The sequence below is a fragment of the Streptomyces sp. NPDC001270 genome (genome assembly GCF_042896695.1).
GTDB lineage: Bacteria > Actinomycetota > Actinomycetes > Streptomycetales > Streptomycetaceae > Streptomyces.
In genome coordinates, this window is record NZ_JBIAXM010000022.1 from 57672 (window position 1) to 113617 (window position 55946).

At 71.3% G+C, this 55946-nt stretch carries 50 protein-coding genes, 3 pseudogenes and 1 riboswitch (2 of these 54 cut by a window edge); of the genes and pseudogenes, 36 read left to right on the plus strand and 17 right to left on the minus strand.

Annotation, left to right across the window (positions count from 1 at the left end; genetic code table 11):
• The 3 genes in view from ACFY2B_RS31085 to ACFY2B_RS31095 are tightly spaced (at most 2 nt apart) and all read left to right on the plus strand, a layout consistent with a single transcriptional unit that may run on beyond the window.
• Positions 1–1680, plus strand: the 3' portion of a protein-coding gene (locus tag ACFY2B_RS31085; protein WP_390766390.1) for a helicase HerA-like domain-containing protein. 15 nt of this gene lie to the left of the window's left edge; only the last 1680 of its 1695 coding nucleotides appear in the window; its start codon lies beyond the left edge, outside the window; its stop codon occupies positions 1678–1680.
• Positions 1677–2288 carry a hypothetical protein gene (locus ACFY2B_RS31090; protein WP_390766391.1) on the plus strand — a complete coding sequence of 204 codons (612 nt, stop codon included), beginning with the start codon at positions 1677–1679 and terminating at the stop codon, positions 2286–2288. The genes ACFY2B_RS31085 and ACFY2B_RS31090 overlap by 4 nt, the downstream gene beginning before the upstream one ends.
• Before the next feature lie 2 nt (positions 2289–2290).
• Complete coding sequence (locus ACFY2B_RS31095; RefSeq protein ID WP_390766392.1) at positions 2291–3871, plus strand: protein kinase; 1581 nt, start codon at positions 2291–2293, stop codon at positions 3869–3871.
• 65 nt (positions 3872–3936) lie between these two features.
• Here the strand turns inward: ACFY2B_RS31095 and ACFY2B_RS31100 are convergent.
• Together ACFY2B_RS31100 and ACFY2B_RS31105 are read right to left on the minus strand one after the other, a co-directional pair.
• Positions 3937–4089 (minus strand): annotated as a pseudogene (locus ACFY2B_RS31100) (DDE endonuclease); the annotation flags it as partial.
• A 145-nt stretch (positions 4090–4234) separates the two neighbouring features.
• Positions 4235–4607, minus strand: a pseudogene (locus ACFY2B_RS31105) (transposase family protein); the annotation flags it as partial.
• Between the two features lie 126 nt (positions 4608–4733).
• Between ACFY2B_RS31105 and ACFY2B_RS31110 the strand changes: the two are divergent.
• Together ACFY2B_RS31110 and ACFY2B_RS31115 are read left to right on the plus strand one after the other, a co-directional pair.
• The gene (locus ACFY2B_RS31110) at positions 4734–5537 is read left to right on the plus strand and encodes a methylenetetrahydrofolate reductase (protein ID WP_390766393.1); all 804 of its coding nucleotides are present in this window, start codon (positions 4734–4736) and stop codon (positions 5535–5537) included.
• Positions 5516–5677: a hypothetical protein gene (locus tag ACFY2B_RS31115; protein WP_390766394.1), complete on the plus strand. Its 162-nt coding sequence runs from the start codon at positions 5516–5518 to the stop codon at positions 5675–5677. Before ACFY2B_RS31110 ends, ACFY2B_RS31115 begins: the two co-directional genes overlap by 22 nt.
• Positions 5678–5725: 48 nt before the next feature.
• On the opposite strand, the gene ACFY2B_RS31120 is transcribed toward ACFY2B_RS31115, so the two are convergent.
• A complete protein-coding gene (locus ACFY2B_RS31120) occupies positions 5726–6979 on the minus strand; it encodes an IS256 family transposase (protein ID WP_390766395.1) in 1254 nt (417 codons plus the stop codon).
• A gap of 388 nt (positions 6980–7367) precedes the next feature.
• On the opposite strand from ACFY2B_RS31120, the gene ACFY2B_RS31125 reads away from it, so the two are divergent.
• From ACFY2B_RS31125 to ACFY2B_RS31165, 9 genes and pseudogenes are all read left to right on the plus strand, one after another.
• Positions 7368–8306, plus strand: coding sequence for a hypothetical protein (locus ACFY2B_RS31125; protein WP_390766396.1), 939 nt, complete (start codon positions 7368–7370; stop codon positions 8304–8306).
• Positions 8307–9200: 894 nt separating this feature from the next.
• Entirely contained in the window at positions 9201–9887 is a 687-nt protein-coding gene (gene rpe / locus ACFY2B_RS31130) for a ribulose-phosphate 3-epimerase (protein WP_390766397.1), read from the plus strand.
• A 78-nt stretch (positions 9888–9965) separates the two neighbouring features.
• On the plus strand, positions 9966–11003 hold the full coding sequence (locus tag ACFY2B_RS31135) for a sugar-binding transcriptional regulator (protein WP_376536408.1): 1038 nt from the start codon (positions 9966–9968) through the stop codon (positions 11001–11003).
• Between the two features lie 202 nt (positions 11004–11205).
• Complete coding sequence (locus tag ACFY2B_RS31140) at positions 11206–11532, plus strand: barstar family protein (protein ID WP_390766398.1); 327 nt, start codon at positions 11206–11208, stop codon at positions 11530–11532.
• A 244-nt stretch (positions 11533–11776) separates the two neighbouring features.
• Positions 11777–13243: a GuaB1 family IMP dehydrogenase-related protein gene (locus ACFY2B_RS31145; RefSeq protein WP_390766399.1), complete on the plus strand. Its 1467-nt coding sequence runs from the start codon at positions 11777–11779 to the stop codon at positions 13241–13243.
• Between the two features lie 130 nt (positions 13244–13373).
• Positions 13374–13508, plus strand: a pseudogene (locus ACFY2B_RS31150) (hypothetical protein); the annotation flags it as partial.
• Between the two features lie 29 nt (positions 13509–13537).
• Positions 13538–13990, plus strand: coding sequence for an Lrp/AsnC family transcriptional regulator (locus ACFY2B_RS31155; RefSeq protein WP_390766400.1), 453 nt, complete (start codon positions 13538–13540; stop codon positions 13988–13990).
• Between the two features lie 378 nt (positions 13991–14368).
• Positions 14369–15157 carry a carbon-nitrogen hydrolase family protein gene (locus ACFY2B_RS31160; RefSeq protein WP_390766401.1) on the plus strand — a complete coding sequence of 263 codons (789 nt, stop codon included), beginning with the start codon at positions 14369–14371 and terminating at the stop codon, positions 15155–15157.
• A 50-nt stretch (positions 15158–15207) separates the two neighbouring features.
• A complete protein-coding gene (locus ACFY2B_RS31165; RefSeq protein WP_390766402.1) occupies positions 15208–16905 on the plus strand; it encodes an FAD-dependent oxidoreductase in 1698 nt (565 codons plus the stop codon).
• A gap of 14 nt (positions 16906–16919) precedes the next feature.
• On the opposite strand, the gene ACFY2B_RS31170 is transcribed toward ACFY2B_RS31165, so the two are convergent.
• From ACFY2B_RS31170 to ACFY2B_RS31180, 3 genes are all read right to left on the minus strand, one after another.
• The gene (locus ACFY2B_RS31170) at positions 16920–17849 is read right to left on the minus strand and encodes an LLM class F420-dependent oxidoreductase (protein ID WP_390766403.1); all 930 of its coding nucleotides are present in this window, start codon (positions 17847–17849) and stop codon (positions 16920–16922) included.
• A gap of 86 nt (positions 17850–17935) precedes the next feature.
• The gene (locus ACFY2B_RS31175; RefSeq protein WP_390766404.1) at positions 17936–18631 is read right to left on the minus strand and encodes a DUF5995 family protein; all 696 of its coding nucleotides are present in this window, start codon (positions 18629–18631) and stop codon (positions 17936–17938) included.
• Between the two features lie 278 nt (positions 18632–18909).
• Complete coding sequence (locus tag ACFY2B_RS31180; protein WP_390766405.1) at positions 18910–20316, minus strand: uracil-xanthine permease family protein; 1407 nt, start codon at positions 20314–20316, stop codon at positions 18910–18912.
• A gap of 122 nt (positions 20317–20438) precedes the next feature.
• Here ACFY2B_RS31180 and ACFY2B_RS31185 point away from each other — a divergent pair, with 122 nt between their 5' ends.
• A complete protein-coding gene (locus ACFY2B_RS31185; protein WP_390766406.1) occupies positions 20439–21698 on the plus strand; it encodes an alginate lyase family protein in 1260 nt (419 codons plus the stop codon).
• Between the two features lie 34 nt (positions 21699–21732).
• Here ACFY2B_RS31185 and ACFY2B_RS31190 read toward each other — a convergent pair whose 3' ends face one another.
• Complete coding sequence (locus ACFY2B_RS31190) at positions 21733–22944, minus strand: MFS transporter (protein WP_390766407.1); 1212 nt, start codon at positions 22942–22944, stop codon at positions 21733–21735.
• A gap of 146 nt (positions 22945–23090) precedes the next feature.
• Between ACFY2B_RS31190 and ACFY2B_RS31195 the strand changes: the two genes are divergently transcribed.
• The 10 genes from ACFY2B_RS31195 (at position 23091) to ACFY2B_RS31240 (ending at position 32521) form a co-directional block, all read left to right on the plus strand.
• Positions 23091–24287: an ROK family transcriptional regulator gene (locus ACFY2B_RS31195; RefSeq protein WP_390766408.1), complete on the plus strand. Its 1197-nt coding sequence runs from the start codon at positions 23091–23093 to the stop codon at positions 24285–24287.
• A gap of 511 nt (positions 24288–24798) precedes the next feature.
• Positions 24799–24929, plus strand: a riboswitch (FMN riboswitch).
• 149 nt (positions 24930–25078) lie between these two features.
• On the plus strand, positions 25079–25681 hold the full coding sequence (locus ACFY2B_RS31200; RefSeq protein WP_390766409.1) for a riboflavin synthase: 603 nt from the start codon (positions 25079–25081) through the stop codon (positions 25679–25681).
• Positions 25678–26322, plus strand: coding sequence for a nicotinamide riboside transporter PnuC (locus ACFY2B_RS31205; RefSeq protein WP_390766410.1), 645 nt, complete (start codon positions 25678–25680; stop codon positions 26320–26322). The genes ACFY2B_RS31200 and ACFY2B_RS31205 overlap by 4 nt, the downstream gene beginning before the upstream one ends.
• A complete protein-coding gene (locus ACFY2B_RS31210; protein WP_390766411.1) occupies positions 26319–27677 on the plus strand; it encodes a bifunctional 3,4-dihydroxy-2-butanone-4-phosphate synthase/GTP cyclohydrolase II in 1359 nt (452 codons plus the stop codon). Before ACFY2B_RS31205 ends, ACFY2B_RS31210 begins: the two co-directional genes overlap by 4 nt.
• Positions 27678–27698: 21 nt before the next feature.
• Complete coding sequence (gene ribH / locus ACFY2B_RS31215) at positions 27699–28184, plus strand: 6,7-dimethyl-8-ribityllumazine synthase (protein ID WP_390766412.1); 486 nt, start codon at positions 27699–27701, stop codon at positions 28182–28184.
• 34 nt (positions 28185–28218) lie between these two features.
• A complete protein-coding gene (locus ACFY2B_RS31220) occupies positions 28219–28491 on the plus strand; it encodes a phosphoribosyl-ATP diphosphatase (RefSeq protein WP_128789165.1) in 273 nt (90 codons plus the stop codon).
• Positions 28492–28562: 71 nt separating this feature from the next.
• Complete coding sequence (gene hisG, locus ACFY2B_RS31225; protein WP_390766413.1) at positions 28563–29420, plus strand: ATP phosphoribosyltransferase; 858 nt, start codon at positions 28563–28565, stop codon at positions 29418–29420.
• A 22-nt stretch (positions 29421–29442) separates the two neighbouring features.
• Complete coding sequence (locus ACFY2B_RS31230; RefSeq protein ID WP_390766414.1) at positions 29443–29898, plus strand: PH domain-containing protein; 456 nt, start codon at positions 29443–29445, stop codon at positions 29896–29898.
• 206 nt (positions 29899–30104) lie between these two features.
• Positions 30105–31439 (plus strand): hemolysin family protein, encoded by a 1335-nt coding sequence (locus ACFY2B_RS31235; RefSeq protein WP_390766415.1) that lies wholly within the window; start codon positions 30105–30107, stop codon positions 31437–31439.
• The gene (locus ACFY2B_RS31240; RefSeq protein ID WP_390766416.1) at positions 31436–32521 is read left to right on the plus strand and encodes a hemolysin family protein; all 1086 of its coding nucleotides are present in this window, start codon (positions 31436–31438) and stop codon (positions 32519–32521) included. Before ACFY2B_RS31235 ends, ACFY2B_RS31240 begins: the two co-directional genes overlap by 4 nt.
• 81 nt (positions 32522–32602) lie before the next feature.
• Here the strand turns inward: ACFY2B_RS31240 and ACFY2B_RS31245 are convergent, their stop codons facing one another.
• On the minus strand, positions 32603–34468 hold the full coding sequence (locus ACFY2B_RS31245) for an AAA family ATPase (RefSeq protein ID WP_390766417.1): 1866 nt from the start codon (positions 34466–34468) through the stop codon (positions 32603–32605).
• Positions 34469–34900: 432 nt separating this feature from the next.
• Positions 34901–35554: a uridine kinase gene (locus tag ACFY2B_RS31250; protein ID WP_390766462.1), complete on the minus strand. Its 654-nt coding sequence runs from the start codon at positions 35552–35554 to the stop codon at positions 34901–34903.
• 225 nt (positions 35555–35779) lie between these two features.
• Here ACFY2B_RS31250 and ACFY2B_RS31255 point away from each other — a divergent pair, with 225 nt between their 5' ends.
• On the plus strand, positions 35780–37135 hold the full coding sequence (locus ACFY2B_RS31255; protein WP_390766418.1) for a peptidase C39 family protein: 1356 nt from the start codon (positions 35780–35782) through the stop codon (positions 37133–37135).
• Positions 37136–37274: 139 nt separating this feature from the next.
• Positions 37275–37415, plus strand: a complete 141-nt coding sequence (locus tag ACFY2B_RS31260; protein ID WP_390766419.1) for an SCO1431 family membrane protein — start codon at positions 37275–37277, stop codon at positions 37413–37415.
• A 241-nt stretch (positions 37416–37656) separates the two neighbouring features.
• Here ACFY2B_RS31260 and ACFY2B_RS31265 read toward each other — a convergent pair whose 3' ends face one another.
• Positions 37657–38916 carry a glycoside hydrolase family 18 protein gene (locus ACFY2B_RS31265; protein ID WP_390766420.1) on the minus strand — a complete coding sequence of 420 codons (1260 nt, stop codon included), beginning with the start codon at positions 38914–38916 and terminating at the stop codon, positions 37657–37659.
• 334 nt (positions 38917–39250) lie between these two features.
• Here ACFY2B_RS31265 and ACFY2B_RS31270 point away from each other — a divergent pair, with 334 nt between their 5' ends.
• From ACFY2B_RS31270 to ACFY2B_RS31280, 3 genes are all read left to right on the plus strand, one after another.
• Positions 39251–40477 carry an acyl-CoA dehydrogenase family protein gene (locus tag ACFY2B_RS31270; RefSeq protein WP_390766421.1) on the plus strand — a complete coding sequence of 409 codons (1227 nt, stop codon included), beginning with the start codon at positions 39251–39253 and terminating at the stop codon, positions 40475–40477.
• Between the two features lie 219 nt (positions 40478–40696).
• Complete coding sequence (locus tag ACFY2B_RS31275; protein WP_390766422.1) at positions 40697–41806, plus strand: hypothetical protein; 1110 nt, start codon at positions 40697–40699, stop codon at positions 41804–41806.
• A gap of 11 nt (positions 41807–41817) precedes the next feature.
• Entirely contained in the window at positions 41818–42951 is a 1134-nt protein-coding gene (locus tag ACFY2B_RS31280; protein ID WP_390766423.1) for a phosphotransferase family protein, read from the plus strand.
• Positions 42952–42961: 10 nt separating this feature from the next.
• Here the strand turns inward: ACFY2B_RS31280 and ACFY2B_RS31285 are convergent, their stop codons facing one another.
• Entirely contained in the window at positions 42962–43399 is a 438-nt protein-coding gene (locus ACFY2B_RS31285) for a hypothetical protein (RefSeq protein WP_390766424.1), read from the minus strand.
• Positions 43400–43667: 268 nt separating this feature from the next.
• Between ACFY2B_RS31285 and ACFY2B_RS31290 the strand changes: the two genes are divergently transcribed.
• The 4 genes from ACFY2B_RS31290 (at position 43668) to fxsA (ending at position 47990) form a co-directional block, all read left to right on the plus strand.
• Positions 43668–44108, plus strand: a complete 441-nt coding sequence (locus ACFY2B_RS31290; RefSeq protein ID WP_376535934.1) for an Lrp/AsnC family transcriptional regulator — start codon at positions 43668–43670, stop codon at positions 44106–44108.
• A 278-nt stretch (positions 44109–44386) separates the two neighbouring features.
• A complete protein-coding gene (locus tag ACFY2B_RS31295) occupies positions 44387–46000 on the plus strand; it encodes an amidohydrolase (protein ID WP_390766425.1) in 1614 nt (537 codons plus the stop codon).
• Positions 46001–46532: 532 nt separating this feature from the next.
• Positions 46533–47324 carry a polyprenol monophosphomannose synthase gene (locus ACFY2B_RS31300; RefSeq protein ID WP_390766426.1) on the plus strand — a complete coding sequence of 264 codons (792 nt, stop codon included), beginning with the start codon at positions 46533–46535 and terminating at the stop codon, positions 47322–47324.
• A gap of 102 nt (positions 47325–47426) precedes the next feature.
• Entirely contained in the window at positions 47427–47990 is a 564-nt protein-coding gene (fxsA, locus tag ACFY2B_RS31305) for an FxsA family membrane protein (protein ID WP_390766427.1), read from the plus strand.
• A gap of 141 nt (positions 47991–48131) precedes the next feature.
• Here the strand turns inward: fxsA and ACFY2B_RS31310 are convergent, their stop codons facing one another.
• The 4 genes from ACFY2B_RS31310 to ACFY2B_RS31325 all read right to left on the minus strand — a co-directional run bounded on the left by ACFY2B_RS31310 (position 48132) and on the right by ACFY2B_RS31325 (position 51636).
• A complete protein-coding gene (locus tag ACFY2B_RS31310) occupies positions 48132–48506 on the minus strand; it encodes an RNA polymerase-binding protein RbpA (RefSeq protein WP_010046329.1) in 375 nt (124 codons plus the stop codon).
• A 289-nt stretch (positions 48507–48795) separates the two neighbouring features.
• Complete coding sequence (locus ACFY2B_RS31315; protein ID WP_390766428.1) at positions 48796–50139, minus strand: MFS transporter; 1344 nt, start codon at positions 50137–50139, stop codon at positions 48796–48798.
• 73 nt (positions 50140–50212) lie between these two features.
• On the minus strand, positions 50213–50980 hold the full coding sequence (locus ACFY2B_RS31320) for a glycerophosphodiester phosphodiesterase (protein WP_390766429.1): 768 nt from the start codon (positions 50978–50980) through the stop codon (positions 50213–50215).
• The gene (locus ACFY2B_RS31325; RefSeq protein ID WP_390766430.1) at positions 50977–51636 is read right to left on the minus strand and encodes a YitT family protein; all 660 of its coding nucleotides are present in this window, start codon (positions 51634–51636) and stop codon (positions 50977–50979) included. Before ACFY2B_RS31325 ends, ACFY2B_RS31320 begins: the two co-directional genes overlap by 4 nt.
• A gap of 102 nt (positions 51637–51738) precedes the next feature.
• Here ACFY2B_RS31325 and ACFY2B_RS31330 point away from each other — a divergent pair, with 102 nt between their 5' ends.
• The gene (locus ACFY2B_RS31330; protein ID WP_390766463.1) at positions 51739–53247 is read left to right on the plus strand and encodes a PLP-dependent aminotransferase family protein; all 1509 of its coding nucleotides are present in this window, start codon (positions 51739–51741) and stop codon (positions 53245–53247) included.
• Positions 53248–53602: 355 nt separating this feature from the next.
• On the opposite strand, the gene ACFY2B_RS31335 is transcribed toward ACFY2B_RS31330, so the two are convergent.
• On the minus strand, positions 53603–55336 hold the full coding sequence (locus tag ACFY2B_RS31335; protein WP_390766431.1) for a hypothetical protein: 1734 nt from the start codon (positions 55334–55336) through the stop codon (positions 53603–53605).
• 40 nt (positions 55337–55376) lie between these two features.
• The gene (locus ACFY2B_RS31340; RefSeq protein WP_307619522.1) at positions 55377–55571 is read right to left on the minus strand and encodes a hypothetical protein; all 195 of its coding nucleotides are present in this window, start codon (positions 55569–55571) and stop codon (positions 55377–55379) included.
• A 334-nt stretch (positions 55572–55905) separates the two neighbouring features.
• Here ACFY2B_RS31340 and ACFY2B_RS31345 point away from each other — a divergent pair, with 334 nt between their 5' ends.
• A protein-coding gene (locus tag ACFY2B_RS31345) for an ankyrin repeat domain-containing protein (protein ID WP_390766432.1) crosses the window boundary here: on the plus strand, positions 55906–55946 show its beginning. Its footprint extends 352 nt past the window's final position; only the first 41 of its 393 coding nucleotides appear in the window; it begins with the start codon at positions 55906–55908; its stop codon lies off the right edge, out of view.

Here is a 55946-nt window from a genome sequence, read left to right on the forward strand (position 1 = left end):
GAGAACTACATTGGCAAGCTGGTCGGCAACACCGGGGAACCCAACAAGCTGACGATCGCGCTGCGTACGAGCTTCTCGGCGCGGCGTGGGGAGTTCGTGCGAGTCGCGCACCAGGAGCGCGAGTCGGAATCGCAGCTCGATGTGCTGGGCCGCATCGTGGGGCTCTCGAGGTCGAACATCCTGTTCAGCCCAGCGCTCGGCGAAGGGATCAGTGAAGTCGAGCTGCTGCCGCAGTCGCGGCTTTCGGGCGAGACGGTGTACGCGACGCTCGAGCTGGTTGGCTACAAGGATCCGTTCACCGGCGAGATCCGGATCCCCCGACGGCCCCTGACGCCGGGGACGAAGGTCTACGGAGTCGACTACGCGTTCCTCACGAGCTTCTACGAGTTTTCCGAGGACACCAGCATCCATCTGGGCAACCTTGTCGGCTACGAGAAGGGCGAGAACATCGTCCCGGTCTTCCTCGACGCGAACACCTTGGTGACCGAGCACCTCGCCGTGCTTGCGATGACAGGCTCGGGGAAGAGCTACACCGTCGGGCGCGTCATCGAGCGGCTGGTCTCACAGCTCAACGCGTCGGTCGTGGTCTTCGACCCGCACGGCGAGTACGGCAAGGCCTTTCGAACCGGCAAGCTCAACTTTAACGACCGGCTCGACAAGGTCGAGGATCCTCGGGACCGGCAAAAGCTCGCGGAGATTCAAGATGCCCTCCAGCAGCTGCAGGACAGCGGGGGCGGCATCAAGGTCTATACGCCGCAGCTGCGGAGCTTCGACGAGAAGTACGCGGGGAAGAACATGCGCCTCGCTCTTCAGCTCGACCACTTCGACGTGGACGAGTTCTCCGGGGTGCTCCCTGGACTGACGGAGCCGCAGCAGCGCGTGCTCGATGTCGCACTCCGCTACTGGAAGGAGAACATCGATGAGCCTCGCGACATCCAGGAGCTCTTCGCGGTCCTCGATGATCTCGACCGCCTGAAGGAGTGGGTGACGGAGTCCGGCAGCCAGGGCGAGGCCAACGCGCTCCGTGGAGGGAGCGCCAACATCGCCGCCATCCGCCTTCGGCGCATGATCAACGAGGCGCAGAGCTTCTATTCGCGCGCGGCCGGTGAGCCGTTCGACGTCTACGAGATGGTCGGCGACGACAATGCCGAGGCCGGACGGCTCTGCATCATCGACCTCCAAGGGCTCTCGAACACGGCGCGGCAGGTCATCGTCGCGCTCATCTCGAGTGAGCTGATGAAGGCGGCGGCCGACAAGCAGCGCCCGACCCGACCGGTGTTCATTGTCTACGAGGAGGGGCATAACTTCGCGCCCGCCGGCGAGGCTGCGATCTCGAAGAACATCATCAAGCGCATCGCGGCCGAGGGCCGGAAGTTCGGCGTGGGCTTCGCCATCGTCAGCCAGCGCCCGAGCAAGCTCGACTCCGACGTGACGAGTCAGTGCAACACCATCGTCGCGATGCGCATCAAGAACCCGGACGACCAGCGGTTCATCCAGAAGACCTCCGACTACTTCTCTGCAGCGGACCTGGCGGAGCTCCCGACGCTGTCGACCGGTGAGGCGCTGATCTGCGGACGGGCGATCATCGCGCCGCTCGTCGTGAAGGTCGGCACCAAGGCGCTCGTTCACGGCGGTGAGTCACCGCGCGTGTGCGAGCGCTGGGGGAGGTCGGGAGGATGATGGGTGACCGCTCGACATCACCGGCGGACCTAGTGTTCGACGGGCTCACCAACCGCGAACTGATGGTCGAGCACTTCCCGATGCTGCTGTCGGGGATCCCGGACATCGGGCTCACGGTGCACTCGCACTTCCTCACGGTCCTGGCCACCGCGGGGCAGTCGCAGGGCTACGCCGCCGTGGCGGAGTGCCCGATCTGGTGGGCCCGCGACAACGGCCTCGGAGACGTGCGCGCGGACTCCGTGTGGTTCGAGAAGCACTCGGGCGATGCCTCGCTTGCGTTCGAATTCGAGAGGTTCGAGCGTGGTGACGAGGGGAAGCTGAGGGGCAAGGTCGAGAACCTCGCGATCGCGTCGACCGCGTCCCCGAGCTTGAAGCTGTGTGTCCTGATCTACTGGGTGCGCAGCGGCTCGGCTCCGCGCAGCATGGACGCCATCATTGCAACTTACCGCGAAGGGTTCAGGCGTCGTGGCAGTGACGTGGACCCGGCACGGACACCGTTGATGATCATCAAGTGCGTGATGCGCCCCGCTCCCGATTCCGAACGTCTCGTGTTCGGCGAGTTCCTGCGCGACGAGCGCAATGAGCGGCTCGCCTTGGGGAGGGCGTAGTCATGGCGCTGATCGTGTTCCGCGGCGAACCCAGCGAGGAGCTGGGCGATCGGTTTCGCTTGCTAGCCGAGCTCGGCAAAGGGAGCTTCGGCGAGGTGTGGCAGGCGCGGCGGCTGAAGGATGGTGCCACGGTCGCGATCAAGATTCCGAAGGACCAGGAGAAGGGAGAGGAGGTGCTTCGCAAGGAGTCAGACATCATCAGGGAAATCCGTCACCCGAACATCGTTCGAGTCCACGGCTTCCACAACATCAGCGAGCTCTTCGTGATCGAGATGGAGTTCGTTGATGGCTACGACCTGGCGAAGGTCCTCGACAGCGTCAGTACGCGGGCGCCGCTCACCTTCGAACGGATGCTGGAGTGGACGATGCAGATCCTCGACGGTCTTGCTGCCGTCCACGCCGCGAACATCTCGCACAACGACCTGAAGCCGCAGAACATCCTCGTCGACAAGGCGTCCGGGGCAGCGAAGATCACCGACTTCGGGTCGAGCCGCCGGCTTGAGGATGTGTGGGTTTGGACCAAGCGCCACGGCACGGAGGCGTACATGGCCCCGGAGGTGGCGCTCGAGGGGAAGCGCGCCCGGGACGTCAGCGACCTCTACTCGATCGGCGTTCTCCTCTACGAGATGGCCACGGGACGGTTGCCCTACTCGAGCCCGCATCAGCTGCTGACCGGCGTGCAGATCGCCAAGCCTCGTGAGGTCAACCGCGATGTGCCTGCCGATCTCGAGGACGTAATCCTTCGCGCGATGGCGTGGCGGCCCGAGAACCGTTTTCAGAACTGCGGGTCGATGCGCGCCGCCGTGCAGGCATGCCTTGACCGGTTGCGCGCTGAGGCGGCGACGGCAGCCGTGCCGGCTCGCTCGGAGCCCAGCCAGCTCGGCTTCCAGCCGCCCTCGTCGAGTCCGCTCTACTACCTCGAACTGGCCAAGCAGCGGCTCGCCGAGGGCGACGCTCAAGGTGCCCTGGAGGCGGCGGAGGCCGCTGTCGATCGGAGCGACGGCCATCCTCAGTACCTGCGGATGCTCGGCGGCATCTGTATGCGACTGGGGTACGACCGCAAAGCGGCCGAAGCGTACGAGCAGCTGCTCGTTGCCTTCGATCGTGGCTACCCGGTCGAGGGTCAGCAGCGACGCGACGTGCTCGAGCGACTCGGTCAGCTGTACACCAGCCTCCAGCGGTACGGCGACGCGGTGGCGATCTACGAGCGCCTTGTGGACGCCGTCAACCGGCCGTACTCGCGGTTCCGGCTCGCCGTCGCGGCGGGACTTGATGGCGATTACGGGCGCGCGATCCAGTTGCTCGAGACCGTTCGAGCGGAGCGGCCGGATGCCGTCGTCGTCTACTCCAAGCTCGGGTGGGCGCACGCCCTCAACGGGAACGATCGCCTCGCTCTCAGCTTCTACAACCAGGCCCTGGCGCTTGACGCCTTCGACCTGTTCAGCCTCTTCGAGCTCGGGAAGTACTACTTCATGGTCGGGGATCGGCGACGCGCCCGGGAGTACTTTGAGCGAGTCATGGAGGCGGACAAGCAGGGCTTCTACGGCGACCGCGTCCGCGAGCTCACGAGCCCGACAGCCTGAGCTCCGCCCACAGATCGCGCTGGTGCTTGTGCCTGGCGGTTACTGACCTTGAATGCGTGATGTCGTCATGGTGGTTTGCGTAGGCCGATGTCGATGAGGCAGCCATCGAAGACGTCGTGTCGGTACTGGAGTTGGCGAAGGCCGCGCCTGATGGCGGTGATCAGGTCGTCGGGGTCGGCGAAGGCCCGGTTCGCCTGGCTGGTGCGCCGCAGCACGGTGCGTCGTTCGAGGTAGGTGTGAGTGCGGGCGTCCCGGTGTATGCGTGTCACGACGATGAGGTAGAGGGCAAGGTTGGCCTGTCGGTTGCCTCCGTGGTTCAGTCTCCGGCGCTGTGTTTTCCGGAAGAATTAGCGTCTTCCAACCTCACGTTGAGGCGTAGTGAAGGACGAGGACGGCACTCCGGTTGGTGCCGCAGCGGAGATCCCGCAGGAGGCGCCAGCCCTTCAAGACGGCCATGGCCTGCTCGCCGACGCCTCGGATCTTGACGTGGCTGTTGTTGCGCCGCCGCTTCCAGTGCCTGAGCCGACGGCCCCGGAAGGGGACTCGGATGTGCCGCCCGGCGCCTTGGTACGCCTTGTCCGCCCAGCACTTCAGTCCCCGCGGCGGCGAGTGCGTCGACGATCCCGCGCTAGCGGGCAGCGGTCAGGTCTTGGGTGGAGCCTGGCAGGGCCGGGGAAGCCCACAGCATTCGGCCGAATGTGAGGATCTGAAGGTTCATGCCGCGCCGTTTGTGTTTGGAGCAATTGTCAAATTCTGTGGATCTGGTCCGCGCGGCCGGACGTCAGTTGGTTCAGAACCGAGTCCCGTCTCACAGGGTGGTGTTCGCCTGCCGCATGGCGGATGAGCTGCTAACTTCCGCGTCATGGCGAACCAGAGCGACGGCACAGATCTCCGAAGCCGGGTGGCCGATGCCGACAGCGGTGTCCTGTTGTTCGGCATCACGCCGCCCCGCCTGAGCAACACTCCCGAGCGGATCCGGGAGATCACCGCAGCCACCCTGGCACGGTTGGAGTCCCTCGATGTCGACGGTCTGGCGCTGTACGACATCGACGATGAGAGCGACCGTAATCCGGCGCAGCGGCCGTTTCCGTACCTGCCGACCATCGACCCTGCCGTGTACCACGCGGACTATCTCGGCAAGTGGAACCGCCCGGTGGTCGTCTACCGGTGCGTCGGCAAGTACTCCCAGACGGAGCTTCGGACCTGGCTGCGGACGGCCGACGCCGACCGGCTGCTCGGCGTCTTCGTCGGCGCGTCCTCGAAGGGGAAGGCGGTGCGGACCGGCCTGTCCGAGGCGCAGGACCTGCGCCGCGATGTCCGCCCAGACCTGCTGCTCGGTGGCGTGGCCATCACCGAACGCCCCGAGGAGCATCTGCGGCTCGTCGCCAAGCAGGTGGCCGGATGCGCGTACTTCATCTCGCAGGTCATCTACAGCGCCGACGCGGCGAAAAGCATGGTCTCCGACTACTACTACGCCTGCCGCGAGCGGGACCTCGAACCGAGGCCCGTCCTGCTCACGCTCTCGGTGTGCGGCTCGGTGAAGACGCTGGCGTTCCTCCAATGGCTCGGCGTCGACGTCCCGCGCTGGCTGGAGAACTCCCTACGCCATGCGGACGACACCCTGGCCGAGTCTACCAGCACTGCTTGGCGAACGCCCGGGACCTGATCGCCTTCTGCCGCAAGCTCGGCATGCCGTTCGGCTTCCTCGTGGAGAGCGTGTCCATCCGCAAGGTCGAGATCGACGCCTCGGTCGCCCTGGCCCACGAGCTCAGCAGGCTGCTCGGACGAGGTACACCCTCGGTGTGAAGCCGGGCACGAACGTGCGGCTGTCGAATCCCGCGATCGGGACGCGGCTCAGGCCGCGCTGGCGTCCTCCCGTTCGACGAGGACGCCGCGCTTGAAGCGGGCTCCGGCTCGCACGAGGGCGACCAGGTGCGGCGCATTGACCGCGCGCCAGCGTTCCTGGGCGGACTCGATCAGCTTGAACGTCATCGCCAGTGCGGCCGACCGCGACCCGGCGCCGCGGGTGACCTTGGTGCGCAGCCGCACAGTGGAGAAGGTCGACTCGATCGGGTTCGTGGTACGCAGGTGGATCCAGTGCTCGGCCGGGTAGTCGTAGAACGCCAGCAGCACGTCCTCGTCGTCGACGACCTTCGCCACGGACTTGGGGAACTTCGCGCCATACTGCTTCGCGAACGCCTTGACGGTGGCCCTGGCCTGGTCTTTGTCCTCGGCATTGTAGATGTCTGCGATCGCGTTCTTCGCCGCCGGCTGCGCCGACTTCGGGAGAGCATCCAGGACATTTGCCGTTTTGTGCACCCAGCATCTCTGCTCGCGCGTTTCGGGGAACACCTCGCGCAGCGCCTTCCAGAAGCCCAGCGCGCCGTCGCCGATGGCCAGTACCGGGGCGCGCATGCCGCGCCGGGCGCAGTCGCGCAGCAGGTTCGCCCAGGACTCGCCGGACTCCCGGTAGCCCTCGTCCAGGGCTATCAGCTCCTTGCTGCCGTCGGCCCGAACGCCGACCATGACCAGCACGCATGCCTTGGCCTCGTCCAGGCGCACCTTCAGGTGCACGCCGTCGGCCCACACGTAGACGAAGTCGGTCTTCGATAGGTCCCGTTTCTGGAACGCTTTGTGATCGTCGCTCCACTGCGCGGTCAGCCGCGACACGGTCGCCGACGACAGCCCGGCGGCCGAGCCGAGGAACTGTTCCAGTGCCGGGACGAAGTCGCCGGTGGACAGGCCGTGCAGGTACAGCAGCGGCAGCACGTCCGATATCTTCGGGGTCTTGCGGGCCCACGGCGGCAGGATCGCCGAGGAGAACCGTTTGCGTTCCCCGGTCTCGGCATCGATCCGCTGGTCGTTCACTCGCGGCGCTTTGACCTGCACCGGCCCGGCCGTGGTGGCTATCGTCCGCTCTGCGTGGAAACCGTTGCGCACGACCAGACGGCGACCATGCTCGTCACGCTGGTCGGCCAGGTCAGCGAGATAGCCGTTCACCTCCGCTTCCAGCGCGGCAGCCAGCATCCGCCGGGCGCCCTCCCGGACGATCTCGTCGATCAGGAAGCCGTTCGGCGTCGTTCCGGCGGCATCAACTACGTTAAGCATGGGCGTGCCCTCCCAGCCGACGCGCCAACGCCGGCCTACTCAGTGACCTTCGAATCGATCACTCGGGAGGGTGCGCCCTCACCGAGCCGATCCACAGGTTCTGAGCATTGCTCTTGTGTTTTGCCCGAGTAGCACGGTATTTCGACGGTGATCTTGTCGATCGACAGCAGTGTGCCGTCCAGGATGATGCACGCCCTGGCTGTGGCGATCTTCCCCTCGGCCAGGGTCGGGACGCGGGCGGCCAGGACCTCAATGGCCTTACGCCGGGCCGCGCCCGCGACCTGACCGGTCGCTTCGGGATGCCCAACAGCCCAGTGCCGTCAAAGCGGTGGTGCGCCGACAGAAGCAGAATGTAACCTCCTCTCCAATCCAGAGAAGAGGAGTCGCCATGGCGACGCGGGTTGACTTTAATTTCGGTGATGACGGAAGCCAGGAGAGCGTCGTGATCTCCTCCGACCAGCTCGCCCGAGTGGTGCGCGCCGCACTGCAAGACAAGGTGCCACTGTCGGAGCAGGCCGCGCCTCATGACCTGTGGCGGGACATCGCAGTCGTGACCAGACTGCTGGATGGCCTGGAGGATTGGCGGGAGAGGGCCATCGTGGCGGTCGACGAAAGCGGCACCGTGGACCGGAGCGCCCTCGGCATCGCCGCGGGTATGGGCGCGGCAAAGCTGTACAACCTGCTGGAACGGCACGGCCGGCCACGCAATCAGACACGGCTGACCCAGGTGCAGGTGCTGGAGAGCCGGGTGACCGGCGAGGAGGGAGAGTGGGACCCGGCCCGCGTCGTCGCCACCATGAACAGCTACGGCTGGGAGACCGACGACAAGCGGGCCCGCGCACTGCTGCGGGCACTGACCGAGCAGGAGGTGCTGGAAAAGATTCCGAACCGAGGTGGACGCGCCGTCTACCAGCTCGTCAGTCCTAGGGACTGGCTGTACTGCCTGGACCCGGAACGCGACACGATCGACAACGGCCCCTCCACCCCAGCGCGAGTCGCGAGGCTGGCGCGCGAAGACTCCGGTCCGACCGAGTGGTGGCTCGGGAAGCCGCTGAAGCGGATGAGGGAGGGCGACCGGCTGTGGATCTACTTCGGCGGGGTCGAAGGGAAGATCGCGGCGATGGCGCATGTGACGTCGTCGCCGCGACCGGCGCCGATCGGTTCGCAAAAGCCGTACGAGTTCGACGCCGAACTGGACTTGAAGGCGACCACGGCTCTGTCCAAATCGCCGGTACGGCTTGAGGAGATGGATCAGAGGCACCCGCAGGCATGCGGGGAGATGCGGGCGGCGGATGTGAAGCTGGCCGAAGCGCGTGCCAACCTCTGACCGTCCTTCCCGCTGGGCGCGCACCGCATCGCCGTGCGTGCTCAGCTCTTGAGGGCTTGCTCGATCCGCTCGAAGTTCTCAGGGCTGAATTGCTGATCTGCACGCTCCGGTTTTGTTTCGGCGCCACCACATTCGGATGCGACGCCAGCTCCGGCACGGCGATCTTCCAGATGGCCGCGATGCGCCCGAGGACGATCACCGCGTCACGGGAGATGGCGCGGCGCACCAGGTAGAAAGCGAAGGACTGGGAGGGCAGTGTGTGCTGGATCGGCCGCCACCATTGCGAATGGTAGCCATGGAACCGCACGGCAAGGATCTGCCGGGCGAGTTCGTCGTGACTGTGCCCCTGCTTCGTCAGGCCGTTCAGGGTCCGGGACCACCACCGGAGTCCGGATGGTCCTTGTCGGGGTGCGTCAGGAAGTGGTTGGTGGGCCCGCCAGCGTGCGCGATGTGTTGCAGAGGTGCCTCAGTGGCCAAGATCGTGAGACGAACTACTCATGGCCACTACTGAGACACGACTGATCAGTGCAGGTAGGCGAGGTGTGATTGGTCAGCGGATTCGAGAACCTACACCGGGCTCCTGGTCCGCCGGTCCGCCGGTTCGCCGTCCGGCTGGTGGCCGGTCCGAACGCGGCGGCGGACCGCCTCCTGCGGGAGGCACTGCCACCGTCACCGCTCCACCGCCGCCGGATCCACTGCCGACGGATCCGGGCGAACCGCGTCGAGCGGGCTGGACCGGGCGGATGGCGATCGACCACACCGGGTCGGGCCCGGGACCGGGTCCGGGGCTCCGACCGGGGCTACCGGGGGGGCTCCGCGGTACGGCGGCCGCCGGCCGGCCGCCCTTCGTGCCCGGCGCGAGGGACCCGGCCCGGACGTGGCAGGCTTGGGGGCATGGCCGTGCAGATCAACCCCAGCATCCTGTCCGCCGACTTCGCCCGCCTCGCGGACGAGGCGAAGGCGGTCGAGGGAGCCGACTGGCTCCATGTCGACGTCATGGACAACCACTTCGTCCCGAACCTGACGCTCGGCGTACCGGTCGTGGAGTCCCTGGCCCGGGCCACGGACACACCGCTGGACTGCCACCTGATGATCGAGGACGCCGACCGCTGGGCACCGCAGTACGTCGAGGCGGGCGCCTCCTCGGTCACCTTCCACGTCGAGGCGGCCGGCGCACCCGTCAGGCTCGCCCGTGAGATCCGCGCCAAGGGCGCCCGCGCCTCCATGGCGCTCAAGCCCGCGACGCCCGTCGAACCGTACGAGGATCTGCTCCCGGAACTCGACATGCTGCTGATCATGACGGTCGAGCCGGGCTTCGGCGGGCAGGCGTTCCTCGACATCATGCTCCCGAAGATCCGCCGTACCCGGGAGCTGATCGCCAAGCACGGCCTCGAACTGTGGCTCCAGGTGGACGGGGGCGTGTCGGCGGCCACGATCGAGCGATGCGCGGACGCGGGAGCGGACGTCTTCGTCGCCGGTTCGGCGGTCTACGGGGCAAACGACCCGGCAGCGGCGGTACGTGCACTGCGCAGCCAGGCGGAGGCGGCCACCGCGAAGGCGTCCTGGGCATGCGACCAGTGAGCCACAGCTACGTGAACGGCGGCCATCGGGGCTGATCAACCGCGCCGGATCTGCAAGGATGAACGGCGAATCGAGAATGTGAACAGCAGTGAGGAGATCGCCGTGTCGGGTATGTCGGCGGGCCGCACGCGGATGGGACCCGCTGAGCTGGTGCAGGCGGCGGCCATGGCCCGCCGCTTCTACCTTGAGGGCAAGTCCAAGATCCAGATCGCGGAGGAGTTCGGCGTCAGCCGCTTCAAGGTGGCCAGGGTCCTGGAGACCGCCCTCGAACGGGATCTCGTACGCATCGAGATCCGTGTGCCGGCCGAACTGGACGCCGAGCGCTCCGACGCGCTCCGCGCCCGCTACGGGCTCAGGCACGCCGTCGTGGTCGAGTCCCCGGCCGAGGCGGAGGAGACCCCGGATCCGGAGAACCTCGGCGAGGTCGCGGCCGACCTGCTCGGCGAGCTGGTCAACGAGGGAGACGTGCTGGGCCTGGCCTGGGGCCGGTCCACCATTCACATGGCCGCCGCCCTCGACCGGTTGCCGCCGTGCACGGTGGTGCAGCTGACCGGCGTGTACGACGCCGGGACCGCCGAGCGCGGCTCGGTCGAGGCCGTCCGCCGCGCCGCCCAGGTGTCCGGCGGCGACGCGCACCCGATCTACGCGCCGATGCTGCTGCCGGACGCGGCCACCGCGGCAGCGCTGCGCAACCAGACCGGGATCGCCCGTGCCTTCGAGTACTTCGACAAGGTCACGGTCGCCTGTGTCTCGATCGGCTCCTGGGAACCGGGCATCTCGGCGGTGTACGACATGCTCAGCGACGAGGAGCGCGGCCACTACGACTCGCTCGGGGTAGCCGCCGAGATGTCCGCGCACCTCTTCGACTCGGAGGGCCGCCGGATCGGCCGGGACCTGGGGGAGCGGTGCATCACGGTCAAGGCCGATCAGCTGCGGCGGGTCCCGGAGGTCGTGGCGATCGCCGGCGGGCAGCGCAAGGCGGCCGCGATCGACGCCGTGCTGCGCTCGGGTCTCGTCACCAGCCTGGTGACGGACACCTCGGCCGCGGACTACCTGATGACCGCCGGCCCGGCGCCGCGGCCCGCCCTGAACCGGTCGGACCCCGACGGACCCTGACCGGCCCGGGCGGCGGACCCACGCGGGGGCGGCCGTGACAGCATCGGCACATGCTGGTCACGGGTCGTCCCCGTGCACGTTTCCGCGCCTCGGTCCCGCCCCGCCGAACCCGTCCGAAGGCAACCGGAGGCATCACCGCGAGGCCGGGCGGGAAGGCCCGCTACTCCGATGATCACTACGAATCGTTCCGGACGGTGCTGAGATGACGACCCCGTCGCCGACGTCGACCCCGTACGTCGTGATGCTCGACCTCGCGGGCATCATCGACAAGGCGGGCCTCATGGACCGCTCCGCGCGGGCGCTGGAGCTGCCCGACTGGTTCGGGCGCAACTGGGACGCCCTCGCCGACAGTCTCGCCGACCCGTCCGTGTGGCCGTCGCGGACGGCCGGCCGCGCGCTGCTCGTCGTCGTCACCGGCTGGCGGGCGTACGCGCGGCGGCAGCCGCAGGAGTGGACGGTCGCACAGGACGTGTTCACCGAGGCGTCCGAGCGGGAACGACGACTGACCGTGGCCCTCGCGCTGGGCTGAACCAGGAGTGACCGCGGTGCGCCGACCGTCCGGCGCCGGCCGGTCGGCGCACCGGGCTGAACCCGACGCCACCAGCGTCGTAGCCCCCCTGTAGCCCCCTGGGTAGAATCTGTGTGCAAGGCAGGTATCCGCTTCCCGCCGGCGCGGCCCCTTCCGCCCGCTTGGAGGAACCAACGGGCATGGGGCCCCTTCGTCGTGTCTTCGCGGCAGTGACCTGCGCCGTTTCACGTGAAAAAGTAGGGTCATGCGTTTTCTTGAGCCGGGTACCGGTCGGCTTGTGCCGAGTTCGTCGGCGCCCTACGACCTGACGTACGACGACGTGTTCATGGTGCCGAGCCGTTCTTCGGTGGGCTCGCGTCAGGACGTGGACCTCAGCTCCCCGGACGGCACGGGCACCACGATCCCGCTGGTCGTCGCTAACATGACCGCCGTCGCGGGGCGGCGCATGGCCGAGACGATGGCCCGGCGCGGCGGACTGGTGGTGGTGCCGCAGGACATCCCGATCGACGTCGTCACCGACGTCATCACCTGGGTGAAGAGCCGCCACCTGGTCCTCGACACGCCGATCGTGCTGGCCCCGCACCAGACCGTCGCCGACGCGCTGGCCCTGCTGCCGAAGCGGGCGCACAACGCCGGTGTCGTCGTCGACGGGACCGGCCGACCGGTCGGGGTCGTCACCGACCGGGACCTGTCCGGGGTCGACCGCTTCACCCAGCTGACCGAGGTCATGTCCCGCGACCTGCTGCTGCTCGACGCGGACATCGACCCGCGCGAGGCGTTCAACACGCTGGACACGGCCAACCGCCGCTACGCCCCGGCGGTGGACGGGGACGGCAAGCTGGCCGGCATCCTCACCCGCAAGGGCGCGCTGCGCGCCACGCTGTACACGCCGGCCACCGACGCCCACGGCAGGCTGCGCATCGCCGCCGCCGTCGGCGTCAACGGCGATGTTGCGGGCAGGTCGAAACAACTGCTGGACGCCGGCGTCGACACGCTCGTCATCGACACCGCGCACGGCCACCAGCAGTCGATGGTCAACGCGCTCAAGCTGGTGCGGGACCTCGGCCCGAAGGTCCCGGTGGTCGCGGGCAACATCGTCTCCGCCGAGGGCGTCAGGGACCTGATCGAGGCGGGCGCCGACATCGTCAAGGTGGGCGTGGGCCCCGGCGCGATGTGCACCACCCGCATGATGACCGGCGTCGGCCGGCCGCAGTTCTCGGCCGTGCTGGAGTGCGCCGCCGAGGCACGCAAGTACGGCAAGCACGTGTGGGCCGACGGCGGAGTGCGGCACCCGCGCGACGTGGCGATGGCGCTGGCGGCGGGCGCCTCCAACGTCATGATCGGCTCCTGGTTCGCCGGCACGTACGAGTCGCCCGGCGACCTCCAGCAGGACGCGAGCGGCCGGCTCTACAAGGAGTCGTTCGGCATGGCGTCCGCGCGCGCCGTGCGCAACCGCACCACGGAGGAGTCGGGCTACGACCGTGCCCGCAAGGCGCTGTTCGAGGAGGGCATCTCCACCTCCCGCATGTTCCTCGACCCGGCCCGTCCGGGTGTCGAGGACCTGATCGACTCGATCATCGCGGGCGTCCGCTCCGCCTGCACCTACGCCGGCGCCGCCTCCCTGGACGAGTTCAGCGAGAAGGCCATCGTCGGCGTGCAGAGCGCGGCCGGCTACGCCGAGGGCAAGCCCCTGCACGCCAGCTGGAACTGACCCGGCCGCGGCGCGCGGCCCGGCCGGCGGCCGGACGCGCCGCCGCGCCGGGAACCGGGGAGGGCCCGCGGTCGCCGAGCCGGTGCGCGGCGGCGGGACGGTGCCGTGCGCCGCACGGGTGACCTTCCGTATGAGGGGCGGTCCGTCCACGGTCACCTGGGTGGTGTTCGGCGTCCGGACGACGGTGGGGCTCGTGTTCTACTTCGTGTACGGCCATCGCCGTTCCCGTCCCGTGACCCCGCAGACCGTCGCGGCGGCGGAGTAGGACCCCGACGAAGAAGTGAACCACCCGCAGTGCTGAACGATCTCGACGCACGCATCGTGCACGCCCTCGCCGCGGACGCCCGCCGCTCCTACGCGGACATCGGGCACCTGGTCGGCCTGTCCGCGCCGGCGGTGAAACGGCGCGTGGACCGGCTGCGCGCCACCGGCGCCATCACCGGCTTCACGGTACGGGTGGACCCGGCGGCACTCGGCTGGGAGACCGAGGGGTTCATCGAGGTCTACTGCCGGCGCAACACCTCTCCGGAGACCATCCAGCGGGGCCTGGAGCGCTACCAGGAGGTGGTGGCCGCGTCCACCGTCACCGGTGACGCGGACGCCGTCGTCCAGGTCTTCGCCTCCGACATGCGCCACTTCGAACGGGTGCTGGAGCGGATCGCGGGCGAGCCGTTCGTGGAACGGACCAAGTCCGTGCTGGTGCTGTCGCCGCTGCTGCGCCGGTTCTCCTCGGGCGCACCGGGCTGATCCACCGTCACCCCGGACCGACGCCCGCCCCCACCCGGGGGACAGGCGTACGCGGACGACAGACGCTCACAGCCGCGGTAGCAGGCGCGGGCGACCGGTGCCCAGGGCCGATGCGGCGCGCACGGGCGACAGGCGCTGCGGGCACGCGCGCGTACGTACCCGCGCGTGCCCAGGCCGATCCGTGGGTGGCCAGGCACGACCCGGCAACGCGTTGCGCACCCGCCAAACCGGCGGACGCGCAACGAATCGCCGGGCGGGCGCGGAGCACGCAACGAACCGCTCACCGGTGCGCAACGGCTGCTTCTTGTCCGGCCCGGCGCGCCGACCGTACGGTCTAGATGCCCCCGCCCCCCGCCACCGCACCGGTGAGGACCACGCATGCGCACCGCCCTGCTCCAGAGCTCCGGCCGCCCCGGATCCGTCGTCGAGAACCTCAAGGTCCTCGACGAGGCCGCGGCCCGCGCCGCCGCCGCGGGCGCCGGGCTGCTGGCCGCGCCGGAACTGTTCCTGACGGGGTACGCGATCGGCGACGCCGTCGGCCGGCTCGCCGAGCCCGCCGACGGGGCGGGCGCCGCCGCGGTCGCCGGCATCGCCGCCCGGCACGGTCTCGCGATCGCCTACGGCTACCCGGAGCGCGCGGGCGGCGCCGTCCACAACTCCGCCCAGCTGATCTCCGCCGACGGCACCCGGCTCGCCAACTACCGCAAGACCCACCTCTTCGGCAGCTTCGAACAGGCCCACTTCACCCCCGGCGACCGGCCGGTCGTACAGGCCGAGCTGAACGGCCGCACCGTCGGCCTGCTGATCTGCTACGACGTCGAGTTCCCGGAGAACGTCCGGGCCCATGCGCTGGCCGGCACCGACCTGCTCGTCGTGCCGACGGCGCTGATGCATCCGTACCAGTTCGTCGCCGAGTCACTGGTCCCCGTGCGGGCCTTCGAGAACCAGATGTACATCGCGTACGTCAACCGGGTCGGTCCGGAGGGCGAGTTCGAGTTCGCCGGGCTGTCCACGCTGGCCGGCCCGGACGGCGTCGCCCGCGGCCGGGCGGGCGGCACCGCGGAACTCGTCCTCGCCGACACCGACCCCGACCTCCTCGCGGCCTCCCGCGAGGCCAACCCGTATCTGCGGGACCGCCGCCCCGGCCTGTACCGGTCCCTGGTCTGAGCACCGCTCGCCCTCCCCTTGAGTCCACCCGTGCAAGGAGCCCGTACCCCATGACGTCCACGGTGCCCGCCGCCGCCGAGCAGGCAGCCAGACCACAGCCGCCGATCACCATGTTCGGACCGGACTTCCCCTACGCGTACGACGATTTCCTCGCCCACCCGGCGGGCCTCGGCCAGATACCCGCGACCGAGCACGGCACCGAGGTCGCGGTCATCGGCGGTGGCCTGTCCGGCCTCGTCGCCGCCTACGAGCTGATGAAGATGGGCCTCAGGCCCGTCGTGTACGAGGCGGACCAGCTCGGCGGCCGGCTGCGCACGGTCGGCTTCGACGGCTGCGACCCGTCCCTGACCGCCGAGCTGGGCGCGATGCGCTTCCCGCCGTCCGCCACGGCGCTCCAGCACTACGTCGACCTCGTCGGCCTTCGGACCAGCCCGTTCCCCAACCCCCTCGCCGAGGTGACACCGTCCACCGTCGTCGACCTCAAGGGCGAGTCGCACTACGCCGCGACGATCGACGACCTGCCGCAGGTCTACCGGGACGTCGCCGACGCCTGGCACAGGTGTCTCGAAGAGGGCGCGGACTTCTCCGCCATGAACCGCGCCGTACGCGAACGGGACGTGCCGCGCATCCGGGAGATCTGGGCGCGGCTCGTCGAGAAGCTCGACAACCAGACCTTCTACGGATTCCTGTGCGACTCCGATGCCTTCAGGTCCTTCCGGCACCGTGAGATCTTCGGGCAGGTCGGCTTCGGCACCGGCGGCTGGGACACCGACTTCCCGAACTCCATCCTGGAGATCCTGCGCGTCGTCTACACCGAGGCCGACGACCACCACCGCGGCATCGTCGGCGGCTCCCAGCAACTGCCGCTGCGCCTGTGGCGGCGCGAGCCGGAGAAGATCGTGCACTGGGCTCCCGGGACCTCCCTCGCGTCGCTGCACGACGACGGTGAGCCGCGTCCCGCCGTGACCCGGCTGCACCGCACCGCGGGCGACCGGATCACGGTGACGGACGAACACGGCGACGTCCGCACCTACCGGGCGGCCGTCTTCACCGCCCAGTCCTGGCTGCTGCTCTCCAGGATCGCCTGCGACGACTCGCTCTTTCCGATCGACCACTGGACGGCGATCGAGCGCACCCACTACATGGAGTCCAGCAAGCTGTTCGTCCCGGTCGACCGGCCGTTCTGGCGGGACAAGGACCCGGCCACCGGCCGGGACGTGATGTCGATGACGCTCACCGACCGCATGACACGCGGCACCTATCTGCTCGACAACGGTCCGGACCGGCCGGCGGTCATCTGCCTCTCCTACACCTGGTGCGACGACAGCCTGAAGTGGCTGCCGCTGTCCGCGGACGAGCGGATGGAGGTCATGCTGAAGTCGCTCGGCGAGATCTACCCGGACGTCGACATCAGGGGGCACGTCATCGGCGACCCGGTGACGGTCTCCTGGGAGGACGAGCCCTGCTTCCTGGGCGCGTTCAAGGCCAACCTGCCCGGTCACTACCGCTACCAGCGGCGGCTGTTCACCCACTTCATGCAGGACCGGCTGCCCGCCGGCCGGCGCGGTCTCTTCCTCGCCGGGGACGACATCTCGTGGACCGCCGGGTGGGCCGAGGGCGCCGTCCAGACCGCGCTGAACGCGGTCTGGGGCGTGATGCACCACTTCGGTGGGGCGACGGATCCCGGCAACCCCGGGCCTGGCGACGTGTTCGACGAGATCGCGCCGGTGGAACTCCCCGAGAACTAGACGGGTTCGCGGCACTAGACCCCGGCGGCCCGGGCCTTCTCGTAGACCTCCGTCGCGATGTCCTTCAGGTGCTCGGCGTCGCGGGCGCTGGTCTGCAGCTCGACGATGATCTCCTGCGCACCGGCGGCCGCGTGGGCCGCCAGGTCCTCGACGATCTGGTCGGCGTCGCCCTGGAAGGGCCGGCGGTCGGAACCGGTGTGGGGCTCGGCCGAGAGGATCGAGTTCGCCCGCAGGACCAAACGGAGGGGCTCCGTGCGTCCCCGCTCGGCCGCCAGGTCCTGTACCTGCCGCCACTGCGCCGCCAGCTGCTCGGCGCCCGTGGACACCGGCAGCCAGCCGTCGGCGTGGTCGACCAGCCGCCGCAGTGCCCGCTTGTTGCCCGCGGCCAGCAGGACCGGGATCGGCCGGACGGGCTTCGGCCCCACCGCGGCCGAGGCGATCTTCGTGATCCGGCCCTCGTAGCGCACCGGGTCGGGGCCCCACACCGCCCGGCACACCTCGATGATCTCGTCCAGCACCTGGCCCCGCTCCTCGAACGGACGGATCCCGGCCGCCGCGTACTCGTCCAGGGACCAGCCGGTGCCGAAGCCGGCGATCAGCCGGCCGCCGCTCGCCGCGTCCACCGAGGCGAGCGCCTTGGCCAGTTGGAACGGCTGGTGCAGCGGTGCCACCAGCACACTGGAGCCGAGTTCGGCCCGCTCGGTGGCCGTCGCCGCCAGGGCGAGGGTGACCAGCGGATCGGCGACGTGCCGGTAACCGTCCGGCCAGGGAAGTCCCTCGATGCCGTAGAGACCTTGGGTGGCCGGGTCGGGGAACAGGGCCCGTTCGAAGACCCAGAGGCTGTCGTAGCCGATCTGTTCGGCCGTGCGCGCCACGTCGGGTACGTCCCTGCCGATGGAGTAGTGCCGCATCTGCGGGAGTCCGAGTCCGAGCCGGGTCGCCATGACGGTGCTCCTTCATGATCGAGTGCTGTCCGCCAATCTAACCCCGTCGCACGGCGGTTCCTGTGAAGGCTTGCGCAATGGCCGGATCAGTCCGGTAGCGGGGTGAGCAGCAGCCGGCCGGCGAGACCGACGACCGCGTCCAGGCGTTCGCTGAACTCCTCGGCGAGGTCCCCGCAGCGGCGTAGCGCCCACAGCGCCCGCGCCGCCGACCAGGTGGCGTCCCGGGCCCGCTCCAGGCTCCAGGAACCGAGCAGATGGGTCAGCGGATCGGCGATCTGGAGGAGATCGGGGCCGGGCATCAGATCCTCGCGGACGCGCTCCTCCAGTGCCACGAGGAGGTCGCCCACCCGGTCGAACTCGTCCTCCAGGTCGTCGGGTTCGCATTCGAGCGTGCGGCAGGCGTCCACCACGGCGAGTGCGAGGTCGTGGCCGATGTGCGCGTTGATGCCCGCCAACGCGAACTGCAGGGGCCGTACGCCCGGATGGCGGCGCAACTGGAACAGCGGCCGCCAACAGGCCGGTGCGCGGCGGCCGTCCGTGGCCGCGTCCACCGCGGCCAGATACCGGTGGGCGAACCGGACGTCCAGCGCGACCGCGCTCCGCCGGTCGGTGAAGTACCCCGTGCCCAGGCCCCGTTCGACCTCCTCGGTGACGGTCAGGTAGACGCGGTTGAAGACCGCGACCCCGTCCCGGGCCGGCAGGGTGGCGGCCAGGGCGCGCATCCGTGAGACGACGGCGTCGACGGTGCGGACGGATGTGGTGAGCTGTTCCAAGTGCGCCATGGGGGCAGGGTCCCAGCCCCGGGCCCGTCGGAGCGCCGACGGGCCCGGCGGGTCCCCGGAACGGGGGAACGGGGCCGTCGTGCGCGGGGGTTGGGCCACCGGGAGCGCGGGTCCGGCCGGGCACCGCGCCCGGAGCCCGGCCTGGACGCGACGCGCGCACGCCGGAGTACGCCGCAGAACCGGTGAGGTGACCCGTCCGTCCCGGATCGGTGAGCTGACCGTCCGTCCCGGACCGCCGAGGCGACCGCCCGTCTCGGATCGTCCGAGTCCATGGCTCGTCACGGACCGGCGCGGTGACCGTCCGTCCCGGTGTCCGGCGCGTCGTAGGCGGAGGTGCCCTCGTCCAGCAGCGGCTGCTGCTCCTTGAGGTGGGCGGGGGCGAGGGCGCGCAGCGCGTGGTAGCCGATGATCACGACCAGCGTGCCGAGGGCGATGCCGCTGAGCGAGAAGGTGTCGGTGAACTTCATGGAGACGTTGCCGACGCCGATGATGATGCCCGCGGCGGCCGGGACCAGGTTCAGCGGGTTGCGCAGGTCCACCCCGCCGTGCAGCCAGATCTGCGCGCCGAGCAGGCCGATCATGCCGTACAGGATGACGGTGATGCCGCCGAGGACCCCGCCCGGGACGGCGGCGACGATCGCGCCGAACTTGGGGCACACGCCGAACAGCAGCGCGAAGCCGGCCGCGGCCCAGTACGCCGCCGTCGAGTACACGCGGGTGGCGGCCATCACGCCGATGTTCTCCGAGTAGGTGGTGTTCGGCGGGCCGCCGACCGCGGTCGAGAGCATCGAGGCGACGCCGTCCGCCGAGATCGCCGTGCCGAGCTTGTCGTCCAGGGGATCGCCGGTCATCTCGCCGACCGCCTTGACGTGCCCGGCGTTCTCCGCGACCAGCGCGATGACGACCGGCAGGGCGACCAGGATCGCCGACCAGTGGAAGGACGGGCCGTGGAAGGACGGCAGCCCGATCCAGTCGGCCCTGCCCACGCCGGACAGGTCCAGACGCCAGTGGTCGGTGAGCTTGCCGCTCGCGTCCACCGAGTGGATGCGGCCGAAGATCCGGTCGAAGGCCCAGGAGACGACGTATCCGAAGACCAGGCCGAGGAAGATCGCGATGCGTGACCAGAAACCGCGCAGGCAGACCACGGACACGGCGGTGAACACCATCACGAGCAGGGCGGTCCACTGGTCCTGCGGCCAGTAGGTGGACGCGGTCACCGGCGCCAGGTTGAAGCCGATCAGCATGACCACGGCGCCGGTCACGATCGGTGGCATCGTCGCGTGGATGATGCGCGCCCCGAAGCGCTGCACGGCGAGACCCACCAGGAACAGCGCGACACCGACCACGAAGACCGCCCCGGTCACCGTGGCGCTCGTGCCGCCCTGGGCGCGGATGACCGCGGCGACCCCCACGAAGGACAGGGAGCAGCCCAGATAGCTCGGCACCCGTCCGCGGGTGGCGAGCAGGAAGATCACCGTCGCGACGCCCGACATCATGATCGCGAGGTTGGGGTTCAGCCCCATGAGCACGGGGGCCACGAAGGACGCGCCGAACATCGCCACGACGTGCTGGGCGCCGAGGCCCACCGTGCGGGGCCAGGACAGCCGTTCGTCGGGGCGTACCACCGCTCCGGGCGCGGGCGTGCGCCCGTCACCGTGCAGCTTCCAGCGCACGCCGAGGTCCATGGTGAGGTGTCACTTTCTCTGTACGTGATGACGGTCCGGACCATTGTCACGGCTACCTGGTGGTCCTACGCTCGCCTGGTCTCACTCGTGAACTACGTTCATATGTATGATCGGAGTGTGTGATGCGTGGAAGCTCCCGTGCCGCGGTCCTGCTCGCCGCGGTGGTGGCGTTCGCGGCCATGGTCGTCCCCGGTGCGCAGGCGGCGCCGAGGGCCCCGGACACCGCCGTCCTGGACGGCGCCCGGCTCCAGCAGACGAAGGTCCGGCTGGACCACGGCGACCGTCAACTGCGGCTCGTCCTCAAGGACTTGACTGCCCGCGCGGACACCTGGCTGGACCAGGGTCCCTGGACGGTCGTCGACAAGCCCAGACCCGCGCCCGGCGGCGATGTCCACGACTATCTGAGCCAGGCCCCCTACTGGTGGCCGAGCACGGCGCCGACCGACGGCAACCCCTGGGGCTGCCCGTACGTCCAGCGGGACGGACAGCGCAATCCGGAAGTGGACAGCGGCACCGACCGCCAGGACGTCGAGCGGGTCTTCGACTCGGCCTACGACCTCTCGCTCGCCTGGTACTACACCGGCGACCGGCGCTACGCCGAGAAGGCCGGGCAGATCCTGCGCACCTGGTTCCTCGACCCGGCCACGAGGATGAACCCGAACCTGAACCACGCGCAGTTCATCCCCTGCAAGTACGACGGCAGGGCCATCGGCATCATCGACTTCTCGCAGTCCTACACCAGCGTCGTCGACGCGCTCGCGATCCTCGCCACCGGGGCGCCCGGCTGGACCGGGGCCGACCGCAGTGGCATGGCCCGGTGGAACTCCGACTTCCGCGACTGGCTGAAGAACAGCGACTTCGGCAGGGAGGAAGGCGCCGCCGCCAACAACCACGGCACCTTCTACGACATGCAGCTCGCCGCGCTGGCCTACGCGACCGGCGACACCGCCCTGGCACGGCGGACCGTGCTGGACGCGCGGGCCAGGCGCATCGACCCGCAGATAGCGGGCGACGGCAGCCAGCCCCAGGAGCTGACCCGGACCCGCAGCTGGCACTACTCGACCTTCGACCTGGTCGCCTACACCCGCCTCGCGGCCATCGGCCGGCACGTTGGCGTGGACCTCTGGGCCTACCGGGGACCGGACGGGCAGAGCCTGTTCAAGGCCGTGGACTATCTGCTGCCCGCGGCGACCGGCGCCGCCGCATGGCCGCACCCGGAGCTGGAGTTCGAACGGTTCGCGGCGAGCGACGTCGTACAGGCGGCGGCGGACGCGGGGGACCGGGCGGCCCGGCGGGCGGTCCCGCTGCTGGCGGAGCCGCCCGGCGGTGACCTGTGGCAACTGCGCCCGGCTGCCGAGCAGTTGGATTCGATCGCGGGCTGACGGCCGCGGCGGTGGGGGCCCAATCGGTGACGTTTCAGGGCTGCGGGTCGGGCACCGCCGCAGCCGGCCGGCCGGCCTCCGTCCGAGCGCGGGCGCGCGGGCGGAGCACCCCCGCGAACACCGCGAGCCCGCAGGCCAGCACGGTCACCAGGCAGAACGACACTGTCAGGTTGGTCGCCTGGGCCACCCCGCCGATCATGCTGGGCGCGATCAGGCCCGAGGTGTAGGTGATGGTCGCCACACCGGCGATGGCCTGGCTCGGATGGGGGCCGCTGTGCCCGGCCGCCGCGAAGCACAGCGGTACGACGACCGCGATGCCCAGACCCATCAGCGCGAAACCGGCCATCGCCACCGCCGGATGCACGGCGAGGACGATCAACAGCCCGCCCGCCGCGGCGAGCACCCCGCCCGTACGGACGGTGCGCACCGCGCCGAACCGGTTCACCACCGCGTCCCCGGCGATCCGGGCCACCGCCATGGTCAGCATGAATCCGGTCGTGCACGCCGCGGCCAGCCCGGCGGAGGTCTCCAGCCGGTCCTGTAGGAACACCGCCGACCAGTCGAGGCTCGCGCCCTCCGCGAACACCGCGCAGAAGCCGACCGCGCCGATCAGCAGCGCCGAACGGGGCGGCAGCGCGAACCGCGGCGGCGGCTCCTCGTCCGCGGCGGCCTGGAGATCCAGCACCCAGCCGGCGGCCAGGATGCCGAGCAGGGTGAGGACGGCCGCCGCGAGCCCGAAGTGCACCCGCGCGTCCGAGCCCAGCTGGGCGGCGAGGGTGCCCGCGGCCGAGCCGGTCAGGGCGCCCGCGCTCCACATGCCGTGCAGCCCCGACATGATCGACTTGTCGAGCAGCCGTTCCACCTCCACACCCAGCGCGTTCATCGCCACGTCGGCCGTGCCGGAACTCGCGCCGTAGACGAACATCGCCAGGCACAGCGTGTACAGGTTCGGTGCCAGGCCGGGCAGGATCAGGGAGAGTGTCCACAGTGCTATCAGCCCGCGCAGCGCGGTACGGCTGCCGAAGCGGTGACTGATCCGGCCCGCCAGCGGCATCGCGCAGGAGGCGCCGAGCGCCGAGAAGGCCAGCGCGAACCCGAGCTGACCCGCGCTCAGCGAGGCGTGGTCCTGGATCCAGGGCACCCGGGTCGCGAACGAGCCGGTGACGGCTCCGTGCACGGTGAACACGGCCGCGACGGCGTACCGGGAGCGTTTCACCTCACCTTGTGTGTGGATCACGCCACTCATGCTCCGGCCCCTCCCTGGATGGCTTACCCCGCTGTCTCCGCGCAAACTATCAGGAACCCTGCCTGATAGATAGGGAGTATTCTGCCGTCCCCGGCAGGGCAACGGGCGGCCGGGGACGGCGTCGCCGAAGTGGGAGGATTCCCGTCATGCCCGCATCACCGAGCACCGCCCGGGCCATCAACGACCGGCTCGCCCTGCGGCTGTTGCAGGAGGAAGGCCCGCTCACGGCCGGGCAGTTGAAGCAGCTGACCGGGCTGTCCCGGCCGACCGTCGCCGACCTCGTCGAACGGCTCACGGAATCCGGCCTGATCACGATCGTGGGCGAGTCCGGAGAGCAGCGCCGCGGCCCCAACGCCCGGCTCTACGGCATCGTCGCCGACCGGGCCCATCTGGCCGCGCTCGACGTCCGCACGGAGGGCGTCTCCGTGCTGGTGTCCGATCTGCTGGGCCGCGTACTCACCGAGGCGTCGGTGCCCATCGCCGGGGACAGCGGGACCGGGCCGGCGGTGGAGCAGGCGGTGGCGCTGGTCGAGCGGGCGGCGAAGGAAGCCGGGGCCGACCGGCTGCACACCGTGGGCATCGGCGCGCCGGGTCTGATCGACCCGGTCACCGGCGAACTCCGTGACTCCTCCGGGCTGCCCGCCTGGCACCGGCGGCTGGTCGCCGCGCTTCAGGAGCGCATTCCCGAGGCCCGGGTCACCGTGGAGAACGAGACCAACCTCGCGGCCCTGGTCGAGCAGCGCGAGGGCTGCGCCCGGGACCGCGACACCTTCGTCCTGCTCTGGCTCGGTCACGGCGCCGGTGCCGCCGTCGTCCTGGACGGCGTCCTGCGCCGCGGCGCCTCCGGCGGCACGGGCGAGATCGGCTTCCTCCCGGTGCCGGGCACCTCGGTACTGCCCTCGGCGACGGACTGCGAGGGAGGCTTCCACTCGCTGGCGGGCGCTGCGGCCGTTGAGGCGCTGGCCGACGGGTTCGGGCTCGCCGTGGCCGCGGGCGACACGGCGGGACCGCGCGCCGCGGGCCTGGTCCGGGCCGCCGCGGCCACGGCGGGCGCCGGCACCGCGACCGACCGCTTCCTCGACGCCCTCGCCGACCGGGTGGCCATCGGCGCGGCCTCCGTGGTCGCGATTCTGGATCCCGGCTGCGTGGTCCTCGGCGGTGAGGTCGGCCAGGCGGGCGGCGGGACGCTCGCGGCCCGGGTCATGGAGCGGGTCCGGCGGATGTCGCCCCTGGCCACCGAGGTGCGCGCGAGCACCCTGGGCGGCGGCGCCGTGCTCCGCGGCGCACTGCTGACCGCCCGGGAACGCGCCCAGGACGACTTGTTCGCACCCCAGGACCAGTAGGGCGTGTTTCGAAAGCGGCGTCGGATCAGGCGGTCCCTGTCGACGGCGAAAGTGGCGAAAGACGTGGAAGGACGCCGAAGTCCTGGAAAAGCGATAATAGCCGACGTAAGTCGGATAAATGTGAGGGAAGTCGGGAAAATGCGGAAAGGTGGTGGGATTCAATGAAAGACGGCAGAAGCCGGGCGGAAAGGGAAAACGGTGAGAGGGGAGGCGTGCGGCGGGTCCTTTCGGGCGGCCGTCGGGCCGTGGTCGCCCGGCCCTCCGCCGGAAGGCTGGCGACCCGGCGGCGGGCAAGGGCCGTCGTCACCGCCACCGGGCCCGCCCGCACCCTAAAAGGACTAGACCAGTAAGGTCAATGGGTGTGAACCGATGGTCAAGAACGTTCCCCTGAACGGTAGTTGACCTGCGACGGCCCTGAGGGCGAGTCCGGCACGGCGCTCTGTGAGGCAGCCCACAGAGGCGCCCTGTCTGGACGGTGTCCCGGCGTGGCACACTGGTCGAGTACCAGAAGCAGCGCACTCCGGGGTCGGTGAAATTCCGAACCGGCGGTTACAGTCCGCGACCCGACCGCGTCCAGCGGTCGGCTGATCAGGTGAAATTCCTGAACCGACGGTCAAAGTCCGGATGGGAGGCAGTGCGCGGCGGGCGGGCATCCGTGCGCGCCGCCGTATGCGGGTTCGTCCCTTGTGGGCGATCCCTCCGGCGTCGTTTCCCGAGTGCTCATCCGTTCCTTCTGTCGATATCGACAGGCCCCGGAGTCCGTGCCCGAATGAGGCAGGAGGACCCGGGAAGTGTTCACCGGAATCGTCGAAGAACTGGGTGAAGTCACCGCCGTCGAGAACCTGGGCGATGCCTCCCGTTTCCGGCTCCGCGGCCCCGTCGTCACCGACGGCGCGCGACACGGCGACTCCATCGCCGTGAACGGGGTCTGTCTCACCGTCGTCGAGCACGAGGGCGACGAGTTCACCGCCGACGTGATGGCCGAGACGCTCGACCGCTCCAGCCTGGGCGCCCTCACCGTCGGCTCCCGCGTGAACCTCGAACGCCCCACCACCGTGGGCGCCCGCCTGGGCGGCCACATCGTGCAGGGCCACGTGGACGGCACCGGCGAACTGCTGACGCGCACCCCCTCCGACCACTGGGAGATCGTGAAGATCTCGCTGCCCGCGCACCTCGCCCGCTACGTCGTCGAGAAGGGCTCCATCACCGTCGACGGCATCAGCCTCACCGTTGTCGAGGCGGGCGCCGACCACTTCACCGTCAGCCTCATCCCGACCACCCTCGCCCTGACCACGCTCGGCCTCAAGAAGCCCGGCGACCCGGTCAACCTGGAGGTCGACATCATCGCCAAGTACGTCGAGCGGCTGCTCGCCGGCCAGGGAGCGACCCGGTGAACTGGCTCGACTCGCAGGCGTTCACCGTCCTCGGCCAGCACATCAAGTGGTCGGACATGATCGGCAACGTCTTCGGCCTGATCGGCCTGGCGTTCGGCTGGCGCCGCTCCCTGTGGAGCTGGCCGACGCAGTTCCTGTCCGGCCTGATCCTGTTCGCCGCGTTCGCCACCGCCCACCTCTCCGGCAGCGCGGGCAAGCAGATCGTGGTCATGGCCGCCGCCGGCTACGGCTGGTGGCAGTGGAACCGCGGCACCGCACGGGGCGCGGACGGCCACATCACCGTCCGGTTCGCCACCTGGCGCGAACGGGCCGTGCTGGCCGGTGCCGCCGCCGTCGGCACGGTCGCCGTCTCCGGACTGTTCCACGCCTACCCCGCGCTGTCCTGGGACCCCTGGCCGGACGCCTACATCTTCGTCGGCACCGTCGTCGCGATGTACGCCCAGGCGCGCGGCATGGTCGAGTTCTGGTGTGCCTGGCTCCTCGTCGACGCCGTCGGCGTCCCCCTCAACTTCGCCAACGGCTTCGCCTTCTCCGGCTTCGTCTACGTCATCTACGGCGCGCTCGTCCTGTGGGGCCTGCGCGACTGGTGGCTGCGCTCCCGCAGGACCGCGCGGCCCGTCCTGGAAGGAGCGCCCGCATGACCGCGGCACCGATCCTGTACGGCACGGACAACATCGAGGACTTCGGCCTCGACCCGATCGAGCAGGCCGTCGCCGACATCGCGGCCGGCCGCCCGGTCGTGGTCGTCGACGACGAGGACCGCGAGAACGAGGGCGACCTCGTCATCGCCGCCGAGAAGGTGACCCCCGAGATCGTCGCCTTCATGATGAGCGAGTGCCGCGGCCTGATCTGCGCCCCCATGGAGGGCACGGAACTCGACCGGCTGCGGCTCCCGCAGATGGTCGAGGACAACACCGAGTCCATGAAGACCGCCTTCACCGTCTCGGTGGACGCCTCCACCGCCCACGGTGTGACCACCGGGATCTCGGCAGCCGACCGCGCCACCACGCTCCGGCTGCTGGCGAGCGGCACGGCCGAGCCCGGCGACCTGGTCCGCCCCGGCCACGTCTTCCCGCTGCGCGCCCGCTCCGGCGGTGTCCTGGTCCGCCCCGGCCACACCGAGGCCGCCGTCGACCTCGCCCGGCTCGCCGGGCTGCGGGCGGCGGGCGCGATCGTGGAGATCGCGGGCGAGGACGGCCGTATGCTCCGCCTGCCCGAACTGATCCCGTTCGCACGCAAGCACGGCCTGACGATCATCTCCATCGAGGACCTGATCGCCCACCGGCGCCTCACCGAGCAGCCCGCCCCGGCCGCGCAGCGGGTGCCCGCGCCGGTCCCGCTCCCGCAGCGGACGCCCACGCCCGAGCCCGCCGTGCGGCGCGAGGCCGAGGTCCACCTGCCCACCCGGCACGGCACCTTCACGGCGTACGGCTACCGCTCCACCGCCGACGGCGTCGAACATGTCGCCCTCGTGCACGGCGAGATCGGTGACGGCGAGGACGTCCTGGTCCGCGTCCACTCCGAATGCCTCACCGGCGACGTCTTCGGCTCGCTGCGCTGCGACTGCGGCCCGCAGTTGGACGCCGCCCTCGAACGCATCCGGGACGAGGGCCGCGGCGTCGTCGTCTACCTGCGCGGGCACGAGGGCCGCGGCATCGGGCTGCTGTCCAAGCTGCGCGCCTACGAACTCCAGGAACGCGGCCGGGACACCCTGGACGCCAACCTCGAACTCGGCCTGCCCGCCGACGCCCGGGACTACGGCGCCGGCGCCCGGATCCTGGCCGACCTCGGCGTGCGCAGCCTGCGCCTGATGACCAACAACCCCGACAAGACCGACGCCCTGCTGCGCCACGGCCTCAAGGTCAACGGGCGCGAGCGGATGCCCGTGCCCGCGGGCGAGCACAACCTCCGTTACCTGCGCACCAAGCGGGACCGGATGGGGCACGACCTGCCCTGGCTGGACGCACAGGCCGCGTCCGGCCGCGGCGACAAGTAAGCAAGAGCACTGAGGAGACACGTGAGCGGCAAGGGTGCACCGGAACTGTCCGTCCAGAACGTCGGAGACCTCAAGGTCGCCGTCGTCGCGGCACAGTGGCACGAGAAGGTGATGGACGGACTGGTCGACGGCGCCCTGCGCGCCCTGCGCGACCTGGGGATCGAGGAGGCGGCCCCGCTCCGGGTCCCCGGCAGCTGGGAACTGCCGGTGGCCGCCAGGGCGCTGGCCGGCCGCGGCTACGACGCCGTGGTCGCCCTCGGTGTCGTCATCCGCGGCGGCACCCCCCACTTCGACTACGTGTGCCAGGGCGTGACCCAGGGGCTGACCCAGGTGGCGGTGGAGACCGGGGTGCCCGTCGGCTTCGGCGTGCTGACCTGCGACACCGAGGAGCAGGCCCTGGACCGCGCCGGTCTGGACGGCTCCCACGAGGACAAGGGCCACGAGGCGGTGACCGCCGCGGTCGCGACCGTCGCCGCACTCCGCTCGGTATCCGAGACCCGGCGCTGAGGAGACCCCGCAACCGCGTAGGGTGGGGACCACCATGTCCAAGAAGACGTTCGAGGAGCTGTTCACGGAGCTCCAGCACAAGGCCGCCCACGGCGACCCGGCCACCTCCCGCACCGCCGAACTGGTCGGCAAGGGCGTCCATGCCATCGGCAAGAAGGTCGTCGAGGAGGCCGCCGAGGTCTGGATGGCCGCCGAGTACGAGGGCAAGGACGCGGCCGCCGAGGAGATCTCCCAGCTGCTGTACCACGTCCAGGTGATGATGGTCGCCCGCGGCATCTCCCTGGACGACGTCTACGCCCATCTCTAGGCCGTCCGGCCGAGCCCACGGGCAGCACCCCGCACACCTCCCCGCCCCGTCACACGAAGGAAGCCGACCTCATGCTGCGCATCGCCGTCCCCAACAAGGGTTCCCTGTCCGGCCCTGCGGGGGACATGCTGCATGAGGCCGGCTACCGGCAGCGCCGGGAGTCCAAGGAACTCAGGATCGTCGACCCGGTGAACGAGGTCGAGTTCTTCTACCTCCGCCCCCGCGACATCGCGATCTACGTCTCCTCGGGCCGGCTCGACATCGGCATCACCGGCCGCGACCTGCTGGTCGACTCGGGCGCCAACGCCGAGGAGATCCTGCCGCTCGGCTTCGCCCGCTCCACGTTCCGCTACGCCACCAAGCCCGGCATCGCGAGCGGCGTCGCCGACCTCGACGGCAGGACGGTCGCCACCTCCTACGAGGGCATCGTCGCCAAGCACCTCGCCGACCAGGGCATCGACGCCTCCGTCGTCCACCTCGACGGCGCCGTGGAGACCGCCATCGAACTCGGTGTCGCCGAGGTCATCGCCGACGTCGTCGAGACCGGCACCTCACTGCGCAACGCCGGCCTGGAGATCATCGGCGAGCCGATCATGAAGTCCGAGGCGGTCGTCATCCGCCGCACCGGCGCCCGCGCCGACGACTCCGCCGAGCCGAAGGTCCAGCAGTTCCTGCGCCGGCTCCAGGGCGTCCTGGTCGCCCGGACGTACGTGATGATGGACTACGACTGCCGGGCAGAGCACCTGGAAGAGGCCGTCGCCATCACACCCGGCCTGGAGGGTCCGACCATCTCGCCGCTGCACAACGAAGGCTGGGTCGCCGTCCGCGCCATGGTCCCGGCCGAGGACGCGCAGCGGATCATGGACGATCTGTACGACATCGGCGCGCGGGCCATCCTGACCACGGCCATCCACGCCTGCCGCCTGTGACACCGAGGAGACCGCGCCTCCCATGTCCGACCTGCCCGATCTGCCCGTGACCTTCCGCCCGAACCGCACCCGGGTGATCCTGCTCACCGCCGGTGTGGCGATCTTCGTGGTGATAAGCGGAGTCGCGCTGCTGCTGGAGCAGCTCAACCCGGGGGAACAGCTCAGCTTCTTCCTCTGCGGAGGGCTGATCTTCTGGGTGCTCGCGCTGCTCGCGCGGGTCCGGGTCGTCGCCGACGAGTCCGGTGTCACCGTCGTGAACATCGCCAGCAGGCGCCGTCTGGAGTGGGCAGAGATCCTCCGGGTGAACCTCCGTCCGGGCGACCTCTGGGTGTTCCTCGACCTCAGCGACGGCTCCAGCCTGCCCGCGCTCGGCATCCAGCCGGGCATCGCCAAACAGAGCGCCATCGCCGACGCGAGCGCCCTGCGGGCCCTCGCCGAGGCCCGCGCCGGACAGGGCCCGGAGGGGCTGCTCAGCTGACTCCGGGCCCGGCCACCCTGCCACGTCGGCCGGTGTCTTGATTAATCTGGTGGGCGGAGGCGCTCCCGTTGTGCCTCCGCCCCTGCTGTGCCGCCCGGCGCACAGGGGTTCCTGCTACCCGAGGAGTGACCACCTCCGGCGATGGACGGATCGTCCTGTAGTACCTGCGCCGCCCCCTCCCGACATACCGCGGAGGCGGCGGCATCATGAGCACACCCCTGCTGCTCCTCGCAGCCGCATTCCTGCTGATTCTCGCCAACGGCTTCTTCGTGGCGGCCGAGTTCGGCCTGGTGACGGTCGAGCGGCCGGACGCCGAGAAGGCCGCGGCCGACGGCGACCGACGCGCCCGCAGGGTCGTCGAGTCCCTCAAGGAGCTGTCCTTCCAGCTCTCCGGCACCCAGCTCGGCATCACCATCACCTCCCTGGTCGTCGGCATGCTCGCCGAACCGGCCCTCGCGGAACTGCTGAGCGGCCCGGTCACCGCCACCGGTATCCCGGACGGCGCCGTCCCCGGCGTCGCCGTCGTCATCGGCATGCTGCTCGCCTCCGCGATCCAGATGGTGATCGGCGAACTCGTACCGAAGAACTGGGCGGTGTCCAGGCCGCTGCAGGTCGCCCGGTTCGTCGCGGGCCCGCAGCACCGCTTCGCCCGGCTGCTGCGCCCGGTGATCGCCGCGCTCAACGCGGCCGCCAACCGGCTGGTGCGCTCCCTGGGCGTCGAACCCGCCGAGGAACTGGCCTCCGCCCGCACCCCCGGCGAACTCGTCTCGCTGGCCCGGCACTCCGCCCAGGCCGGCGCACTGGAGCAGGACACGGCCGACCTGTTCGTGCGGACGCTGTCGCTGGGCGAGCTGACCGCACAGCACGTCATGACCCCACGGGTGAAGGTCAGCGCGCTCCAGTCCTCGGCCACCGCCGAGGACGTCGTCAACCTCACCCGGGCCACCGGGCTGTCCCGCTTCCCCGTCTACCGGGAGAAGATCGACGAGATCGTCGGCATGGCCCACCTCAAGGACGCCCTGGCCATCCCGCCGCACGAGCGGCTGCGCACCCCGGTCCGCCGGATCGCCCGCAAGGCGCTGCTGGTCCCGGAGACCCTGCCCGTCCAGCCGCTGCTGGCCCGGCTGCGCAGCGAGCAGCCCATCGCCGTCGTCGTCGACGAGTACGGCGGCACCGCGGGCGTGGTGACCCTGGAGGACATCGTCGAGGAACTCGTCGGCGAGGTCCGTGACGAGCACGACGGCCAGGACGTCCCCGAACTCGCACCCGCACCGCCCGAGGACGGCCGACCCGCCTGGGACGTCGACGGCAGCTGCCGTGTCGACGTCCTGCGGCGGATAGGTCTCGACGTCCCCGAGGGGCCGTACGAGACCGTCGCCGGACTGGTCGCCGACCTGCTCGGCCGCATCCCGGCCACCGGCGACCGGGCCGAGCTGCCCGGCTGGCGGCTGTCGGTGCGCGAGGTCGGGCACTACCGGGCGGAACGCGTCCGGCTGGTGCGCACCGCCCCCGTGGCCCCGGCCGTGGAGGCGGTCCGATGAGCCTGCTGCAACTCTTCTTCGCCGCGCTGCTCGTGTTCGTCAACGGCTTCTTCGTGGGCGCCGAGTTCGCGCTCGTCTCCGTACGCCGCAGCCAGATCGAACCGCTCGGCACCGCGCGGGCCCGCCAGGTGCTGTACGGCCTGGAGCGGCTGCCGCAGATGATGGCCGCCGCCCAGTTCGGCATCACCGTCTGCTCACTGACCCTGGGCGCGGTCGCCGAACCGACGGTGGCGCATCTGCTGGAGCCCGTGTTCGAGTGGATCCATCTGCCGCACGGCATGATCCACCCGCTCGGCTATGTCGTCGCCCTCGCGGCGGTGGTCTTCTGCCACCTGCTGATCGGCGAGATGGTGCCGAAGAACCTGGCGATGGCCGCACCGGAGAAGGCCGCGCTGTGGCTCAGCCCCGGCCTGGTCGCCTTCGCCCGCCTGTGCAGGCCGATCACCGTGGCGCTCGGCGCCTGCGCCCAGGGCATCCTGCGGCTGTTCCGGGTCGAGCCCAAGGACGAGGTGGAGGCCGTCTTCACCAGCGTGCAGCTGGGCCGGCTGGTGGAGGACTCCGGGCAGGCGGGCCTCCTCGACCCCGAGGAGCAGGAGCGCCTGGAGGACGCGCTGGAGCTGGGCTCGCGCCCGGTCACCGACGTACTCCTCGGACGGGAGTCGCTGGTGACGGTGCCGCCCTCGGTCACCCCGGGGCAGATCGTCCGGCTCACCGCGGAGACCGGCTTCTCCCGCTTCCCGGTCGCCACCGAGTCCGGCGCCTTCATGGGCTACCTGCACGTGAAGGACGTCCTCGACCTGGAGGAGTCCGAGCGGGCCGTGCCGCAGCAGGTGTGGCGGCCGATGACCACGCTCCGGGCCGAGCTGCCGCTGGACGACGCCCTCACCGTGATGCGGCGGGCCGCCACCCATCTGGCGCAGGTCGCCGACGCGTCCGGCCGGATTCTCGGTCTGGTCGCGCTGGAGGACGTACTGGAGCTGCTGGTCGGTGAGGTACGGGACCCCGCGCACCGCCGGGCCGGGGGAGCCAGGGTGACGGAGCCGCGGGTGAACGGCGAGCCGGAGGAGGCACTGGCGGGCTGAGCCGCTCGGGCCCGGCCCGCCGGGCAGGGCCCACGGGCCGGACCGGTCCGGCAGCCCGCACCGGGTCGCGGGATCCGCAGGTCACCTGGCCGACGGATCCTGCGGCCCGCGCCCCGAGAGCACCTCGCCGTACGCCTGCATCAGATCGGGCAGGCGCAGCGTCGCCAGGTCGTCCCGGGACAGTGCGCCGGGGCAGCCCGACAGCCGCAGATCACGGTAGGCGCAGCTCTTCTCGTACAACGTCCGCAGAAACCGCCCGTTGCCCAGTTCGTCGATCCACCCCTGGTCGACCACGTGCCCGGCGATGGACCGCAGCTCCTCCAGCGCCTCCTCGTCCCACACGTCCCCGTTCTCCTCGGCGAGCACCTCGCCGATCGCGGTGAGTTCGAGCGGCCGGTAGGAGGGGAAGTCGACCCGGCTGGTGAAGCGGGACGACAGCCCGGGGTTGGCGGCCAGCAGGCGGTCCATGCCCTCGGGATAGCCGGCCAGGATCACCACCAGGTGGTCCCGGTTGTCCTCCGCCCGCTTGAGCAGCACCTGGAGCGCCTCGTCGCCGTAGGCGTCGCCCTTGCCGTAGCCGGAATTGGACAGCGAGTACGCCTCGTCCACGAACAGCACACCGCCGATCGCCGAGTCGATCAGCTCGTTGGCCTTCACGGCCGTCTGGCCCAGGTACTCGCCGACCAGGTCGGCCCGCTGGGCCTCCACCAGGTGGTCGCCGCCGAGCAGCCCGAGGGCGTAGAAGACCCGGCCGAGGATGCGGGCGACGGTCGTCTTGCCGGTGCCCGAGGGGCCGGAGAAGACGAAATGCCGCTTCGGCGGCTGTACGGGCAGTCCTTGACCGGCCCGCAGCCGCGCCATGTTCAACTGCGCCGACAACGCCTTGACCTGGCGTTTCACCGGCTCCAGCCCCACCATGCGCTCCAGTTCGGCGAGCGCCTGCGCCAACAGGGCGGGATCGGTGGGAACGGGGGGCAGTGGTGGCGACGGCACACCGGTCCGCTCCCGTACCGCCGGATCGGTCACCGCCGGCAGTGAGCCGGCCGGCGGCAGGTCGGGCTCGGGCAGCCGCAGGTCGCGGCCGTCGGCGCCGAAGAAGGAGTCGAGCATGTCCGGGCCGTCCACGCTGTCCTGCCCGGCCCCGGTGAGCATGATCGCCGCGAGGTCCGCCGCGTCGTCGTACCCGTCGCCCTCGGCGATGGCGGCGAGCCGGGCCGAAGTGTCCATGAAAGCGGGGTCGACCCGGTGCACCGCCCGGTAGAGGGGGAGCGCCGCGGCGCTGCGGCCCGTGCCCTCGTGCGCCCGGGCCAGCCAGTAGCGCAGCTCCTTGCGCTGCGGCTGCTCGCTGCGGCAGCGCATCAGGGCCGCCGCCAGCAGCGGCTCCGCCTGGCCGTACATCTCCAGGCGGACCCGGGCCATGCCGCCGAACAGGCCCGCCTCGATGCCGAGCATGGCGTCGTCGAGCAGCGGGTCGGTGTGCCGGACGAGCTGTTCCCAGTCCTTGACGAGATAGGCGCGGCAGGCGTGCAGGAAACGGACCTGCGGGTCGGTGTCCACCGGCGGCAGGCCGGCCAGCGCCCGGTCCAGCTCCGGCACATGGCGGCCGTCCAGCCAGTGCGAGGAGTGCGCGAGCAGCAGGTCGCGCGGGCTCTCCAGCACCGGCTGGACCCACCAGCCCAGCCAGTACCAGGAGTTGAGGGCCCGGCGGTGCCGGGCCCGCTGCTCCCCGAAGCGGTCCCGGTGCCGGAACATCCGAAGCAGCGCGGTCGTCGTGTCGACGCGCAGCGCGTGCAGCCCGAGCCACGCGTCGGCCATCCCGGGATCCAGCCGCACCGCGGTGCGGAACTCCTCCTCCGCCTGCGGATAGCCGCCCATCGTGTAGGCGTCCACGCCTCGCAGCCAGGCGAGGTCGGCCGGGGCCTCGGGGCCCTGCGTGCCGAAGTCCATCACGTCCCCCACAAACCGTGCCCCCGTTGGTTCACCGCCGGGCGTGTGCCCGGCGGTCGCCTTTGGTCGAACCGCTGTGCCGCGGACCGGAGTTGCAGGTGCGCGAAACTGCCGTCCGTAGGTCGCACCAGGGGCATCGTACCCGCGAGGTGGGCGCCCGCCGAAGGGTGCCGCAGGGGCCGTTTGACGAGGTGGGAGCAGACGGGGCGCACACGGCACAGTGACCGAGGGTGAGCGGATCGGCGCGCTGAGCGCCCGGGAAAGGGGGGCGCGGACAGAACGAAGCCCCCGATCACGGGGGAACAACCGGGGGCTTCGCGTCTGTGGGCGGCTTCGAATGGCCGCACATTGAGAACGTAAGTCCTGTACGGCCCCCGGGTCAAGCCGAGTTGAAGCAGTCGGCGAAGTTCTCGTGCAGGGATCTTCACAAGGTCAACACGTAGCGGATGGCCCGTAACCGTGTGTGACGATCCGGCCGGATCCGCCCGTCGAGGCGGGACCCGGGAGCACCTCGTACCCCCGCTGTGACTGGTGCACCAGCAGGTCGGCGTACGGCCGTGAAGGGTCCGCGGCGAAGTGCCGGCGCTCCGCCTCGACCCAACCGGCCCAGAACTCCCGCTGCTCGCTCCCGTCCCGCAGGCGCCCGCGGGTCCAGGACTCCTCGCGCGCCAGCTCCATCCACAGCAGCCCCGCCAGATGCGGACGCAGCGCGCGCCGTCCCGCCCCCACGCCCTCGACGAGGATCACGGGCGCCGGGGGCAGCGGGCGGGGCGGGCCGAAGGACCGCGCCCGCCAGTCGTAGGGCGCGTACGAAGCGCTCGTGCCCCGGGCCAGTGGTTCGATCACCTGGGCCAGCAGCCGTCCGGTCCAGTCGAACAGCTCGTCGTGGCTGGCGATGTCGTCGAGGTGGAGCACCGGCGCCCCGTCCAGGGCGGCGGCCAACTTCCCGGTGAACGTGGATTTTCCCGAGCCCGCGTGGCCGTCGACACCGATCAGCCGGACCGGACCGCAGGAGGGCGGAAGGCGGCGCAGTCGGGAGGCGAGGTCGTGAATGGCGGATCCCGGGGTGAGGTACGTGGGCGGTATTTCGGAAACATCCTAGTGGCGTCCGTGGGGCCGGTCCGCTGCCGTCAGTGGACGAGACCAATATTCGTGGGCGCGGCATGGGGCGAAGTGCTGGCAGGGGCATGCCGCCTGATCCATAGTTGGCGGACAGCAGTACGGCCGTCGGGCCCGCGGCAGCGCCGCCCGGAGCCGAACCGCCGCGGAGCGGACCTGCGCAGACACGGACACCTGGGGGTAATTCCGCCGATGAGCAACGCCGAACACCCGTCCCGCAGAACCGTCCTGACCGCCGCGGTCGCCGCCGCGGTGGTCTCGGGCGCAGGACCGGCGGCCGCCGCGTCCGTCCCCGACGCCGACGACCCGGCACCCGCCAGAACCGTGGACTACCGTGCCTGGACCACGTACGCCGACTGGCGTTCCGGTGCCGTCAAGGGGGCGCGGGCCGTCACGGGCGCCCGCCCCGGCGTGGTGATCGCCGCCCCCGCGGGCACCACCGACTACCCGGACCCGCACACCGGCACCACCGCCGCCTGGGAGTACGCCACCTGGACCTCGCCGGTCCACCGCCTCTCCGTCCCGTCCACGGAAGCGATCGCCTCCTGGAACGCGCACACCCCGGCGGGCACCTGGCTCCAGGTCGAGCTGAGCGGCACGTACTCCGACGGCACGTCGGCCCCCTGGTACGTCATGGGCCGCTGGGCGGCCGGTGACCAGGACATCCGGCGGACCTCCGTGGACGGCCAGAGCGACGGCAGAAGCAGCGTCTGGACGGACACCTTCGCCATCGACGACGCCGCCACGGGGCTGCGCCTGGTGTCGTACCGGCTCCGGCTCACCCTCTACCGCAGGCCCGGTACGAAGCTGACCCCCACTGTCTGGCGGCTCGGCGCGATGGGCTCCGACGTCCCGGACCGCTTCACCGTCCCGGCCTCCACGCCCGGTCTCGCCCAGGAACTCCTCGTCCCGCGGTACTCGCAGGAGGTGCACGCCGGCCAGTACCCGGAGTACGACAACGGCGGCGAGGCGTGGTGCAGCCCCACCTCCTCGCAGATGATCATCGAGTACTGGGGTGGCCGGCTCACCCCCGAGCAACTGTCCTGGGTCGACCCGAGCTACGCCGACCCGCAGGTGGACCACGCGGCCCGGTACACCTACGACTACCAGTACGAGGGCTGCGGCAACTGGCCGTTCAACGTGGCCTACGCGGCCACCTTCCAGGGCTTGCAGGGCGTGGTCACCCGGCTCGGCTCGCTCACCGACCTGGAGACGCTGATCGCGGCCGGCATCCCGGCCATAACGTCCCAGTCGTTCCTCAAGACCGAGCTGACCGGGGCCGGGTACGGCACCTCGGGGCACCTGATGACGGTGATCGGCTTCACCGCCGAGGGAGATGTGATCGCCAACGACCCGGCCTCACCGGACAACGAGGCGGTGCGCCGCGTCTACCCGCGGCGCGAGTGGGAAAATATCTGGCTCAGGACCAAGCGGTACAACGCCAGTGGCGCGGTGGCCTCGGGCACCGGCGGGGTCTGCTACCTCTACTTCCCGGCGCAGCCGACGGCGCGCCAGCGGCAGGCGCTCGCGGCGGTCGGCGTGCGCTGAGCCGACGGGCGGCACGGCCCCCGTGGCACCGGGGCCGTGCGCCTGTGACCAACCTCTCCGCTGCGCGGGCCGTCGGCGGTGGCATCGTGGAGAGCACGATGGGGGAGTCCGTCCAGCACAGCCGACCCAGTGAGACGCCATGACCGCACACTCAGCCCCCGCCGCCCGCACCCGCACCGGTGGCCCCCGGGACGACGGGCCGAAGATCGTCGAACACGTGGTGGGCTGGGTCCTGGTCGTGGTCCTGGCGATGCTCGTGACCCAGCTGGGCCTGCTGTGATGTTCTGACCCGCGGCGGAGTCCCGGGGCCTTGAGGCCGAAGTCCGAACCGGACACCGACCGCCCGCCGCCGTCCGGCCGTGGACGCGTGCACCGCACCGGTCGACAGCCGTCGCGGGTGCCCTGCCCGTCATCGCGTAGCCGGACCCCGCCCGTCCGGCGCCGCCCGCGGGCCCGCCGGGACGACAGAGGCGGGACGCGGGCCCCTCGCCCCCGCCCCGCCCCGCCGTGCGCCGTGGGTCCTAGCCGATGGCCTTGATCAGTTCGCCGTTCGAGGTGTCCCCGCTCAGCTCCCAGAAGAAGGTGCCGCCGAGGCCCTGCTCGTTCTTGTAGGCCATCTTGGTCGCGATGGTCGACGGGGTGTCGTAGCTCCACCAGTCGCTGCCGCACTTGGCGTACGCGGTGCCGCCCACCGTGCCGGTCGCCGGGCACTTGGTCTTGAGCACCTTGTAGTCGTCGATGCCCTGCTCATAGGTACCCGCCGCCGGGCCGGTCGCCGTGCCGCCGGGGGCGTCCTGGGTGACGCCGGTCCAGCCGCGGCCGTAGAAGCCGATGCCGAGCAGCAGCTTGTCGGCCGGTACGCCGAGACCCTTCAGCTTCGCGATGGTCGCGGAGGTGTCGAAGTCGGCCTTCGGGATGCCGGAGTAGGAGGTCAGCGGCGAGTGCGGGGCCGTCGGACCGGTCGCGTCCCAGGCACCGAAGAAGTCGTACGTCATCGGGTCGTACCAGTCGACGTACTGTGCCGCGCCCGCGTAGTCCGCCGCGTCGATCTTGCCGCCGCTGGAGGCGTCCGCGGTGATCGCCGCGGTCACCAGGCTGCTGGAGCCGAACTTCGAGCGCAGCGCCGCCATGACGTTCTTGAAGGCGTCCCGGCCGCTGGTGTCACAGGTGTTGCCGCAGGCGTTCGGGTACTCCCAGTCGATGTCGATGCCGTCGAAGAGGCCGGCCCACTTGGAGTCGTTCACCAGGTCGTCACAGGACTGGGCGAACCCGGCCGGGTCCTTCGCGGCCTCACCGAAGCCGCCGGACCAGGTCCAGCCGCCGAAGGACCACAGGATCTTCAGACCGGGGTGCTTCTGCTTCAGCTTGAGGAGCTGGTTGAAATTGCCGCGCAGCGGCTGGTCCCAGGTGTCCGCGACGCCGTCCACGGACTCCGCGGCGGTGAAGGCCCGGTCGGTCGCCGCGTAGGAGTCGCCCATCGCGCACTTGCCGCCGGTGACGTTGCCGAACGCGTAGTTGATATGGGTCAGCTTGTCGGCCGAGCCGGAGGTCTCGACGTTCTTGACGAGGTAGTTGCGGTCATAGACGCCCCATTCCGTGAAGTAGCCGACGACCTTGGAGCCTGCGGCGGCGGCCTTCGGTGCCGGGGCGGTGGCGGCGGCCGTGGGGGAGGCCGCCGTGGCACTGCCCGCGCCGGCCAGCAGCCCGGCGCCGAGGACGGCGCTGCACACGGCCGAGAGCAGCCCCCGCAAGGGGCGGCGGGAACGAAGGGAAACGTGCATCGGTGTGTCTCCTCGTGGGGGAGAGGGAACGCGTGCCGATTGGCATGAACGCGGTAAAGTGTTGATCCGAGAGGTTAGGAGGACTAGACCACTCGGGTCAATGGTTCGGACCAGTTTCAGGATCAGGGGCAGGTGGAACACCTCCCGAAGTAAGCGCTCGTTAACTGGTGACCGAAGGGTGCCGACCGGGCATACTCACAGCACGCAGCCGCAGGCCGGCGCCTTCCGTGACCCGGGAGCGCGCGCCGCGGCGGCGTAGGAACGACCCAGGCGGAGCCGCCCCACCCAAGGCGCGCGTTCGCCGACGCGCCCGACAAGGGAGGAGACCGTCGCCATGTCCGACCGCGCCCCTCGGTCCGTGGAGCGTCAGCTGCCCACGGACGAGGCCCGGGACCTGATCTCGCTCGTCCGCGAGATCGCCCACCGCGAGATCGCCCCGCGAGCGGCCGAGGAAGAGGACGCCGGGCGCTTCCCGCGCGAGATCTTCACCCTGCTCTCGGAATCCGGACTGCTCGGGCTGCCCTACGACTCCGAGTACGGCGGCGGTGACCAGCCCTACGAGGTCTACCTCCAGGTCCTGGAGGAACTGGCCGCGGCCCGCCTCACCGTCGGCCTCGGGGTCAGCGTGCACACCCTGGCCTGCTATCCGCTCGCCGCCCACGGCAGCAAGGAACAGCGGGCCGAACACCTGCCCGCCATGCTCGGCGGCGGACTGCTCGGCGCCTACTGCCTCTCCGAGCCGGCCGCCGGCTCGGACGCCGCCTCCCTGCGGACCAGGGCGGTGCGCGCGGACGGGGACGCCGCCCGGGACGGGGGTGCCGCCGGTGCGAGCGGGGCCGGGCGGGGCGGGGACTGGGTGATCGACGGCACCAAGGCGTGGATCACGCACGGCGGGGTCGCCGACTTCTACACGGTGATGGCGCGCACCGGAGCGGAGGGAGCGCGCGGGATCACCGCCTTCCTGGTGCCCGGCGACGCCGCGGGCCTGAGCGCGGCGGCCCCGGAGAAGAAGATGGGCATGAAGGGCTCGCCCACCGCCCAGCTCCACCTCGACGGCGTGCGGGTGTCCGACGGGCGGCGGGTGGGCGCGGAGGGCCAGGGCTTCGCCATCGCCCTGGCCGCACTCGACTCCGGGCGGCTCGGCATAGCCGCCTGCGCGATCGGGCTGGCCCAGGCGGCGCTGGACGAGGCCGTCGGCTATGCCGCCGACCGCCGGCAGTTCGGGCGGCCGATATCCGACTTCCAGGGCCTGCGCTTCCTGCTCGCCGACATGGCGACCCAGATCGAGGCGGGCCGCGCGCTCTACCTGACCGCCGCCCGGCTGCGTGACGCGGGTCTTCCGTTCGCCAAGCAGGCGGCCATGGCCAAGCTGCACTGCACCGACACCGCGATGCAGGTGACCACCGACGCGGTGCAGGTCCTCGGCGGGTACGGCTACACCGCCGACTTCCCGGTGGAGCGCTACATGCGCGAGGCCAAGGTCCTGCAGATCGTCGAGGGCACCAACCAGATCCAGCGGATGGTCATCGCCCGTCACCTGGCGGGGCCCGAGGGGCGCTGAGCCGGACGGGGCGTCGGGCCGCGCCCGCTCCGGGCGCGCCCGACGGGGGCGGCGGTCCGGGGCGGGTGCGGCTTCCGGCCGCCACGGGCGGGTGACCGCGGCGGCCGGACGGACCGGCCGTCCCGGTCAGGGTCAGCGTCCGGGTCCGTCCTGTTCCGCCTCTGGCTTCGTCCGGTTTGCTGACGTACCGTCAGCTCCACTGTCTCCAGGGGGGATGCCGTGGCCGACGACCGTCCCGTACCGCTCGACGAGTACCCCGTCCACCAGGTGCCGCTGTCCATGAAGCACCTGGCCACCGGGGACCGGAACGCCTACGACCGCTGCATCTTCCACGTCCTCGACCACCACGGACGCGCCCTGCTGATCCTCGGGCTCGGGGTCTACCCCAACCTGGGCGTGATCGACGCCTACGCCACTCTCCGGCTCGGTGACACCCTGCACGCGGTGCGCGCCTCGGACGCGCTCGGCGACGACCGGATGCGGCTCGCCGTCGGCCCGCTCAGGATCGAGGTCGAGGAGCCGCTGCGCCGGCTGCGGCTGACGGGCGAGGGCGCGCTGTCGTACGACCTGACGTGGACCGCCGCCTTCCCCGCCCTGTGGGAGCCCCACCACCTCCAGCGCCGGGGTGACCGGCTCACTCTGGAAGGACGCCGATTCGTCCAGGCCGGCACCGTGGAGGGCGTGATCCGGGCCGGCGGCGAGGAACTGCGGGTCGACGCCGCCGAGTGGACCGGCACCCGTGACCGCAGCTGGGGCGTGCGGCCGATACCGGGGGAGGAGGGCGGCCGGTTCGCCGAGGAGCAGCCGGCCGAGGGCTTCCACTGGATCTGGTGCCCCGTCCGCTTCGCCGACCGGTTCCTCATGGTGATCACCCAGGAGGACGCCGACGGCTACCGCACCCTCAACGACGCCACCCTCGTCCAACCCGGCCGGCGCGACCGCCAACTCGGCTGGCCCCGGGCCGAGATCGGCTACCGGTCCGGCACCCGCCACCCGGAGCGGGCGGTGATCCACCTGGGCGACCCGCGCGAGCCCCGGCCGCTCGACGTGGAAGTGCTGACCTCCTCCCCGCTCGCGATCGGCGCCGGGTACCCGCCCGCCGACGACTGGCAGCACGGCACCTGGCGCGGCCGGGGCTGGACCGACAGCCGCACCTACGACCTCGCCGACCCGCCGGCGCCGCCCTCCTCCCGGGCCGCCTTCGGGGTGGTCGACCACTCCGCCCGGTTCCGGTTCGACGGGCGGGTCGGGTACGGCATCTTCGAGCACGGCTCGTTCGGACGGCACGATCCCAGCGGATTCACCGGCTTCGACTCGGTGGCGCCCTGAAGGAGGCGGAGATGGCCACGGCACCGCGTCCCCGCACCACCACCCGCGATCCCGCGGAAGTGGCCCGTCGGCTCACCGCCTGGCTCCGCACCAGACTGCCCGGCGCCACCGCGGTCCGGGTCACCGCCCCCGCCTCGAACGGCATGTCCAGCGAAACCCTGCTGTTCGACATCGAGCACCCCGAACCGCCCGCCGGCGCTCCCGGCTCCGGCGGGGCGGGCGGTGCACCCGGCACGGCCTGCGCGTTGCGACTGGCGGCGGATCCGGCGGCGTACACCGTCTTCCCGCGCTACGACATGGCCCGCCAGTACCGCACCATGCGGCTGGTGGCGGAGCGCACCGACCTGCCGGTGCCGAAGGTGCTGTGGCTGGAGGAGGATCCAGGCCCGCTGGGTGCGCCGTTCTTCGTCATGGAGCGGGTCGCCGGGCGGGTGCCTCCGGACGTCATGCCCTCTACGTACGAGGGGAGTTGGCTGCACGCGGCGAGCCCGGCGGAGCGCGCGCACCTGGAGGCCGCCACGGTGGGGCTGCTGGCGCGGCTGCACGATCAGGTGAACCCGGCCGAGGCCGGGTTCCTCGCGCTGCCGGGCGACGGCGACTGCCTGCGGCGGCACGTCACCGCCCAGCGCGACTACTACGCCTGGGTGGTGGACGGCCTGCCCAGGTCACCGCTGATCGAGGCCGCGTTCGACCGGCTGGCCGAACTCTGGCCGCGGGAGCCCGCACAACCCGTGCTCACCTGGGGAGACGCACGCATCGGGAACGTCGTCTACGACGGCTTCGACCCCGTCGCCGTGCTCGACTGGGAGATGGCGGCGCTCGCCCCGCGCGAGGTGGACCTCGGCTGGACGGTCTATCTCCACCGCTTCTTCCACGATCTGACAGTGGCCTCAGGGCAGCGCGGACTGCCGGACCTGCTGCGCCGCGAACGCGTGGAGGAGCGCTACGCCCGGCTCACCGGCCACCCGCCCCGGGACATGGACTTCCACATCCTGTACGCCGCCCTGCGGCACGCGATCGTGATGCTGCGCATCGCCTACCGGCAACTGCACTTCGGAGAGGTCGCCCGGCCGGCGGACCCGGACACACTGATCCTGCACCACGACAGTCTGCGGGCCATGGTGCAGGGCGATTACCGGGACTGACCGGGCCGGCTCAGGCGGCCTGGCGGCGCATTTCCGGTACGTGCATCGGGCGCGAACTCGGGCCGCCGACGTGCGAGAAGGGCTGCGTCCGCCAGTTCAGACTCTGCGGCAGCGTCAGCAGGAGGGCGGTGTCCTGCTCCTGGGGGGTGACCGACTCGCCCGCGGACCGGGCCTGGGCGGCCGAACGGCCCGTGCCCGAGCACACCGTGAGACCGAACGGGTTCCACGGCGAGGCGCACAGCGCGTGCTCCGGCAGGACGTCCTCGTCCGCCAGCAGGGCGATGGGCTGCGCGCAGTCCGGGCAGATCACCCGGTACATCTCGAAGGTGTCGTAGGCGTCGAGTTCCTCGATGTCGTCGGCGTAGGGTTCGGCGCCCTCCGGCTGGGGCTCGACCGCCGGCTGCTGCCGTTTGGACGCGGTACGACCAGGGCGCTTAAGACTCTGCATGGGATTCTCCCCCTCGGGCTGGGCCGTGAAGGCGCTGCGGCCTCGACCACAGCAAGCACTTCCCGTCCGCTCTCGGCGGTAATCACGAGTACATCACGGAGCCAGCCCAAAGACTGTGGCGTTCGTCACATGGCGTTCGTTGCTGCCCGGTGCGGCTGATTTGTCCCTCCGTAGCGCGGTCGCCGACCCCCGGGGGTGTCTCAAACCGGGTATGACCTGGGTTGCTCGGGTATCCGAGGAGATCAAGCGCACTGTAGGTTTTGGCGCCATGGAGGAGCTGGACCGTCAGATCGTGCAGCTGCTCGTCACGGACGGGCGGATGAGCTACACAGACCTGGGCAGGGCCACCGGCCTGTCCACGTCGGCCGTGCACCAGCGGGTGCGCCGGCTGGAACAGCGCGGAGTCATCCGCGGCTATGCCGCGATCGTCGACCCCGAGGCCGTGGGGCTGCCCATGACCGCCTTCATCTCGGTGAAACCGTTCGATCCCAGCGCGCCCGACGACATCGCGGACCGCCTGGCCGGTGTCCCCGAGATCGAGGCGTGCCACAGCGTCGCAGGCGACGAGAACTACATCCTCAAGGTGCGGGTGGGCACACCGCACGAACTGGAGGAACTGCTGGCCCGGCTGCGGTCGCTCGCGGGCGTGTCCACGCGCACCACGGTGGTCCTGTCCACGCCCTACGAGGCCCGCCCGCCGAAGATCTGAGCCGCGGGGCCGCAGGCGCACCGCGCGATCCTGCGCGGTCTCTGGTCTCTCTGTTCGCTGTTTCTCCGGTCTCTCCGGTCTCTCCGGTCACTGCCTTCTCTGCCGTCTCCGTCGGCCCGGCGGACACGGCGGTCTCGGCGGACTTCGTGGCCGGTCGGTGTGCGCCCGGCGGCGCCGGCGCGGGCGGGGCGCCCCGCCCGTGTCCGCCCGGTCGGCGAGTGCCCCCGCGGTGCGCCCCGAGTGCCGCGCGGCCGGTGATCCGCGAGAGACTGTGGGGCATGAGCGAGCGACCCTCCGACCCGAAGACCGTTCTCCTGCGTCGAGGAGAAGTGCACAGTCCCGCCGACCCCTTCGCGACCGCGATGGTCGTGGAGCACGGCCAGGTCGCCTGGGTCGGTTCCGAGGGCGCCGCCGACGCCTTCGCCGAGGGCGTCGACGAGGTGGTCGACCTGGACGGCGCCCTGGTCACCCCGGCCTTCACCGACGCCCATGTGCACCTCACCTCCACCGGCCTGGCCCGCACCGGCCTCGACCTGTCGGCGGCCCCCACCCGCGAGGCGGCGCTGGCCCTGGTGCGTGAGTTCGCCGCCGCCCGCCCTGGCGACCGGGTGCTGCTCGGACACGGCTGGGACGCCGCCCGCTGGCCCGGCGGCCGGCCCCCGACCCGCGCGGAACTGGACGAGGCCACCGGCGGGCGCCCGCTCTACCTCTCCCGCATCGACGTCCACTCGGCCGTCGTGACCACCGCCCTGCTGGACCTGCTGCCGGACCGGATCACGCGCGAGGACGCCCCGCTCACCGGCGACGACCACCACACCGTGCGGGCCGCGGCGTTCGCGGCCGTCACGCCCGCCCAGCGCACCGAGGCGCAGCGGGCCGCCCTCGCGCACGCCGCCTCCCTCGGCATCGGCACCCTCCACGAGTGCGGCGGCCCGCGGATCTCCTCCGAGGACGACTTCACCGGCCTGCTGGAGCTGGCCGCGCGGGAGCCCGGCCCGCGCGTCGTCGGCTACTGGGCCGAACAGGCCGACGAGGGCGTCGCGAAGGCCCGGCAGCTGGGGGCGTTCGGCGCCGCGGGCGACCTGTTCGTGGACGGCGCCCTCGGCTCGCACACCGCCTGCCTGCACCAGCCCTACGCCGACGCCGACCACACCGGCGTCGGCTACCTCGACGCCGCCGCGGTCACCGCGCACGTGATCGCCTGCACCGAGGCGGGGATCCAGGCGGGCTTCCACGCCATCGGGGACGCCGCGGTGACGGCCGTGGTCGAGGGCGTGCGCGCCGCAGCCGAGAAGATCGGTCTCGGCCGGATCCGCGCGGCCCGGCACCGGGTGGAGCACGCGGAACTCCTCACGCCCGAGACCATCGCCGCCTTCGCCGAACTGGGCCTGACCGCCTCCGTCCAGCCCGCCTTCGACGCGCTGTGGGGCGGTGCGGACGGCATGTACGCCCGGCGGCTCGGCCCGGAGCGGGCCCGTGCGCTCAACCCGTTCGCGGCCCTGCTGCGGGCGGGCGTCCCCCTTGCCCTCGGCTCCGACAGCCCCGTCACCCCCCTCGACCCCTGGGGCACGGTCCGCGCGGCGGCCTTCCACCGCACGCCCGAGCACCGCATCTCGGTGCGCGCCGCGTTCACCGCGCACACCCGGGGCGGCTGGCGGGCCGTGGGCCGGGACGACGCGGGTGTCCTGGTGCCCGGCGCGCCCGCGGACTATGCGGTGTGGCGCACCGACGAACTGGTCGTGCAGGCACCCGACGACCGCGTCGCACGCTGGTCGACGGACCCGCGTTCGGGCACGCCGGGACTGCCCGACCTGACCCCGGGCCGTGACCTGCCGGTCTGTCTGCGCACCGTGGTGGGCGGGCGGACGGTGTTCGTAGGGCCGGGCGAGTGATCTCCCGGGGTGGCGCGGCGGCGATCACCGTCCGCCGCCGCGTCGCGCGACCTGCGCATCCTCCGCGACGTCCTGGGACGAACAGGTATCCATGCAGGTCAAACGACTGTTGACAGCCTGCGGCCGGGGGCCGGTAGGTTCGGCCGAGTCCACCACCGGACGCCCGACCGGGGAGCTTCCGCGCACTTGTCGCAGTGCCGCTGGGTCAGGGACGGTGTGCCGCACGGTGCACCGTCGCTGGGAGCCAGGCTCAGCGCCCGCGCCGACGAGGGAACGTTCCGGCCGGTCGGGGAGGTGCGACCCGGGTGGGGCCCGGACGCTCAGTAGACAACGGCTTTCGGTCGACCCGCAGCCAGCGGGCCCCAGGTCGGCCCGAAGGGCGCCGGGCCTCCATCCGCAGCGGGAACCCGCGCCGGGCGCGTGCTCTTACCCCGCTCTTGCGGAATCGACACCGCCACACAAACCAGTCAGCACGTCATCGCAGGCGACGGCCACTATGGTGGACCCCTGCGTACGACATGAAGGGACAGCAGTGAACGACGGCGACGGGACCCCCGCGGCTCAGTCCGGGGGAAGGCAGTTCGGTCCGCTCGGTACGGCTTTGGTGATCATCCCGACCTACAACGAGGCGGAGAACATCAAGGCGATCGTCGGCCGGGTACGCAGGGCCGTCCCCGAGGCGCACGTGCTGGTGGCCGACGACAACAGCCCGGACGGCACGGGCAAGCTCGCCGACGAACTCGCCGTCGCGGACGACCACGTCCAGGTGCTGCACCGCAAGGGCAAGGAGGGCCTCGGTGCCGCCTATCTCGCGGGCTTCCGCTGGGGCCTGGAGCACGGCTACGGCGTACTGGTCGAGATGGACGCCGACGGCTCCCACCAGCCCGAGGAACTGCCCCGTCTGCTGACCGCGCTCAAGGGCGCCGACCTGGTGCTGGGCTCCCGCTGGGTGCCGGGCGGCCGGGTGGTGAACTGGCCCAGGAGCCGGGAGTTCATCTCCCGCGGCGGCAGCCTCTATTCGCGGCTCGCCCTCGACCTGCCGCTGCGCGACATCACCGGCGGCTACCGCGCCTTCCGCCGCGGGACCCTCGAAGGTCTCGGTCTCGACGAGGTCTCCTCCCAGGGCTACTGCTTCCAGGTCGACCTCGCCCGCCGTGCCGTCAAGGCGGGCTACCACGTCGTCGAGGTCCCGATCACCTTCGTCGAGCGGGAACTGGGCGACTCCAAGATGAGCCGCGACATCCTCGTGGAGGCCCTGTGGCGGGTCACCTCCTGGGGCGTGGGCGAACGGGTGGGCAAGATCACGGGCAAGGGCAAGTCCTGACACCCGGCCGGAAGACGGCCTGAGGCCGCAGTTGCCCGTGCCCCTTCGGGTGCCGACCGCCCCCTTGTCCCGTACAGAGCAGGACCCAGGCACACTGGGGGTATGACGACTGGCGATCAGACCCCTCCGCCCTCCACCCGGCCCCGCCGCTCCCGACTGCGCCGGTATCTGCCGCTGGGCATCGCCGTCTGGTTCGTGCTGGAGATCTGGCTGCTGACCCGGGTCGCCGGAGCGGCGGGCGGTCTGACGGTGTTCCTGCTGCTGGTGGCCGGGGTCGTGGCCGGTTCGGTGGTCATCAAGCGGGCGGGCCGCCGTGCCTTCCGGAGCCTGAACGAGGCGATGCAGCGCGGTGGTTCGCCGGAGCGCGGCGGCGGCAACGGCCTGATGATGCTGGGCGGCCTGCTCCTGATCATCCCCGGGCTGATCTCGGACGCGGCGGGTCTGCTGCTGTTGATCCCCCCGGTCCAGAAGGCCGTGAGCCGGTACGCGGAGCGGCTCTTCGAGCGCCGTCTCCGCAAAGCGGCCCCCGGCTCTCTGGGTGACGCTTTCCAGCAGGCCCGCATTCACCGCCCCGACGGCAAGGTCGTCCAGGGTGAGGTCATCAAGGACGACGCCGACGCACCGGGGGACGCGGCCGGCGAGCCGCGCCCGCCCCTGACCCGCTGAGGCCCGCCGCGCCCTGCGCCGCCCCTGTTCACGCGGCGGCGGGGTGACGCAAAACCGCGGGACGCAAAACCGCGGGCGCCGTACGTCTGACTCACGTACGGCGCCCGCGGTCATTCACGTGCGTGGTTGTCCGGCTGCTCGCTAAGCGGACTTTCGGCTGTCCCTGGGATGAATCGCGATGTTCATCGCCCCGGAGCGCAGAACCGCCAGACGCTCCTCAAGGACCTCTTCGAGCTCCTCGCGGGTGCGCCGCTCCATCAGCATGTCCCAATGCGTGCGCGCCGGCTTGGCCTTCTTCTCCTCAGGGCCGTCGCCGTCCACCAGGAGTGCCTGGGCACCGCAGACCTTGCACTCCCACTCCGGCGGGATCTCCGCCTCGACCGAGAAGGGCATCTCGAAGCGGTGCCCCTTCTCGCATGCGTACTCCACGGCCTGGCGCGGGGCCAGGTCGATACCGCGGTCCGTCTCGTAGCTGGTCACCACGAGGCGGGTACCGCGAAGAGCTCGCTCACTCATGAATCGTGCCTCCCGGGCTTGTCGCCCACAGGACAGGTGTCGCTGTCGTCGTCATCCGGTCAACGTCCGGTCGGCGGTAAAGATTCCCGTCCCGAGTCCCGTTCCGGGTCATGCGTCGCCGTCGTAGCCGCAGCCTTGTCAACCAGTGCAGTACCCATCGGCGCCCGGTTTGTCACATCTACTAGCAGATGTCACCCAGCGTTTCAGTAACTCTGACGCGCAGTAACGGTACGCCTGGCAGGCCAAAGGCGTACACTACCGTCCTTTCGCGACGAGCGCTAAATCCATGCTAAATCTTCTCCGGGACCGGGTTCCCGGCCTCGCCGATCGCCCTGCGCACGGGAACCCGTGCGAGCAGCGCGAACCCGATGACGAAGAAGGCCACCAGGGAGATGATCGCCGAGCGGTAGCTGCCGGTCAGCTGGTAGGTGAGACCGAACAGCAGCGGGCCGAGCCAGCTCATCCCGCGGTCGCTCACCTCGTACGCCGCGAAGTACTCGGCCTCCTTGCCCGGCGGGACGAGGTGCGAGAACAGTGACCGGGACAGCGCCTGGCTGCCGCCGAGCACCAGCCCGATGCCGGCGGCGAGCACGAAGAACCACACCGGCGCCCCGGCGGGCAGGAAGTATCCGGCCGCCAGCGTGAGCGTCCACGCGACGAGCGAGCCGAGGATCGTGCGCTGCGCGCCGTAGCGCCGGGCCAGCCGCCCCATCGCCAGCGCTCCCGCCACGGCCAGCACCTGGACCAGCAGCACCGCCACGATCAGCGTCGACTGGCCGAGTCCCAGTTCCTCGGAGCCGTAGACCGACGCCTGTGAGATCACCGTCTGGATGCCGTCGTTGTAGACGAGGTAGGCGAGCAGGAAGGCCAGCGTCAGCGGATGCCGGCGCATGTCGCGCACGGTCGCCGCGAGCTGTCGCAGCCCGGGGGCCGTGACGGCGGCGACGGTGGACCGGCGGTCGCGCAGCCGGCGCAGCGGTACGAGTGTGAAGGCGCCCCACCACAGGCCGGCCGAGGCCAGGCAGATCCGCACGGCGGCCGCCTCGGACAGGCCGAAGGAGTCGTGTGCCGAGTAGAGGACCAGATCGACGACCAGCACCAGGGCGCCGGCCGCGTAGCCGAAGGCCCAGCCGCGTGAGGAGACCGCGTCGCGCTCCTCGGGCCCGGCGATCTGCGGCAGATAGGAGTTGTAGAGCATCATCGCCACGGACTGCGCCGCGTTCGCGACGATCAGCAGCAGCCCGCCGAGCAGATAGCGGTCGCCGTCCAGGAAGAACATGGCCGTCGTCGCCGCGGCTCCGGTGTACGCGGCGGCCGCGAGCAGGTGCTTCTTGCGGCCGGTGCGGTCGGCCAGGCCACCCGCCAGGGGCATGACCACGACCGCGAGGATCACCGACAGGGACACCGAGTAGGCGAAGAACGAACCCGCCCGCACGGGTATCCCCAGCGGGTGCACGAAGCCGTCGGAGTCCGCGGCCGTCTCGGCGACCGAGGTCAGATAGGGACCGAGGAAGACGGTCAGGACACTCGTCGAATAGACCGAGCACGCCCAGTCGTAGAAGTACCAGCCGCGCTGTTCGCGCCGCCGTTCGGCGACGTCGGCCGCCCCCGCCCGCACGGTCTGCGTGCTCACCCGTGCCCTCGCTTCCCCGCTGAAGGTGCCGCCCTGAAGGTGCCCGCGCGCGGGCCCGGTGGGACAGGGGTGGTCAGGCCCAGACGCCCCGGTCCTCCATGACCTTGCGCAACGTGTCGATGTGATCGGTCATGATGCCATCGACTCCGAGGTCGAGGAGCCGGTGCATCCGTTCCGGTTCGTTGACCGTCCACACGTGCACCTGCAGCCCACGCGCGTGTGCCGCGCGGACGAAGCGGCGGTCGACCACGGGGATGCCCGACTGGGACTCCGGGACCTGCGCGGCGACCGCGGAACGGCGCACGGCCGCGGGCAGCCCCCAGGAGCGCAGCCGCAGCCCCAGCACGCCCCGGGTGCCGAACGACGTGGCGAGCCGCGGCCCGGCGAGCCGCTGGGCGCGCGCCACCCGCCCCTCGGAGAAGGAGCCGACACAGATCCGGTCCCAGCAGTCCGTGCGCTCGACCAGGTCCAGGAACGGCCGCAGCGTCGGCTCCGCCTTGAGGTCGACGTTCCAGCGCACCTCGGGGAAGGTCTCCAGCAACTCCTCGAAGAGGGGCACCGGTTCGCTGCCCGCCACGCGCGCGTCGCGTACGTCCGACCAGGGGAGGTCGGCGATCCGGCCCGCTCCGTCGGTGACCCGGTCGAGGGCGTCGTCGTGGAAGGCGACGAGCTTCCCGTCCGCGGTGCGGTGCACGTCGGTCTCGATGTACCGGTAGCCGAGTCCCACCGCGCGCCGGAACTGCGCCACGGTGTTCTCCAGACCGTCGGCGGCACCGCCCCGGTGGGCGAACGGGATCGGGCCGGGATGGTCGAGGTAGGGGTGGCGTCGCGGCGTGCTCACGGACGCAGTATCGCCCGTCCGGGTGACCCGGCGGCAACGGCCGTGCTGCCGCGGGATGCCGACGGAACGGCGAACACCCGCAGGAAGACCTGTGCCAGCGGCCCTATGGACAGCGCGTACAGGAAGGTGCCGACACCGACCGTGCCGCCGAGGGCGGAACCGGTGACGACGACCGCGACCTCGATCGCCGTGCGCATCAGTCCGATCGAGCGGCCGGTACGCCGGTGCAGCCCCGTCATCAGGCCGTCCCGCGGACCCGGGCCGAGGCGCGCCGCGATGTAGAGGCCGGTCGCGGCGCCGTTGAGCACGATGCCCGCGAGCATCAGGGGGATCCGCACGGCGAGCGTGCGCGGCTCCGGGACGAGGGCGAGGGTGCCGTCCATGGCGAGTCCGACGGCGACGACGTTGGAGACCGTGCCGAGGCCCGGGCGCTGGCGCAGCGGGATCCAGAGCAGCAGCACCGCGGCGCCCACGGCGATCGACACCACGCCGATGGTCAGCCCGGTGAGCCGGGCCAGGCCCTGGTGCAGCACGTTCCAGGGCTCCAGGCCCAGGCCCGCCGCGACGAGGAGTGCCGAACTCGCGCCGTACAGCGCGAGGCCGACGTACAACTGGACCAACCGTCGCCCGAGACGGCCGGGGCTGCGTGTGGACAAAGGAATACCCCCTGTATGGAGATGGTGGCCTGACTCATGGCACTCTGTGGCTGGGTAGGGAACCTCATCCAGGGCCAATCCGAGGCAGGTGGACTGATGTCAGTGGCGCAGTGGACCTCAGCGGTGGGTGCCGCGCAGCTCGCGCGGCTGCTCACTTCCCAGCAGGACCGCCCGGCCGGCCCCGGCACCCGCCGTCCGCCCGCCTACCGCGCGTTGGCCGACGGCGTCCGGCTGCTGGTGCTGGAGGGCAGGGTGCCGGTGGCCGCCCGGCTGCCCGCCGAACGCGAACTGGCCCTGGCGCTGTCCGTGAGCCGCACCACGGTCGCCGCCGCCTACGAGGCGCTGCGCACCGAGGGCTTCCTGGAGTCCCGGCGCGGCGCGGGCAGTTGGACCGCCGTGCCGGCCGGGAACCCGCTGCCCGCGCGGGGCCTCGAACCGCTGCCGCCCGAGTCGCTGGGCTCGATGATCGACCTCGGCTGCGCGGCCCTGCCCGCACCCGAGCCGTGGCTCACCCGGGCCGTCCAGGGCGCCCTGGAGGAACTGCCCCCGTACGCGCGCACCCACGGCGACTATCCGGCCGGAATCCCGCCGCTGCGCGCGATGATCGCCGAGCGTTACACCGCGCGCGGGATCCCGACCATGCCGGAGCAGATCATGGTCACCACCGGCGCGATGGGCGCGATCGACGCGATCTGCCACCTCTTCGCGGGGCGCGGCGAGCGGATCGCGGTGGAATCGCCGTCCTACGCCAACATCCTCCAGCTGATGCGGGAGACGGGCGCCCGGCTGGTCCCCGTCGCCATGGCCGACGGGCTCGCGGGCTGGGACCTGGACCGCTGGCGGCAGGTGCTGCGCGAGGCGGCCCCACGGATGGCGTACGTCGTCGCCGACTTCCACAACCCGACCGGTGCGCTCGCCGACGAGGACCAGCGGCGCCGGATGGTGGACGCGGCCCGCTCGGCGGGCACGGTGCTCGTCGTCGACGAGACGATGAGCGAGCTGTGGCTGGACGAGGACCTCGACCGCGCCGCGCTGCCGCGGCCGGTGTGCGGGTTCGACCCGGCCGGCTCGACGGTGATCACGGTCGGCTCGGCCAGCAAGGCGTTCTGGGCGGGGATGCGCATCGGCTGGGTGCGTGCCGCCCCCGACGTCATCCGCAGCCTGGTCGCCGCGCGCGCGTACGCCGACCTGGGCACCCCTGTGCTGGAGCAGCTGGCGGTGAACTGGCTGTTCGGCACCGGGGGCTGGGAGCAGGCCGCGGCACTGCGCAGGAGCGAGGCCCGGGAGAACCGGAGCGCCCTGGTGGCGGCGGTACGGCGACAGCTGCCGGACTGGGAGTTCGAGGTGCCCCGGGGCGGGCTCACCCTGTGGGTGCGGGCGGGCGGCCTGTCGGGTTCGCGGCTGGCGGAGATGGGGGAGCGGGTCGGGGTGCGGGTGCCCTCCGGCCCCCGCTTCGGCGTCGACGGTGCCTTCGAGGGCTATGTACGGCTGCCGTTCACCGTGGGCGGTGCGCTGGCCGAGGAGGCGGCGGTCCGGCTGGCGGCGGCGGCGCGCCTGGTGGAGTCGGGGGCGAGCACGGGGACGGAGGCGCCGCGCACCTTCGTCGCGTAGCGCCGGGCGCCGGGTCGTCCTCGCTGCCGCCGTCCTCCGAGCACGTGCTCCGCCTCCGGCGGTGGCGGGGTGTTCTTCGGCCGCGGGCCAGGGGCGGCCGGTCGCGCGGTTCCCTGCGCCACCAAGAGTGGTGGCGGGCGGGATGGCCGGTTTTCGGCCGCGGTGGCGCCGCGTGGTCCGTTCACTTTCCTGCCGCCGCTTGCAGTGCGGAGTGCTCCCTGGCCGCGGGTGGCGGTGGTGTCCGCCGGTCCGACCCCCTGCTCGTGTACGGCCCGCGCGTTGCCCCCGGCTCCGTCGTACCGGGGAGCCGGTCGCAGGAGCCGGTTCGGGGTACGCCGGAGCGGAGGCGGGTGGATCAGGTGGGGCTCTCCGCCGCCAGGGTGTCCGCCGCGACGGCCCTGGCCTGGGACGTCTTCGCCGACGTCGGCACGGGCGCCGTGTCCACCGTCACCGTGTCGGCGGGCACCGTGTCCGCCGGTGCTTTCTCCGTCGGCCCGGAATCGGCCCGGACCGTCTTCAGCGGGATCGTCTCCACCGGCACCGGGACCACCTCCGTCCGGGCCGCATCGTCGTCCGCGGGAGTGGTCCGCGGCGGCAGCAGGGCCAGCACCGCCTGCCGGTCGGCGTCGCTCGTGGCGTCGTCGTACGGGTCCGGGGTCGCGGGGACCTGGAGCCGGTGGACGGGGCCGTCGCCCAGCCGGGCGTAGCCGCGGCCCGGCGGCACGTGGACCGGCGCGGTCGTGTGCGGCAGCGTGCCGAGGACCGCGACCAGGTGCTCCGGGGCCGCGGGTCCCAGCGCGACACGCGCGCGTGTGTGCTGCCGTACTCCGTCGTCGAGCGCGTCCGCGTAGTCGAAGCCCTCGGCGACGACCACGGTCACATGGGCCGCGCGTCCGTGCCGCAGCGGGACCTGGAGCAGGGACTGGGGATCCGGGCGGCCTTCCGCCGCGGCCAGATGGGTGAGGGAGCCCGGGCGGTCGAGCAGGATCCACAGGGGGCGTTTGGTGTCGTCCGGTGGCGGATGCCCGGCCTGCCGGGCCCGGTTGGCCGCGATGAGCCGCCGTTCCGTCTCGTGCGCGGCCCACTCCAGGCTGGCCAGTGCCCCGGTGAGTCCGCACTCGACGCCCAGCACCCCGTCCCGGCCGGTCAGACAGGCGTACTCGCCGGTGCTGCCGCCCTCGACGACCAGCACGTCGCCGTACCGGAGCGCCTGGAGGGCGACGGAGCGCAGCAGCGTCGAGGTGCCGCTGCCGGGCTGGCCCATGACCAGCAGGTGCGGCTCGGTCGAGCGGATCCCGGTGCGCCACACGACCGGCGGGACGTCACGCTGCTCGTCGCCGAAGCCGAGCGGCAGCGTGCGCTGGACCTCGGAGGGGTCGGTGAAGCCGAGCACCGTCTCGCCCGGCGCGGTGACGAAACGCTGGGCCGCGATGTCGGTGGGCAGCGGGGCGAGGACGCTGACCGTGAGCTGGTTGGCCTCCTCGGCCCACCCGAAGTGGTATTCGCGGCCCCGCCCGGCCTTGGCGGCGAGCAGGTACTCGATCCGGGCCCGGGCCTCGGGTTCGGCGTCCGGGAAGTACGCCGGGTAGCGGATCACGAGGTGCCCCACGCGCCCCGCGTCGTCGAAGTCGTGGTCGGTGAAGGCGTTCTCCCAGGCCCCGCCGTGGACGAAGACCGGGGCGGGGTCCTCGGGGGACGAGAAATACGGCACCAGGGCCTCGTACAGCGACTGAAGGCGCTGCGTCTGGGACTCGTCGGGGCCTTCGGGTGCGGCCGGGGCGCGGTCCCTGCCGTGCCAGGCTGCCGCCGCCATCAGCGTGATGGCGGCGAGCAGCGGTCCGTACGGGGCGAGCGCGACGACCAGGACGCCCGAGGCCACCAGGAACAGCAGCGGCCCGCGCTTGTCCTTGGGCGTGTCGGCCCACTTGTGCCGCCCGGCCGCGGCCAGACGGTTCAGTCCGCGGGAGACGGTGATCAGCGGGTGCAGGACGTCGGTGGCGCTGTCGGCCGCCGTCCGGGCCAGTTCCCGGCTCCTGGCGATCTGCGCGCTGCCGTAGCTCAGAATGCGGGGGAGAGGGCGCCGGGCCACTGCTGTCTCCTGACGGTGGGTGCGGGCGGGAGGAACGGCGTCAGAACTTGATGCCGCCGAGGAGGCTCGCCAGGCTCTCGCCGCCCGCTTTGATGCTCGGGGCGATGGCCGTACTGGCGAGGTAGAAGCCGAACAGGGACGCGACCACGGCGTGTGACGCCTTGAGTCCGTCCTTGCGGAAGAAGAGGAAGACGATGATGCCGAGCAGGACGACGCCTGACATGGAGAGAATCATTTGAGGTCTCCTGGTGTCGAGGGGGGACAGTCACCATGAGTACTTCCAGCATCACAGGGTGTATCTATACGACAAAAGGTGCAATTGGGTGAAATCCGGCTGATTTCCCCCAAGTGGCCGAGCCGCCTTGGCCCGGTCGAGCAGGACTCACCGGGCCGACGGGCGTGGCTCGTGTGGCCGGTGGGGACTCGCGATGATCTTTACCTCGGGCGCATCCGGTCATGTGCCCCCCGGCGGCCAGTACGCTGGCGATTCACCCGTACGGCCGGGCCCCGCCCGCTGCCGTAGGCTCTGTCAGTTCCGCAAAAGCCCTGAAGGAGAGGCGGTCCGGCCGATGAGTGAAGCCCCCGACCCCGATGTCGTGGAGCTGGCGAC

What these genes read in the sequence shown, in the direction of transcription:
- ACFY2B_RS31090 (WP_390766391.1), top strand. Translation starts at nt 1,677, where the DNA reads ATGATGGGTGACCGCTCGACATCACCGGCGGACCTAGTGTTCGACGGG.
- ACFY2B_RS31095 (WP_390766392.1), top strand. Translation starts at nt 2,291, where the DNA reads ATGGCGCTGATCGTGTTCCGCGGCGAACCCAGCGAGGAGCTGGGCGAT.
- ACFY2B_RS31110 (WP_390766393.1), top strand. Translation starts at nt 4,734, where the DNA reads ATGGCGAACCAGAGCGACGGCACAGATCTCCGAAGCCGGGTGGCCGAT.
- ACFY2B_RS31120 (WP_390766395.1), bottom strand. Translation starts at nt 6,979, where the DNA reads ATGCTTAACGTAGTTGATGCCGCCGGAACGACGCCGAACGGCTTCCTG.
- ACFY2B_RS31125 (WP_390766396.1), top strand. Translation starts at nt 7,368, where the DNA reads ATGGCGACGCGGGTTGACTTTAATTTCGGTGATGACGGAAGCCAGGAG.
- rpe (WP_390766397.1), top strand. Translation starts at nt 9,201, where the DNA reads ATGGCCGTGCAGATCAACCCCAGCATCCTGTCCGCCGACTTCGCCCGC.
- ACFY2B_RS31140 (WP_390766398.1), top strand. Translation starts at nt 11,206, where the DNA reads ATGACGACCCCGTCGCCGACGTCGACCCCGTACGTCGTGATGCTCGAC.
- ACFY2B_RS31145 (WP_390766399.1), top strand. Translation starts at nt 11,777, where the DNA reads ATGCGTTTTCTTGAGCCGGGTACCGGTCGGCTTGTGCCGAGTTCGTCG.
- ACFY2B_RS31160 (WP_390766401.1), top strand. Translation starts at nt 14,369, where the DNA reads ATGCGCACCGCCCTGCTCCAGAGCTCCGGCCGCCCCGGATCCGTCGTC.
- ACFY2B_RS31165 (WP_390766402.1), top strand. Translation starts at nt 15,208, where the DNA reads ATGACGTCCACGGTGCCCGCCGCCGCCGAGCAGGCAGCCAGACCACAG.
- ACFY2B_RS31170 (WP_390766403.1), bottom strand. Translation starts at nt 17,849, where the DNA reads ATGGCGACCCGGCTCGGACTCGGACTCCCGCAGATGCGGCACTACTCC.
- ACFY2B_RS31175 (WP_390766404.1), bottom strand. Translation starts at nt 18,631, where the DNA reads ATGGCGCACTTGGAACAGCTCACCACATCCGTCCGCACCGTCGACGCC.
- ACFY2B_RS31180 (WP_390766405.1), bottom strand. Translation starts at nt 20,316, where the DNA reads ATGGACCTCGGCGTGCGCTGGAAGCTGCACGGTGACGGGCGCACGCCC.
- ACFY2B_RS31185 (WP_390766406.1), top strand. Translation starts at nt 20,439, where the DNA reads ATGCGTGGAAGCTCCCGTGCCGCGGTCCTGCTCGCCGCGGTGGTGGCG.
- ACFY2B_RS31190 (WP_390766407.1), bottom strand. Translation starts at nt 22,944, where the DNA reads ATGAGTGGCGTGATCCACACACAAGGTGAGGTGAAACGCTCCCGGTAC.
- ACFY2B_RS31195 (WP_390766408.1), top strand. Translation starts at nt 23,091, where the DNA reads ATGCCCGCATCACCGAGCACCGCCCGGGCCATCAACGACCGGCTCGCC.
- ACFY2B_RS31210 (WP_390766411.1), top strand. Translation starts at nt 26,319, where the DNA reads ATGACCGCGGCACCGATCCTGTACGGCACGGACAACATCGAGGACTTC.
- ACFY2B_RS31220 (WP_128789165.1), top strand. Translation starts at nt 28,219, where the DNA reads ATGTCCAAGAAGACGTTCGAGGAGCTGTTCACGGAGCTCCAGCACAAG.
- hisG (WP_390766413.1), top strand. Translation starts at nt 28,563, where the DNA reads ATGCTGCGCATCGCCGTCCCCAACAAGGGTTCCCTGTCCGGCCCTGCG.
- ACFY2B_RS31230 (WP_390766414.1), top strand. Translation starts at nt 29,443, where the DNA reads ATGTCCGACCTGCCCGATCTGCCCGTGACCTTCCGCCCGAACCGCACC.
- ACFY2B_RS31235 (WP_390766415.1), top strand. Translation starts at nt 30,105, where the DNA reads ATGAGCACACCCCTGCTGCTCCTCGCAGCCGCATTCCTGCTGATTCTC.
- ACFY2B_RS31240 (WP_390766416.1), top strand. Translation starts at nt 31,436, where the DNA reads ATGAGCCTGCTGCAACTCTTCTTCGCCGCGCTGCTCGTGTTCGTCAAC.
- ACFY2B_RS31245 (WP_390766417.1), bottom strand. Translation starts at nt 34,468, where the DNA reads ATGGACTTCGGCACGCAGGGCCCCGAGGCCCCGGCCGACCTCGCCTGG.
- ACFY2B_RS31255 (WP_390766418.1), top strand. Translation starts at nt 35,780, where the DNA reads ATGAGCAACGCCGAACACCCGTCCCGCAGAACCGTCCTGACCGCCGCG.
- ACFY2B_RS31260 (WP_390766419.1), top strand. Translation starts at nt 37,275, where the DNA reads ATGACCGCACACTCAGCCCCCGCCGCCCGCACCCGCACCGGTGGCCCC.
- ACFY2B_RS31265 (WP_390766420.1), bottom strand. Translation starts at nt 38,916, where the DNA reads ATGCACGTTTCCCTTCGTTCCCGCCGCCCCTTGCGGGGGCTGCTCTCG.
- ACFY2B_RS31270 (WP_390766421.1), top strand. Translation starts at nt 39,251, where the DNA reads ATGTCCGACCGCGCCCCTCGGTCCGTGGAGCGTCAGCTGCCCACGGAC.
- ACFY2B_RS31280 (WP_390766423.1), top strand. Translation starts at nt 41,818, where the DNA reads ATGGCCACGGCACCGCGTCCCCGCACCACCACCCGCGATCCCGCGGAA.
- ACFY2B_RS31285 (WP_390766424.1), bottom strand. Translation starts at nt 43,399, where the DNA reads ATGCAGAGTCTTAAGCGCCCTGGTCGTACCGCGTCCAAACGGCAGCAG.
- ACFY2B_RS31290 (WP_376535934.1), top strand. Translation starts at nt 43,668, where the DNA reads ATGGAGGAGCTGGACCGTCAGATCGTGCAGCTGCTCGTCACGGACGGG.
- ACFY2B_RS31295 (WP_390766425.1), top strand. Translation starts at nt 44,387, where the DNA reads ATGAGCGAGCGACCCTCCGACCCGAAGACCGTTCTCCTGCGTCGAGGA.
- fxsA (WP_390766427.1), top strand. Translation starts at nt 47,427, where the DNA reads ATGACGACTGGCGATCAGACCCCTCCGCCCTCCACCCGGCCCCGCCGC.
- ACFY2B_RS31310 (WP_010046329.1), bottom strand. Translation starts at nt 48,506, where the DNA reads ATGAGTGAGCGAGCTCTTCGCGGTACCCGCCTCGTGGTGACCAGCTAC.
- ACFY2B_RS31340 (WP_307619522.1), bottom strand. Translation starts at nt 55,571, where the DNA reads ATGATTCTCTCCATGTCAGGCGTCGTCCTGCTCGGCATCATCGTCTTC.